35 protein-coding genes are annotated in these 45,173 nt (G+C 61.2%); 18 read left to right on the forward strand and 17 right to left on the reverse strand.

The genetic code is table 11. From position 1 onward, the window contains the following. A partial coding sequence (locus OC610_RS01195; protein ID WP_264426150.1) for a non-ribosomal peptide synthase/polyketide synthase occupies positions 1-11,409 on the reverse strand: 11,409 nt, incomplete at its 3' end. A 282-nt stretch (positions 11,410-11,691) separates the two neighbouring features. On the opposite strand from OC610_RS01195, the gene OC610_RS01200 reads away from it, so the two are divergent. Beyond that, positions 11,692-12,240 (forward strand): RNA polymerase factor sigma-70, encoded by a 549-nt coding sequence (locus OC610_RS01200; protein ID WP_030141922.1) that lies wholly within the window; start codon positions 11,692-11,694, stop codon positions 12,238-12,240. Between the two features lie 115 nt (positions 12,241-12,355). On the opposite strand, the gene OC610_RS01205 is transcribed toward OC610_RS01200, so the two are convergent. The 3 genes from OC610_RS01205 to OC610_RS01215 all read right to left on the reverse strand — a co-directional run bounded on the left by OC610_RS01205 (position 12,356) and on the right by OC610_RS01215 (position 14,957). After that, positions 12,356-13,369: a GNAT family N-acetyltransferase gene (locus OC610_RS01205; RefSeq protein WP_264426154.1), complete on the reverse strand. Its 1,014-nt coding sequence runs from the start codon at positions 13,367-13,369 to the stop codon at positions 12,356-12,358. 68 nt (positions 13,370-13,437) lie between these two features. Next, complete coding sequence (locus OC610_RS01210) at positions 13,438-14,235, reverse strand: substrate-binding periplasmic protein (RefSeq protein ID WP_264426155.1); 798 nt, start codon at positions 14,233-14,235, stop codon at positions 13,438-13,440. Positions 14,236-14,327: 92 nt separating this feature from the next. Next, a complete protein-coding gene (locus OC610_RS01215) occupies positions 14,328-14,957 on the reverse strand; it encodes a TetR/AcrR family transcriptional regulator (protein ID WP_264426156.1) in 630 nt (209 codons plus the stop codon). Positions 14,958-15,134: 177 nt separating this feature from the next. Between OC610_RS01215 and OC610_RS01220 the strand changes: the two genes are divergently transcribed. Next, the gene (locus tag OC610_RS01220) at positions 15,135-15,677 is read left to right on the forward strand and encodes an exonuclease domain-containing protein (RefSeq protein WP_264426157.1); all 543 of its coding nucleotides are present in this window, start codon (positions 15,135-15,137) and stop codon (positions 15,675-15,677) included. A gap of 86 nt (positions 15,678-15,763) precedes the next feature. Beyond that, positions 15,764-16,048: a pyrimidine/purine nucleoside phosphorylase gene (gene ppnP / locus OC610_RS01225; protein WP_249873918.1), complete on the forward strand. Its 285-nt coding sequence runs from the start codon at positions 15,764-15,766 to the stop codon at positions 16,046-16,048. Positions 16,049-16,128: 80 nt separating this feature from the next. On the opposite strand, the gene OC610_RS01230 is transcribed toward ppnP, so the two are convergent. Together OC610_RS01230 and OC610_RS01235 are read right to left on the reverse strand one after the other, a co-directional pair. After that, positions 16,129-16,938, reverse strand: coding sequence for an MOSC domain-containing protein (locus OC610_RS01230; protein WP_264426160.1), 810 nt, complete (start codon positions 16,936-16,938; stop codon positions 16,129-16,131). A gap of 68 nt (positions 16,939-17,006) precedes the next feature. Further along, a complete protein-coding gene (locus OC610_RS01235) occupies positions 17,007-17,930 on the reverse strand; it encodes a chemotaxis protein CheV (RefSeq protein WP_030141915.1) in 924 nt (307 codons plus the stop codon). Between the two features lie 480 nt (positions 17,931-18,410). On the opposite strand from OC610_RS01235, the gene OC610_RS01240 reads away from it, so the two are divergent. The 3 genes from OC610_RS01240 (at position 18,411) to OC610_RS01250 (ending at position 20,665) form a co-directional block, all read left to right on the forward strand. Continuing rightward, positions 18,411-18,881: a hypothetical protein gene (locus OC610_RS01240; protein WP_264426161.1), complete on the forward strand. Its 471-nt coding sequence runs from the start codon at positions 18,411-18,413 to the stop codon at positions 18,879-18,881. 234 nt (positions 18,882-19,115) lie between these two features. After that, positions 19,116-20,009, forward strand: a complete 894-nt coding sequence (locus OC610_RS01245; RefSeq protein WP_264426183.1) for a sensor histidine kinase — start codon at positions 19,116-19,118, stop codon at positions 20,007-20,009. Then, the gene (locus OC610_RS01250; protein WP_264426162.1) at positions 20,006-20,665 is read left to right on the forward strand and encodes a response regulator; all 660 of its coding nucleotides are present in this window, start codon (positions 20,006-20,008) and stop codon (positions 20,663-20,665) included. The genes OC610_RS01245 and OC610_RS01250 overlap by 4 nt, the downstream gene beginning before the upstream one ends. Here OC610_RS01250 and yegS read toward each other — a convergent pair. Next, positions 20,649-21,566, reverse strand: a complete 918-nt coding sequence (gene yegS, locus OC610_RS01255) for a lipid kinase YegS (RefSeq protein WP_264426163.1) — start codon at positions 21,564-21,566, stop codon at positions 20,649-20,651. The two genes, OC610_RS01250 and yegS, sit on opposite strands and share 17 nt — an antisense overlap. Before the next feature lie 302 nt (positions 21,567-21,868). On the opposite strand from yegS, the gene OC610_RS01260 reads away from it, so the two are divergent. After that, on the forward strand, positions 21,869-22,177 hold the full coding sequence (locus tag OC610_RS01260; protein ID WP_030141910.1) for a hypothetical protein: 309 nt from the start codon (positions 21,869-21,871) through the stop codon (positions 22,175-22,177). 61 nt (positions 22,178-22,238) lie between these two features. Here the strand turns inward: OC610_RS01260 and OC610_RS01265 are convergent, their stop codons facing one another. Together OC610_RS01265 and moaB are read right to left on the reverse strand one after the other, a co-directional pair. After that, a complete protein-coding gene (locus OC610_RS01265) occupies positions 22,239-23,429 on the reverse strand; it encodes a molybdopterin molybdotransferase MoeA (RefSeq protein WP_264426164.1) in 1,191 nt (396 codons plus the stop codon). 22 nt (positions 23,430-23,451) lie between these two features. Next, positions 23,452-23,991 (reverse strand): molybdenum cofactor biosynthesis protein B, encoded by a 540-nt coding sequence (gene moaB / locus OC610_RS01270; RefSeq protein WP_264426165.1) that lies wholly within the window; start codon positions 23,989-23,991, stop codon positions 23,452-23,454. Positions 23,992-24,069: 78 nt separating this feature from the next. Between moaB and mobA the strand changes: the two genes are divergently transcribed. Together mobA and OC610_RS01280 are read left to right on the forward strand one after the other, a co-directional pair. Beyond that, entirely contained in the window at positions 24,070-24,672 is a 603-nt protein-coding gene (gene mobA, locus OC610_RS01275) for a molybdenum cofactor guanylyltransferase MobA (protein WP_030141907.1), read from the forward strand. Between the two features lie 75 nt (positions 24,673-24,747). Next, positions 24,748-24,969 carry a YgdI/YgdR family lipoprotein gene (locus OC610_RS01280; protein WP_030141906.1) on the forward strand — a complete coding sequence of 74 codons (222 nt, stop codon included), beginning with the start codon at positions 24,748-24,750 and terminating at the stop codon, positions 24,967-24,969. 76 nt (positions 24,970-25,045) lie between these two features. Here the strand turns inward: OC610_RS01280 and OC610_RS01285 are convergent, their stop codons facing one another. From OC610_RS01285 to OC610_RS01295, 3 genes are all read right to left on the reverse strand, one after another. Then, positions 25,046-25,936, reverse strand: a complete 891-nt coding sequence (locus OC610_RS01285) for a pseudouridine synthase (RefSeq protein ID WP_264426166.1) — start codon at positions 25,934-25,936, stop codon at positions 25,046-25,048. A gap of 72 nt (positions 25,937-26,008) precedes the next feature. Then, positions 26,009-26,329: a transcriptional regulator gene (locus OC610_RS01290; RefSeq protein ID WP_264426167.1), complete on the reverse strand. Its 321-nt coding sequence runs from the start codon at positions 26,327-26,329 to the stop codon at positions 26,009-26,011. Between the two features lie 90 nt (positions 26,330-26,419). After that, on the reverse strand, positions 26,420-26,659 hold the full coding sequence (locus OC610_RS01295; RefSeq protein WP_332880451.1) for a glutaredoxin family protein: 240 nt from the start codon (positions 26,657-26,659) through the stop codon (positions 26,420-26,422). 189 nt (positions 26,660-26,848) lie between these two features. Between OC610_RS01295 and OC610_RS01300 the strand changes: the two genes are divergently transcribed. After that, the gene (locus OC610_RS01300) at positions 26,849-28,561 is read left to right on the forward strand and encodes a cation:proton antiporter (protein WP_264426169.1); all 1,713 of its coding nucleotides are present in this window, start codon (positions 26,849-26,851) and stop codon (positions 28,559-28,561) included. A 6-nt stretch (positions 28,562-28,567) separates the two neighbouring features. Here OC610_RS01300 and OC610_RS01305 read toward each other — a convergent pair whose 3' ends face one another. Beyond that, complete coding sequence (locus OC610_RS01305) at positions 28,568-29,776, reverse strand: ammonium transporter (protein ID WP_264426170.1); 1,209 nt, start codon at positions 29,774-29,776, stop codon at positions 28,568-28,570. Between the two features lie 339 nt (positions 29,777-30,115). On the opposite strand from OC610_RS01305, the gene OC610_RS01310 reads away from it, so the two are divergent. The 7 genes from OC610_RS01310 (at position 30,116) to OC610_RS01340 (ending at position 40,267) form a co-directional block, all read left to right on the forward strand. Continuing rightward, on the forward strand, positions 30,116-30,430 hold the full coding sequence (locus tag OC610_RS01310; RefSeq protein WP_030141900.1) for a DUF883 family protein: 315 nt from the start codon (positions 30,116-30,118) through the stop codon (positions 30,428-30,430). Between the two features lie 2 nt (positions 30,431-30,432). Continuing rightward, positions 30,433-30,822, forward strand: coding sequence for a phage holin family protein (locus OC610_RS01315; RefSeq protein ID WP_264426171.1), 390 nt, complete (start codon positions 30,433-30,435; stop codon positions 30,820-30,822). Beyond that, on the forward strand, positions 30,819-31,154 hold the full coding sequence (locus OC610_RS01320; RefSeq protein ID WP_264426172.1) for a hypothetical protein: 336 nt from the start codon (positions 30,819-30,821) through the stop codon (positions 31,152-31,154). The genes OC610_RS01315 and OC610_RS01320 overlap by 4 nt, the downstream gene beginning before the upstream one ends. A 148-nt stretch (positions 31,155-31,302) precedes the next feature. Further along, complete coding sequence (locus OC610_RS01325) at positions 31,303-32,631, forward strand: deoxyguanosinetriphosphate triphosphohydrolase (RefSeq protein WP_030141897.1); 1,329 nt, start codon at positions 31,303-31,305, stop codon at positions 32,629-32,631. A 363-nt stretch (positions 32,632-32,994) separates the two neighbouring features. After that, positions 32,995-33,621: a response regulator transcription factor gene (locus OC610_RS01330; RefSeq protein WP_264426174.1), complete on the forward strand. Its 627-nt coding sequence runs from the start codon at positions 32,995-32,997 to the stop codon at positions 33,619-33,621. Between the two features lie 11 nt (positions 33,622-33,632). Then, positions 33,633-37,247: a transporter substrate-binding domain-containing protein gene (locus OC610_RS01335; protein WP_264426175.1), complete on the forward strand. Its 3,615-nt coding sequence runs from the start codon at positions 33,633-33,635 to the stop codon at positions 37,245-37,247. A gap of 74 nt (positions 37,248-37,321) precedes the next feature. Further along, on the forward strand, positions 37,322-40,267 hold the full coding sequence (locus OC610_RS01340) for an HD domain-containing phosphohydrolase (protein ID WP_264426177.1): 2,946 nt from the start codon (positions 37,322-37,324) through the stop codon (positions 40,265-40,267). Here the strand turns inward: OC610_RS01340 and OC610_RS01345 are convergent, their stop codons facing one another. Both OC610_RS01345 and OC610_RS01350 read right to left on the reverse strand, forming a co-directional pair. Then, entirely contained in the window at positions 40,268-40,750 is a 483-nt protein-coding gene (locus tag OC610_RS01345) for a GAF domain-containing protein (RefSeq protein WP_264426178.1), read from the reverse strand. After that, positions 40,747-41,637, reverse strand: a complete 891-nt coding sequence (locus tag OC610_RS01350) for an ATP-binding protein (protein WP_264426179.1) — start codon at positions 41,635-41,637, stop codon at positions 40,747-40,749. Before OC610_RS01350 ends, OC610_RS01345 begins: the two co-directional genes overlap by 4 nt. A 163-nt stretch (positions 41,638-41,800) precedes the next feature. Between OC610_RS01350 and OC610_RS01355 the strand changes: the two genes are divergently transcribed. Further along, positions 41,801-44,122, forward strand: a complete 2,322-nt coding sequence (locus OC610_RS01355) for a hybrid sensor histidine kinase/response regulator (RefSeq protein WP_264426180.1) — start codon at positions 41,801-41,803, stop codon at positions 44,120-44,122. Here OC610_RS01355 and OC610_RS01360 read toward each other — a convergent pair. Together OC610_RS01360 and OC610_RS01365 are read right to left on the reverse strand one after the other, a co-directional pair. Next, complete coding sequence (locus OC610_RS01360) at positions 44,106-44,567, reverse strand: MarR family winged helix-turn-helix transcriptional regulator (RefSeq protein WP_264426181.1); 462 nt, start codon at positions 44,565-44,567, stop codon at positions 44,106-44,108. The two genes, OC610_RS01355 and OC610_RS01360, sit on opposite strands and share 17 nt — an antisense overlap. Further along, positions 44,564-45,049 carry a glutathione peroxidase gene (locus tag OC610_RS01365; protein WP_264426182.1) on the reverse strand — a complete coding sequence of 162 codons (486 nt, stop codon included), beginning with the start codon at positions 45,047-45,049 and terminating at the stop codon, positions 44,564-44,566. Before OC610_RS01365 ends, OC610_RS01360 begins: the two co-directional genes overlap by 4 nt. Between the last annotated feature and the right edge of the window lie 124 nt (positions 45,050-45,173).

The following is a 45,173-nucleotide window of genomic DNA, read 5'->3' on the forward strand; positions in this document are numbered from 1 at the left end:
CAGGCGCTGGCTCGGCAGGCCCGGGTCCAGCGGCAGGTAACCGCCGCCGGCCTTGAAGCTGCCGATGATCATGCCGAGCAAATCCAGGTCGCGCTCAGCCAGCAGCGCCACTGGCTGGTCGAGACCGACGCCCGCCTCGATCAGCGCATGACCGAGGCGGTTGCTGCGCTCGTTCAACTCGGCGTAAGTCCAGGTGTCGTCCCGACAACTGGCGGCAACGCGTTGCGGATACGCCGCCACCTGGGCCTCGAACAACTCGACGTAACTCTGTTCCAGCGGATAGGCACGCGCGCTCTGGTTGCAGCCCTCGATGAGGAAAGCCTTTTCTTCAGCACCAATCAGCGGCAGCTCGGCCATGTCGCCGTGAAAACCCTCCATCAACGCCAGCAGCAATCGCTTGAACTCGCCCAGCAGCCCTTGGACCGTCGACTCATCGAAGTAACGCTGGTCGTAGGACAGGTGCAGCCCCAGGTCGTCGCCGGGATAACACACCGCCGTCAGCGGGAAGTTGGTGTGGGTGCGGCCTGAATCCGAGGTGGCATTGAGGCTCTGGGCGCGGTCCAGCACCGAAACCTCCACCGGCGCGTTCTCGAACACGAACAGGCTGTCGAACAACGGCTGGCCCTTGGGCAGCTCGCTGACTTCCTGGATGCTCACCAGCGGCAGGTATTCGTATTCGCGCAGTTGCATGTTGCTGTCCAGCAAGCCGTTGAGCCATTGGCGCACGCTGCAGCGCTGGTCATCCGCCGGGATCCGCACCCGCAAGGCAACGCTGTTGATGAACAGCCCCACCGTGCGCTGCATCTGCGGCAGTTCCACCGGACGCCCGGCCACGGTGACGCCGAACAATACGTCGCGATCACCGCTGATACGGCGCAACACCAGGGCCCACGCGGCCTGGGCGAAGGTGTTGACGGTCAATTGATGGGCCTGGGCCAGCTCGCGCAGGCGCGCACCGTCCCGGGCGTCGAGGCGGGTGTAGCAATCGCCGACAACCATGCCGCCGCTCTCACCGGCGTGTTCGCGCAGGAACGGCCGGTCACCCGGGATCGGCGTGGTCCGCTCGAAGCCTTGCAGGTTCTGTTTCCACCATTGCCGGGCTTCGGCCAGGCCCTGGCGCTGCAGCCAGCCAATATAGTCGCGATAGCGCGGCGGCACGGCCAGGCGAGGCTCGCGCTGTTCACCGAGGGCGGTGTAGATCTCGAAGAAATCATCCATCAGCAACGAACGGCACCACGCATCGATGAGGATGTGGTGGTTGCTCATCATGAACCAGTAGCGCGCCGCGCCGACCCGGATCAGGCGCAAGTGGAACGGGGCCTCGTTCAACAGATCGAAACCGGCCTCGCGCTCGCGCTTGAGCAGCGCTTGGAGCTTGGGCTCCTGGGCGTCGTCGGGCACTTGCGTCCAGTCGAGGTATTCCACCGGCGTGCGGCCGGGCTTGTGGATGACCTGCAGCATGTCTTCGCCGACGTTCCAGCAGAACGAGGCGCGCAAGGCTTCGTGACGGGCGATCACCGCTTGCCAGGCCTGGGCGAACCGCTGCGGGTCGAGTTCGCTGTTGATGCGGTAGCGGTCCTGCATGTAGTACAGGCCCGTGCCCGGCTCCAGCAAGGTATGCAGCAACATGCCTTCCTGCATCGGCGTCAGTGGGTAGACGTCTTCGATCTCCGTGGCCGGCACCGGCAGGTTGTCCAGCTGTGCCTGGGTCAGTTTCGCCAGCGGGAAGTCCGACGGCGTCAGGCCGCCTGCCTCGTCCGTCAGGCAATGTTCGATCAGGTGCTGCAATTCCTCGAGGTAGGCGTCGGCCAGCGCGGCGATGGCCTCGCGGTCATGACGCTCGGCGCTGAAGGTCCAGCGCAGCGCCAGTTCGCCGCCACTGACCTGGCAGTCGAGGCTCAGTTCGTTGGGCAGCGGTGCGTCGGGGTCATGGATCGCGCCAAGCGCTTCGTCCAGCGGGCGGAACAGCGCGTCCTGACCGAGGGTATGGTCAAGCTGGCCGAGGTAGTTGAAGGTGATCGTCGCTTGCGGCAAGCCGGCCATCGCCTCGCGGGTGCCGATGTCTGCCAGGTAACGCAGCACGCCATAGCCGAGGCCCTTGTGCGGCACCGCGCGCAGCTGTTCCTTGATGGCTTTGATCGAGGTGCCGACATCATCGCCTGACGGGCACAGGCGCAGCGGATAGACGCTGGTGAACCAACCCACGGTGCGAGTCAGGTCGATGTCATCGAACAGCGCCTCGCGGCCATGTCCTTCGAGCTGGACCAGCACCGATTCATGCTGGCTCCAACGGCACAGCACCCGGGCCAAAGCGGTGAGCAACAGGTCATTGACCTGGGTGCGATAGGCGCTGGGCGCTTGTTGCAGCAATTGCCGTGTGCGCTCGGCGTCCAGGCGCAGGCTGACGATGTCGGCATGCCGTTCCTGGCGCCCGCCGTCGGGACGGGCGCAAGGCAGCGTTACGTCCGGACCGCTCAACTGGCCTTGCCACCAGCTCAACTCTTCGCGCAGGGACTCACTGCCGGCGTAAGCCTGCAAACGCGCGGCCCAGTCACGGAACGGGCTGGTCTTGGCCGGCAATTGCAGCGTTTGTCTGTCGATACATTGGCGGTAGGCCGTTTGCAGGTCGTCCATCAGCACTCGCCACGAGACACCGTCCACCACCAAGTGGTGAATCGCGATCAGCAGGCGCTGCCGACCGTCAGGCAACGCTGCCAACACGGCCCGCAGCAGCGGCCCGCTCGACAGCGCAAAGCCTCGCTGTGCCTGGGCAAACACGGCTTCGCAGGCGTGCGGCGAATCCACCGACACCGCCTCCAGCAGCGCCCCTTCGAACACTGGCTGATGCTCGGCGCGCCAGTGCCCGGCGCGGTTGCCGAAGCCCAGGCGCAAGGCGTCGTGCTGCTCGAACACCGCGCGCAACGCTTGCTCCAGGTGACCTGTTTCCAAGCGCAGGGTCGGCTCCAGCAACAGCGCCTGGTTCCAGTGCTGACGGTTGGGTATTTCACTGGCGAAGAACCAATGCTGGATCGGCGTCAGCCCCGAGTCACCGCTCAACAATCCTTGCTCGGCACTCAACTGTTCGCTGCGCGTGGCGATGGTCGCCAGGGCCTGCACGGTCTGGTGCTGAAACAAGTCGCGAGGGGTGAAATGAAGGCCCTGTTGCCGGGCCCGGCTGACGACCTGGATCGACAGGATCGAATCGCCGCCCAGCTCGAAGAAATTGTCGTTGAGGCCGACCTGCCTGACATTCAACACGTCGCACCAGATCGTCGCCAACGCTTGCTCCAAGGCACTGCTCGGCGCCACGTACTGTTGGCGATTGAGTTCCGGATCGGGCATCGGCAAGGCGCGGCGGTCGAGCTTGCCGTTGGCGGTCAGCGGCATGCTCGGCAACAAGATCAAGTGCGCAGGCACCATGTAGTCCGGCAGTTGCGCCTTGAGGTGATTCTTCAGCGCTTCGCGCAGCGCCGCTTGCCCGGCGCCATCCTGTTCGGCGATGTCGCTGACCAGGTAGCCGGCCAATTGCTTGCCGCCCGGCATATCCAAGGCCAGTACCACGGCCTCGCGCACGGCGTCGTGTTCCAGCAGGCGGTTTTCGATTTCTCCCAGTTCGATACGGAAACCGCGAATCTTCACCTGATGGTCGATCCGTCCGAGGTATTCCACTTGGCCGTCGGCGCACTGACGCACCAGGTCCCCGGTGCGATATAGCCGTCCGCCGTCGGCGGTAAACGGGTCGGCGACAAAACGCTCGGCGGTCATGCCCGGGCGCTGATGGTACCCCTGGGCCAACCCGGCGCCGCCGACATACAACTCACCCGTCGCGCCTTGCGGCACCAAGGCCAGGTCGGCGTCGAGAATATAAGCGACGCGAGCGCCGATCACGTTGCCGATCGGTACGCTGCCGACGCCCTCCTCAAGTTGTTCCGGGGCCAGGCTCGCCAACGGCATGACCACGGTTTCGGTCGGGCCGTAGGCGTTGAAGAACAGGTTCGGGCTGAACGCGGCGCGGATGCGCTGCAGGTGTTCGCCGGTCAGGGCTTCGCCACCGGTGATGCACATGCGCACCGGCAGCGTCTGGCCCTGGGTTGCCAGCCATTGCGCCAATTGGCTGCCATAGCTGGGGGTGAAACCGAGGATATTGATGCAGTGTTGGCGGATCAGGCCGCAGATTTCCTCGGCATCCCACTGGCCCTGGGCGCGCAGCACCACGTGGGCGCCACTGAGCAACGGCACCAGCAAGCGCTCGGTGGCGGCGTCGAAATTGATCGAGTAGAAATGCAGTTCGCAGTCATCGGGACGCATGCCGAAGCGCTGGATCACCGCTTGGCAGTGCATGGCGATCTCACCGTGGGACACCACCACCCCCTTGGGTTTGCCGGTGGAGCCGGAGGTGTAGATCAGATAGGCCTGGTGCTGCGGCAGGTTGATCAGCGGCGGCGACTGGTCGGGATAATCCGCCAGGGCCGCACGGTCGTCTTCCAGGCACCAGCGCTGCACGCCTTCCGGCAGCTGACCGATGGCCTGGAACATGGCCCGATCGCTGAGCAGCAAGCCGACGCCGCTGTCCTCGATCATGTAGAGCAAGCGGTCCAGTGGGTATTCCGGATCCAGCGGCACGTAGGCGCCACCCGCCTTGAGGATCGCCAGCAGGCCGACGACCAAATCCAGCGAGCGCTCCAGGGCCAGCCCTACCCGGACCTGCGGCCCGACACCACGTTCGCGCAACATCCAGGCCAGGCGATTGGCCCGGCGCTCGAGTTCGGCATAGGCCAGCGTCTGGCCGGCGAACGTCAGCGCCGGCGCGTCCGGGCGCAGCCGGGCCTGTGCTTCGAACAATGAATGGATGCATTGATCGAGAAGATGCTCGCCCGGCTCTTCGCCGAGGCTGTCGAGCAACTGCTGCTGTTCACTGGCGTCCAGCAGCGGCAGCTCGCTCAGCCGCCGAGCCGGATCCACCAGCAGCGCTTCCAACAGGTTGCGCCAATGCCCGGCCATGCGGGCGATGCGAGGTTCGTCGAACAGGTCGGTGCTGTAGGTCAGGCAGCAGCCCAGGCGTTGGTCCAGGTCGGTGACTTCCAGGTTGAGGTCGAACTTGGTCGCCCGCGCATCGTTGACCAGATAATCGACGCTCATACCGGCCAGCGTGCGGCTCTGCTGGAATTCCCAGCGCTGCACGTTGCACATCACTTGGAACAGCGGGTTGTACGCCGCGCTGCGCGGCGGTTGCAGGGCTTCGACCAAATGATCGAACGGCAAGTCCTGGTGGGACTGGCCCTCGATCACCGTGTGGCGCACCTGCTCGAACAGCTCGCCCACCGACATCTGCCCGTCGAGCTGGCAGCGCAGCACTTGGGTATTGAGGAACGCGCCGATCAGCCCTTCGCTTTCCGGACGGATGCGGTTGGCCACCGGCGCGCCGATGCGCAGGTCGACCTGGCCGCTGTAGCGATAGAGCAGCACGGCCAGGGCGGCGGTCATGGTCATGAACAGGGTCAAGCCATGTTCGGCGTTGAAGGCACGGACCCGTGCGGCCAAGTCATCGCTGAGGTCGAAACGGAACAGTTCGCCGCGATGGCTTTGCACCGGCGGACGCGGACGGTCCGCCGGCAATTCCAACAAGGGATGTTCGCGGCCCAGTTGCGTGGTCCAGTAATCGAGCTGGCGCTGGCGCTCACCGGATTCCAGCCATTGGCGCTGCCAGGCGCTGTAGTCCAGGTATTGCACCGGCAACGGCTCCAGCGGTGACTCGCGGTCGTCGATGAAGGCTTCGTACAGTGCACTGAGCTCACGGGCGAAAATGTCCATTGCCCAGCCTTCGGTGACGATGTGGTGCAGCGTCAGCACCAGGTAATGTTCGCGCTCGGCGGTCTTGACCAGGCAGGCCCGCAGCAGCGGCCCGGTTTCCAGGTCGAAGGGCTCGTGGGCCTCGCTGTCCGCCAGCTGCTGCACGCGCTGTTGGCGAAGGTCGGCGTCGAGCATGGAAAAATCTTTCCAGTCCATGCGCAGGCCCGTCTCGTCGTGCACCTGCTGGCGCGGCACGCCGTCGGTGCTCGGGAACGTGGTGCGCAGGGTTTCATGGCGCAGGATCAAGGCCTGCAACGCCGCTTCGAAGCGCCCGACATCCAGCACTCCGCGCAACCGGGCCATGCCGCCAACGTTGTAGGCCGGGCTGTCCGGCTCCATTTTCCAGAGGAACCACATGCGCTGCTGGGAATAGGACAGCGGCACCGGTTGGCTGCGGTCGACTTTCTCGATCGGCGGCTGGCGGTTGGTCCGACCGCTGGCCTGGATCAGCCGCACCTGCTCGGCGAAGGCGCCCAGCTCGCTGGCTTCGAACAACGCACGCAACGGCAGCTCGACGTCGCAGGCCTGGCGCGTGCGGGAAATGATCTGGGTCGCCAGCAACGAATGGCCGCCCAGGGCAAAAAAATCATCCCGCAGGCCGATGCGGGCAAGGCCGAGCACGTCGCGCCAGATTCCGGCGATCTGCTGTTCGAGGGCGGTGGCCGGCTCGACGTGTTCGCGCACCTGCCATTGCGGCTCGGGCAAGGCGCGACGGTCGAGCTTGCCGCTCGGGCTCAAGGGCATGGCGTCCAGGCGCAACAACTGTGCGGGCACCATGTAGTCCGGCAGCTCACTGGCGAGGGCGTTTTTCAGGCGAGCGGTCTGGGCGACGGCATCCTCATCGGGCGCTGCTGCGGTGTAATAACCGATCAACTGCTGACCGGCCGCCGTGTCGCGCACCAGCACCACCGCCTGGGCGACGCCGTCCTGGGCCAGCAAACGCGCCTCGATTTCCTGTGGTTCGACACGGAAACCGCGCAGCTTAACCTGCTGGTCGAGGCGGCCGAGATATTCGATCACGCCGTCGGCATCCCAGCGCGCCAAGTCGCCGGTGCGGTAAAGCCGCGCGCCAGCCAGCCCTTGGGGATCGGCGACAAAACGTTCCGCCGTCAACGCTGGACGCCCGAGGTAACCCCGGGCCAGGCCCAGGCCACCGATGCACAGCTCACCCGGCACGCCGACGAGCACGGGATTGAGTTCGCTGTCGAGGATGCGGCACAACACATTGCCCAAGGGACGACCGATGGGCGAGCGCTCGCCATCGCCTGCGGCGCAATGCCAATGGGTGACGTTGATGGCGGTTTCGGTCGGGCCGTAGCGATTGTGCAACTGCGCCGTCGGCAGTTGCGCGAGCACTCGGTTGCGCAACTCGGCCGGCAAGGCTTCGCCGCCGGAGAAAATTCGCCGCAGGCTCGTGCAACGGGCACTCAAGGGCTCGTCGATAAACAGGCTGAGCAGCGGCGGGACGAAGTGCAGCGTGGTCACGCCGAACCGCTCGACCAGTTGCGCGATGCGGTGCGGGTCGCGGTGCTCGCCCGGGCCGGCCAGGACCAATTGGCTGCCGGTGATCAGCGGCCAGAAGCATTCCCACACCGACACGTCGAAACTGATCGGCGCCTTTTGCATCAACACGTCGGTCTCATCCAGCCCATAGGCGGCCTGCATCCATTGCAGGCGCTCGGCCAGGGCCGCGTGAGTATTGCCAACGCCCTTGGGTTGGCCGGTCGAGCCCGAGGTGTAGATCACGTAGGCCAGATGATCGCCGTGCAAGTGCAGGCCCGGCGGATTGCTCGGCCATTGCTCCAGGTGCAGCGCGTCCATGGCGATGACGCTGACGCCCTCGCAGGACGGCAAGCGTTCGAGCAGTGCGGTTTGGGTCAGGAGCAGATCGACGCCACTGTCGTGGAGCATGTAGGCCAGGCGTTCGCTCGGGTAATCGATATCCAACGGGACATAGGCGCCGCCGGCCTTGATGATCGCCAGCACGCCGACGAGCAATTGCGGCGAACGCTCGGCGGCAATCGCCACGCAAACGTCCGGGCCGACACCTTTGTCGCGAAGATAATGAGCCAGCCGATTGGCCTGGGCGTGCAGCTCGGCGTAGTCCAGCGCACCACCGTCCCACTGTAATGCAGTGCGTTGCGGGGTGCGCCGGGCCTGCTCATTGAGCAGTTCCGGGAGCCATTGCGTGGCGGGCTCGCAGGGTGCCGCCGCCCAACGCTGCTGCTGGGCGAGTTCTTCGACGCTCAGCAGAGGCAAGTCGCCGAGGGCCTGTCGTGGATCAGCGCAGACCGCCCGCAGCAAGCTGCAAAAATGCTCGGCCAGGCGTGCGATGGTCGCCGCCTCGAACAGCTCGTCCGCGTAGTCGAACGACAGTGTCAGCCGGCCGTTACGGTCTTCTTCGCTGTGCAATTGCAGGTCGAACTTGGCTTCGCGGCTGTGCCATGGCAATTCATCGGCCAACAGCCCCGGCAGGCGCCGCAACGCGCCGAGGTCGCGCTGCTGGTGGTTGAACATCACTTGGAACAGGCCTTGTTCGCGAGCCTGGGGGAAAGCTTCCAGCAGTTGTTCGAAGGGCAGGTCCTGATGAGCCTGGGCGCCGAGTGTCGCCTCCCGGGCCTGGGCCAGCAGCGCGGCGAAGGGCTGGCGCGAATCGATTTGCGCGCGCAGCACCTGGGTGTTGATGAAGAAGCCGATCAGCCCTTGGGTTTCCAGGCGCGGGCGGTTGGCGTTGGGCACGCCGATGCGCAAGTCGGATTGGCCGGTGTAGCGCTGCAGCAAGGCCTGGAACACCGCCAGCAACAGCATGAACACCGTGGCGTCATGGGCCTGGGCGACCTGGCGCAGGGCATCACAGAGCGTCTTGTCCAGGCGTAGGCTATGGCGCGCGGCGCTGCGGTGCTGCTGGGCACTGCGCGGATGGTCGGTGCTCAGCGCCAGGGTCGGGTGCTCGTCGCCCAACTGCTCTTTCCAGTACGCCAGTTGGCGCTCGGCTTCGCCCTGGGCAAGCCATTGCCGCTGCCAACTGCCGAAGTCGGCGTATTGCAGGGGCAGCGGTGCCAGTTCGGCGATGTGTCCCTGGGACGCGGCGGCGTACAGCCGCGAAAACTCATCGATCAAGACATTCATCGACCAGCCATCGGCGATGATGTGATGCATCGTCACCAGCAATTGATGATCGTCTTCGGCCAGGCGCAACAAGGTGACCCACAGCAGCGGTCCCTTTTCCAGATCGAATTGGGTGGACGCCTCGTCCTCGCGGACCTCCTGCGCCCGGGCTTCGCACTGATCGGCGGGCACGTCGCTGAGGTCGATCACCTGGAGATTGAACTCGCCGGCCGGATCGATCTGTTGCAGGGCCACGCCATCGCGTTCCAGAAAGCGTGTGCGCAAGGATTCGTGGCGCTCGATCAATTGCTGGAAGCTCAGGCGCAACGCTTGTTCGTCCAGCTCACCGCGCAGGCGCAGGGCGCCGGGGATGTTGTAGGCGCGGCTGGCAGGGTCCAACTGCCAGGTCAGCCACAAGCGGTTCTGCGCCAGCGATTGCGGCAGGGCTTCATCGCGCGCCAGCGAATTGATAACACCCTGGGGCTGGCCGCCGTCCTGTTGCAGATTCGCCACCGCCGTCGCAAAAGCGCCAAGGGTCGGCGCCTCGAAGAGCAGGCTCAGGTTGAGTTCGACACCCAGCGCTTCACGTAGCCGCGCGACCACTTGAGTGGCAGCAATGGAATTGCCACCCAGCAGGAAGAAGTGGTCATCGCCACGGACCTGATCGATCTGCAACTGCTCGCACCAAAGCCGGCCGATCAAGTCTTGCAGTTCGGATGATGGCGGGGATTCGTCGCAAGTTTCGACCTTGGCCGAAGGAAACAGCGCATAACTGTCGAGGCTGCCGTCCGCCAATCGGGCGCGGCACGCCGAACGTTGCAGTTTGCCGCTGGACGTCTTCGGCAATGCCCCCGGATTGAGCAACACCACAACGCTCGGTGCTTGCTGGCAGGCGTCGGCCACGGCCTGGCGAATCGCGTTGATCAAGTTTTCTGGAGGGAGGATTTTCTGCACGCTGCGGCTGATTTCGGCGGCGATGCCGATGCCTTCCTGACCCGCCTCGTTGACGGCGAAGGCGGCGACGCGGCCTTTGCGTACCACCTCTACTTCCCGCTCGATGGTCTGCTCGATGTCCTGTGGATAAAGGTTGTGCCCGCGCACGATCAGCATGTCCTTCAAGCGTCCGGTGATGAACAGTTCGCCTTCGCGGACGAAACCCAGGTCACCGGTGCGCAGCCACGTGCGGCCGTCATGCTCGACGAAGGTCTTGGCGCTGGCCTCTGGGTTGCGCCAGTAACCGTGGGCGATGCTCGGCCCCGCGGCCCAGACCTCGCCGACCTGGTGATCGGCCAGCGGTTGCAAAGTGGTGGGCTCGACGATCAGCACCGCATGATCTGGCTGGCTCACGCCACAGCTCATTACCGCGCTGCCCTGCCCCGGCTCGGCACGGTTCTGCGCCAAGGCCGCGTCGTCCATGCGCATCGAGGGGATGCCCTGACCACGCGGTGTGCCGGCCACGAACAACGTCGCTTCGGCCAGCCCGTAGGACGCCATGAAACGGTCAGCCGTGAAGCCGCACGCCGCGAACTTCTCGGCGAAGCGCTCCAGGCTGTCGAGGCGGATCGGCTCGGAGCCGGAATAGGCGACGCGCCAGCCGCTCAGGTCGAGGCGATCCAAGGCCGATTCACTGACCCGTTCGCTGCACAGGCGATAGGCGAAGTCCGGGCCGCCGCTGATGGTGCCACCGTATTCGCTGATCGCTTCGAGCCAGCGCAACGGCCGGGCGAGGAAATAGGCCGGTGACATCAGCACGCAAGGCACGCCGCTGAAGATCGGCTGCAGCAACCCGCCGATCAGCCCCATGTCGTGATACAGCGGCAGCCAGCTGACGATGACATCGTCAGGATTCACATCGATGCCGAAGCCATGGCGGATCAGCAGCTCGTTGGCGACGAGGTTGCCGTGGCTGACCTGCACGCCCTTGGGCAACGCGGTGGAGCCGGAGGTGTATTGCAGGAAAGCGATGTCATTGTCTTGCAGGTCCGGCGCCTGCCATTGCTCGGCGCGGGTCGGATCGAGCGTATCGACGCACAACACTGGCGGCGCCGATTCGATGGCTTGCAAGCTGTCGCGCAAATCAGCGGTGGCCAGCAACAGCCGGGGTTCGGCGTCGGCGATGATCGACAGCAAGCGCTCCTGATGATGCCGACGAATGGATTCCGGCGGATAGGCCGGTACGGCGATCACACCGGCGTACAAGCAGCCGAAGAACGCCGCGACGTAATCCGGGCCGCTGGGAAACAGCAGCACCGCTCGATCGCCGATTTTCGCTTCGCCCTGCAATGCCGCCGCGATGGTCCGGGCGCGCCGGTCCAGGTCGCGATAACTCAGTACCACACCCTGCTGCGGACTGTCGGCAAGGAAGCGCAAGGCGACCCGATCCGGAGTCAACGCGGCGCGGCGCTGGAGGGCATGGGCCAAGGTGCTGGGGAGTTCGAACGCGTCGGTCATGAGGGTTCCTGCCTGAAATTCGGCTTGCAAGTAGTCACCCATGGGGACGGATAACATCGCCAGATAATTAGTCGCTGCTCCCAGGCATCGCGCGCGCAGCGGTGCTCAGGCACGTAGCACCCCGTGACAACGAGTCGCAGCGCTCAGCCTGGACTTCCTTTCATCAATAATTCTTCTTCTCAATTGACAATAATTATCATTAAGCCTAATTTGGCCCCCGATGTGTAGGACGGATCCGCTGGCCCGACCGTCCTGCTAACTAATTGCAGCAAGGTGAATTCCATGACGGAACAAGTATCCACAAGCAGGTGCGACTCACCGCTACTTCAGGCATTCGTCGATAACCGAACCATCCTGGTCAAGATCGCCGCGCGCATCACCGGTTGCCGGTCCCGCGCGGAAGATGTAGTTCAGGACGCGTTTTTCCGGCTGCAATCGGCGCCGCAAATCACCTCCTCCATCAAGGCCCAGCTCAGCTATCTGTTCCAGATCGTGCGCAACCTGGCGATTGACCATTACCGCAAGCAAGCGCTGGAACAGAAATACTCGGGCCCTGAAGAGGAAGGCTTGAACGTGGTGATCCAGGGAGCTTCGCCGGAAACGTCGCATATCAACTTTTCCACGCTCGAACACATCGCCGACGCGTTGACCGAGCTGCCCAGCCGCACTCGCTACGCCTTCGAGATGTACCGCCTGCATGGCGTGCCGCAAAAGGACATCGCCAAGGAATTGGGCGTCTCGCCAACCCTGGTGAACTTCATGATCCGCGACGCCCTGGTGCATTGCCGCAAGGTGTCGGGGGTGCGCGGGGATACGTTTGCGCGGCGGTAATCTTGCGGTGGACTGACAGACCTCATCGCGAGCAAGCTCGCTCCCACATGGACTGCTGCGACCCTTGTGTGGGAGCGAGCTTGCTCGCGATGGGGCAATGAAGGCCGCCATGCCTTCACATCAACGAACACCGATCAAAAAACCGCTCCCGCCCCAGGATCATCAACGCCGCCCGTTTGTGCGGGAAATCGAACTCCTTTTCGCAATGGAAGCATTGGTTGTGCAGATGTCCGATCATCCGGGCGTTGTCGGCCCGAGGCTCGGCCACCACGCGCTGGGTGCGTGGATCGTCGAGGAACAGGTAGTGCACCAGCGCCGACAGCCAGCTCGCGACTTTATGCGGGCCCCGGTGTTGTTCCTCGCCCACCAGCATGTGAATGCCGCGGTCATAGTCATGGGCGTCATAGAACGGCGCGATTCGATCTTCCTTGGCCCAGTAGGCTTCGAAGTAGGCGAATGGCTGGTCGTCGAAACAGCCGATCAACGTCAAGACCCGAGGGTCTTGCTGCAGTTTGCCCAGATACTCGCGATGCTGCTCCAGGCTGCCCTCCTCTTGCCAGAAGCTGGCGACCCGGGGGCTGTTCTGCCAGCGATTGAAGCGTGTCAGGTCCTGCTCGATTTCGAGGGTTCGCAGGGACACCCAAGCCCCCAGCCGCGCATCGAAACGTCGATACACCTCGCCTCGTGGCTTGATCGGTCGACGAGGATGGCGCTTGCCATCGGTGATGATCATTTGCTGCGGATAACTGCCATTGAATGCTTCCCCCAGCCAGGGCTGCGGCAATTGCCAGAACAAGACGCGCTCACAGACGTATTCGTTCACCTCTGGCGTGCCCGCCAGCAGGCCACTGAGCAAGGCTTCGCCGGGGCGTTCGTCAAGGTGCCAGACCAATTGCTGGCAATCGGGATCCCTGGCAAACAACCAATAGCAGGCGGCCCACAGCGCCGGCCCTACAGGCCGGTCGTTGGGTTCTTGAAGATGTACGTGAAGTTGAGGGCCGCGCTCCAGGCGCAGACGGATCAAGGGCGCGCCTTCGAGCATCAGGCTCAGATGACGCTCGGTTTCATCAGCGCCGAGGTGGCGGCCACCCGGCAAGGGCAGCGTTGTTGAAGGCTTGGAGATAGACATTGGAGCGGCTCACGTATTCGTCGATGGTCAACGTGTGACGTGAGCCACAATGGGAAATTTAGTCTGGCTCAATGAGCGTGTGGTGGCACCAACTCGATCCGGTAGGGCTGGAAAATCTGCAACATTTGCCCATTGTCCCGCAGTTTTTGGAGCAACTGCTGGAACACGTCGGCACTGATGGGCGTCTGGGGTCGGATCAGCGCGTAATGGTGATAGATCTGATCGATGCGCTCGGAAACCAGCAACTGGGGCCCCACATCAGGATTGCGCAACAAGTAGTCGCTGAGGTACGAGCGGGTCACCAAGGCAATGTCCGCGCGCCCGCGCACCACCATCTGCAAATTGCTGTCGTGGGAATAAGTCAGCGTGGCGTTGTACTGCCCGATGAGGAACTTGGGGTCAGGGTTGAACTCGGCAAAGGCGTAGTGATAACCGCTGAACAAGGCCAGGCGCTTGCCCCTCAGATCGGCGAAATAGGCCTGCTGGCGATCGGGCTGGCGCTGGGTCACAAAGATCTCGGCGTCTTCCAGCCCCATGTCGACTGCGGTGTGCGGCACATCCTGCCAGCCCCAGTCCGGGTTCTCGAAAATAGCCATGTCGACCCGTCCCTGCTTGAAATCATTGAAGCGGCGCGGAATCGAAGTAGGTACCAGGACGAATTGGTAATCGGCCTGCGATCGGTTCAGGGCCTCCACCAGTTCCGGCAGCAGGCCGGTGTCGGCGCCGTTTTCGGGCCGAACGGTATAGGGTGGAAAATGTGCCGCGCCGATCCGCACCAGCTGCGCCGCCTCGAGGGAGGACGTCAGCAAAAGAGTCAGAGCGGCCAGCAAAACACGCGAGGTCATCCCCATCGGCAATAACGTCAAGATACCCCACTCCCCACATAGACCCATCAATACAATGACGCTAGGCGGTTTCAGCCGCTTAGCCAGCCATGCGGCCAATTTTAAGCCGTCGTTTACTTATTGTTTTCTGCCAACACGAGGATCAGGGCCTGTTCGGCCAGTTCATCGAGACTCAGGCTGCCTTCAGTGCGAAACCAGGTAGTGGTCCAGGACAACGCACCGGTCAGGAAGCGCCGGGTAATGGACACGTCCCCGCGAATATACCCGGCCTCCTTGGCCTGCCCCAAGATTTCAAGCCAGACATCTTCATAAATATTGCGCAGGGCCAGCACTTGGCGCTGCCCGTCCGCGGACAGGGAACGCCACTCATAGAACAACACCGCCATCGCCTCGCCGGTGCCGCCCATGATCGACTGCAATTCGCAGCGGATCAGCGCCAGCACCTGCTCACGTACGCCGCTTGCCTCGCCCAGGGCCGCACGCATCAACGCAGTGTTGTAGCGGATGGTTTCCTCCATCACGGCCCGAAGGATCTCATCCTTGCTCTTGAAGTGATGAAAAATGCTGCCCGACTGGATGCCCACGGCACCCGCCAGGTCGCGCACCGTGGTGCGCTCGAAGCCTTTGTTGCGAAACAGGTGAGCCGCGGTCTGAAGCAATTTGCCGCGAGCACTGTCCGGGTCGGTCAGTTGCCCGTTGTCGACCAGCTCGCGCATCACGCCCTGGGTTCTTTGCTCGTCCACCTGCGTTCTCCCACAGTCGATCAACCCATGCGCGGCCATTTCATCAAATCGCCAACAGCGTGGGCAATTTAAGCTGGCCGGGGCAACCTCGCAAGCGCTCGGGAACGGGACTAGGCGGATGCGCCGGGTTTGACTACGCTCAAACCCATCAGCATGCCGATACCGGGAACCTTAGCGATGCCTCACTGGCTGGTGATTGATCTGGAGGCCACCACCGATGAAGGTGGCTGGCCGGTAAGCGAAATGGAAATTATCGAAATCGGCGCCAGCCTGGTGAATCGAGACGGCCGGGAAGTGGATCATTTCCAGCGGTTTGTCCGGCCACTGCGGCGACCGCTGCTCACCCCTTTCTGTCGCCAGCTGACTCACATCAGCCAGGCCAACATTGATGGCGCCGCCCCACTGGCAGAGGTCTGGCCTGCGTTCGAGCGTTGGCTGGCGCCCTATCACGTCAATCTGGAGGGCTGGATCAGCTGGGGTGACTACGATCGCCAGCAATTGCTGCAGGAATGGCAGCAGCACCAGCTGCAAAGCGTGCTTGGCCAGGTGCAGCACATGAATCTCAAGCAACGCTTCGCCAAGGCCCGACGGCTGGAGCGCCCCTTGGGACTCAATGCGGCGCTGCAGCTGGCCGGATTGCAGTTCTGTGGGCAACAGCACCGCGCACTGGAGGACGCCCGCAACACGGCGCGATTATTGCCTCTTGTACTGACAGGCTGAGCGGACGTCGGGCGCGACAGATGACGACTGTTGTGGCCTTGTGCATACTGGCCGGCCTTTTTCAGCCCTTTCTCGAGGAATCGCCCATGTTTAAAGTCAACGAGTACTTCGACGGCACCGTCAAGTCGATCGCCTTCGGCACTGCCGAAGGCCCAGCGACCATTGGCGTCATGGCACCGGGCGAATATGAATTCGGCACCGCCCAGCGGGAAATCATGCACGTCGTGTCTGGCGCCCTGACCGTAAAGCTGCCTGACAGCACCCATTGGGAAACCTTCGAGGCCGGCAGCCAGTTCAACGTCCCGGCCAACAGTAAGTTCCAGCTCAAGGTGGCCGTCGACACGGCTTACCTGTGTGAATATCGCGCCTGATATTTTCGTGGCGAAAACGGTTGCCTGGTAAATAAAAATGCCCGCGTCATTGGACACGGGCATTTTTGTTCTTGAGTGTTTTATTCCAGCACTTCGACCGGCATCCCCACTTCAAGCCTGCCGTTGCCATCATTCACCAGGTTCTGCCCGAACATCGCGCCGTCAGGCGTCGAACGGTACTGCTGCAACGTCGCGAAAGGCTCACGATTCGGATCGCGCTCACCGGTTTGCGGATCGACGGTGGTCATGATGCATCTTGAGCATGGCTTGACCACTCGCAATTCCATGTCGCCGATACGAATCCGCTTCCAGCCATCTTCGGCAAATGCCTCGCTGCCCTCGATCACCAGGTTGGGACGGAAGCGCAGCATTTCCAGGGGGCGGCCGACCTTGCCAGACAGATCCTGCAAAGAGGCCTGTCCAATCAACAACAAAGGAAAACCATCGGCGAAAGCGACCTTGTCGTCGTCCCGGCCATAGCCGGCTGCCGTGGTACGGGCCAATTCCACCGGGACATGGACCAGCCGGGTGCGCTGGCCGATGAACTCACTGACCCAGGCCGCCGCTTCGTCCCCGGCATCCGGCACGCGCAAGGTGTCGCGCCAGATGATCACGCCGCGTAGTTGTTCTTCGATGACCGGCGGCAACGCCGCTTCGAAAGTGCCGTAGCCCGGCGCACTGAGCGTCAGGCCGCACGCCTCGTTCCACAAGGCCGACAGCTGGCTCATTTTCGCCACGGCCCGCTGGGTCAGGAATCGCCCGCTGCCTTCATCGACGAGCATCCAGCGGCGGTCACCGTCCAGCCCCAGCTTGTCCAGGCCAATCCCTTGCAGCGATTGGCCCCTGCCGGATTTCAACGGATAACGATACAGCGCGCTCAGCCGCAACATGGTCAGCTCCCCAGGCGAAAAAAAGCCACCTTATACGAGCCGGCCACCGAAGCAAACCGGGATCGGTATCAGTCGAGCATCAGCCGCTGGCGCACCACGTCCACCAGCTTGTCCGGCTGGAATTTGGAGAGGAAATTGTCGCAACCGACCTTCTTGACCATCGACTCGTTGAAGCTGCCGGACAGCGAGGTGTGCAGCACCACATAGAGTCCACGCAAGCGCGGATCGTTGCGAATCTCGGTGGTCAGGCGATAACCGTCCATTTCCGGCATTTCGGCATCGGTGAAGATCATCAGCAACTTGTCGGTCATCACCTCGCCGAAGTCCGCCCAGGCCTTGAGCATGTTCAGCGCCTTCAGGCCGTCGCTGGCGATGTGCATCTTCACGCCCAACTGGCCCAGGGTGTCACGCAATTGCGAGAGCGCGACGTTGGAGTCATCCACCAGCAGGACCTCACGACCACGGGCGCGCTCCAACACCGGGTCTTCGAGCTTGTCCCGGGAAACCTTGGCGTTGTAAGGCACGATTTCAGCCAGGACTTTTTCCACGTCGATGATTTCCACCAACTGGTCGTCCACCTTGCTGATTGCCGTCAGGTAATGCTCGCGGCCAGCGCTGGTCGGGGGCGGCAGGATGGCTTCCCAGTTCATGTTGACGATGCGGTCCACGCCACCCACCAGGAACGCCTGGACGGAGCGGTTGTACTCGGTGACGATGATGGTACTGTTCGGCCCCGGCACCAGTGGACGCATGCCAATCGCCTGGGACAGGTCGATGACGGGCAGCGTCTGGCCACGCAGGTTGACCACGCCGCAGACGAATGGGTGGCGCTGGGGCATCAAGGTCAGCTTCGGCAGTTGCAACACTTCCTGGACCTTGAACACGTTGATGGCGAACAATTGCCGCCCGGCCAGCCGAAACATGAGAATTTCCAGGCGATTCTCACCCACCAGTTGGGTTCGTTGATCTACTGTGTCGAGAATGCCGGCCATCGATGACTCCTGGGCTTGTTCGGATGAATCCTGTAATGGCGCTATCGGCGCCCTGCGCCAAATCTTGACCCTGAAATGAAATATCAAGGCGAGAGATTGATATCACATTAACATCATGCTTTACTGGCCTCCTGCTTTTTCCATCCCCTGTTTCCCGCCGCGCGACTTCGATTTGCGGGCAAAGTTCCCCTGCCTAAGGGTTTCCCCTAGGCACAATCAGGTCCAACCTGATATTCCCGCTATTCAATAGCCATTAATGTGACGCCATTCTCATTGCTGAACGGAGTCAGGCTGTTGTGCGCGACCACAGGACATCGACCTTCCAGCCTTTCGGCCGATTTCGCCCGTGCAATCGTTTGCATGCCAGCTTCTGCCAAGCGGCGGGGATGCGCGAGACGCCGTCGTTCGTTCGCGGCCTTGAGATCCAGCGTTCGCCACACGCGATTTACTTTCGCCTGACATGATGTTGTGGAGATAAGCATGCCGAACGATCGCAAGACCTGGAGCCAGCGCCTTCCTGAGTTCCTGACGGAAGCCGAGACGCTCTTGGCCAAGTCAGAGGAATGCCTGAGCCACCTGCAACTGATCAACAACGACAAGGATGCCATTGATTGCATGCTTAGCACGTTGCTGAAACTGGCAAACAAGGCCGATGCCCTTGCGCTGGAGGCCGTTTCGGAGTTTTCGCTGCATATCCATGGCTTGCTCAGTCATGCGCAAAATCACATGGAATTGCACGACCAGGCATTGGGCGCATTGAAGGACTGCTTCACGCTGATGGCCTGGCAGCTCGAGCTGGTTGACCACACCACCGGAAAATTGAGCCTGGACAGCAGCGAGCAAGCCTCTCTGATCGAAGCGTTCGCGTTCCAGGTGGGCCAGAATCCTTGCCAGGCGTTGCAAACTCCACGCCCGCTGGCGTTGGTACCCTACGCCCAGAAACAAGCATGAAACCGCCTGTCGTGGTCGCCAACCAAGTGCCCGGCTCACCGAGCTTTGCTACCACCAAACCGAGCGCGACCAGCGATATTTGAAGTGGTACTATGTCTTCCGTCAGTCACTTCGAACCGCCGCACCAAAAGCCGCCAACCGAAGCCGTCCTCGACCTGAACCGTTTACCCGACCCGGCCCGTCAGATTCGCTGACAGGCCTGCCCGCAGCGAACATCCATTGGCTCCATCCGTTATGTACGCCAGCTTCAAGTCATTTACCTCCTGGCCACCCTCCCGAGAAAATGCCCGTCGGTTCACACTTTTGCTGTGCATCGGCTCGACCCTCGGCTGCCTGTTGGCCTACTGGTCGGCCGTGACGGTGCCGCTGAGCTTGCTGGCACTGAACATGGCGACCTTGGCCTGCGTCTGGATCCAGTATCGACTGTCACGTAAATCCATCAAGTTCCAGCCTCAGGAACTGGCCGACCGACTGCTGGAAGTCCAGGAAAACGAACGTCATCGACTCAGTCGCGAATTGCACGATGACATTGGCCAGTTGCTGACTGCGGCAAAGCTGCAGAGCGAATGGCTCCAGCGCCGCATGCCGCAAGAGCTGCAAGACCAGTGCTCTGTCCTCAGCGAAACGCTCGACGAGACCCTGAACAAGGTGCGCGATGTGTCGGCGATTCTCAATCCGAGGCAATTGACCAGCCTGGGTCTGGAAGCCAGCCTGCGTGCGCATCTGCTCAAGACACTGGCCAATACGTCCGTGAACTGGAGCCTCGATTGCCAGCAGCGCATGACCGGCATACCGGAAGAAATGACCGTCGCCGCCTTTCGCATCACCCAGGAAGCGATCACCAACATTCTGCGCCACGCCCAGGCAAAGAATCTCCTCGTGCGCCTGCAACGGCTGCCCGAAGGTTTGACATTAGTGATCAGCGACGACGGCCAGGGATTTGTCCCGGCCGACCACCCTGCCCGCGAAGGACAACGCGGCATGGCCGGCATGTCGGAGCGGGTCGAGCAACTGGGCGGCACGCTCAAAGTAGTCAGCGAGGCCGGAAAAGGCACGCATATCGAAGCTCGTTTTCCCTGGGCGCCCCGCGCCTTGGAGCGGGCCAGCAAGAATAAGGTTCTCCATTGACTTGTAATTTGCTTTTGGTAGATGACCATTCGCTTATCCGTGCGGGTGTGCGCGCCTTGGTCCTGGACTTGCCTGGCTACGCCGTTGTCGGCGAAGCCAATGACGGCTCGCAGTTGGTGGAGCTGGTGGAACGGCTCAATCCCGACATCGTGCTGCTGGATATTTCCATGAAAGACACCAGCGGCCTGCAAGCCTTGCAGCAACTCAAGCGAGTACGTCCCTACAGCAAGGTCCTGATCCTGTCCATGCACACTGATCCCGCACTCATCATGCAGGCGCTGGAATCAGGCGCGCACGGCTACCTGCTCAAGGACACGACCCCCACCGAACTGGGCCACGCGCTGGAAGCCCTGCGCAACGACGAACGCTACCTGAGCCCGGCCATTGCCCATACCGTGATCAACCAGGCGCTTACCCGCGGCCATAAATACCAGCCTGATCCCGCCCCTAACCACAACCTGACGGCACGCCAATTGGAAATCCTGCGACTGATCGTTCGCGGCAAGTCCACCCGGGAAATTGCCAACGGCCTGAGCCTGAGCATCAAGACAGTGGAAACCCACCGGGCCCAAATCATGAAGCGCCTGCAAATCCACGACGTGGCCGGGTTGGTCTTGTTTGCCGTGCGCGAGCAGATTATCAGCCTGGACGACTAAGCTTCGCCGAGCCTCCCAGCAGAGGCGAATCGGCGGGCAGATGCACACGTAGCGCCTGGGGGCGAACCGTAAAACGCAGGTCGTCCACTTGCAACGGTTCGCCATCCAGATTGATATCGAGGCCTTGGGCGACCTTGATTTCCACCCACGGCAAGCGTGCTCGCACGAACATGTTGTCGATGCCCAGCCCACCGGCAAGCAAATCCTTGAGCGTACTCACCACTTCCTGGGGCGCCGGCAGAATGCTGATATCGAGCAGGCCGTCGTCGGCCAATGCGTCCGGACAAAGCAGATGTCCGCCTCCGGCCTGTCGGCCATTGCCAATGCCCAACGCCAACAGATCGCCACGCCAATGAAAACCAGGCCCCTGCAGCTCGCCATAGGCTGCGCTCAACTCGCTGAAGCGCGATAGGCCGGTGAACAGATAGGCAGCGCCACCGAGGATTTTTTTCAGGTCCTCGGAGGTGTTCGCCGTCACCTGGCTACCGAAACCACCCGTGGCCATGTTCAGAAAAATCTGCCCGCCCACTTCACCAAGATCGACCGCCCGCGGCGTGACATCCAGCAAGTCCAAAGCGCGATCAGGCTCCAGTGGCACGCCGGCGGCCCGAGCAAAATCATTCGCGGTACCCAAAGGCAGCAATACCAGGCTGACATCGCCGGATTGCTGGGCTATCGCTTCGGCAATATCGCGCAAGGTCCCATCGCCGCCGCCAGCAATCAAACGGGTGTAACCCGCGTCCAACGCCTCATTGACGCATCGCCGGGCGTCGCCGGCTTCCCAGGTCAAGCGTACCGCCAGGTCCCACCCCTGTTTGCGCTTGAGCATCACTGCTGCGCGAACCTCTTCGTTGAGCGCTTGCTTGCCATGCAGGATCAAAAGCGCCTTGCCTTTGCTCATCGTTGTCTCCGTCATTGGAAGGTTCAGGAAATGGGACCACTCATTCGCTGGAAATAGCCCCGGACATGGGCAATATCCGCAAAAAACCGGATCAATTTCTCGATTCAAAGAATTTTCTTACAAGACTTGGCGAATCAGCTCAATTGACCCTCTAACCGTATTGAGACACCTTGACAGGGTGTTGTGCTGAACCTCTAAACAACCATCAGACAAGGATGTGTAACCCATGGATGGATATGTCACGGCCCCCTGGGGCCCGCTTACGCGCTCAAGAAATCATGGCGACAGGGAGGAAATGCCCCATGCATAGCCATGAATACAAGTTGTCACCCCGCCACCTCGCGTCCTTCGGGAACGAACCGGCCGATCTCAAAAGCGAATGCAAACGTTGCAGTAATCCCGTTGGAGGAATTGATTTGGAACCGCGCGTCGTTGAATTGGAAACCCACCTCAAATACATCCGAAGGGACATGGATGAAATCCGTATCGACGTCAAGGCCGTACGACACCGCCTTGCCTATCTGGCGGGTGCGGCGGCAGTCGTGGTCGGGCTGCTGGGGTGGGTCGCGAACAATCGTTTCGACCAGTTGGTGATGCTGCTGTCGCGATAAAGGCAACAACGCGTAGAGACCCGATACAGAATCGGGCCGCAGCACGTTGGCGATTGCCGGACTAGTCCAGGACTTCGCTCAAGGGGATGAAACTGACGACATCGCCTTCAGCCAGGGTCCTTCCCTCCAGGACTTCCACCAGCCCTTCGGCCCAGGCTGCGCTGCGCAGGACACCGGAACTCTGGTTGCGATAAATGACCGCTCGACCATTTTCAATGCGTCCTCTCAAGAATTCTCGCCGATTGCCTGCCTTCGTCCAGACGAAACCGGCGGGCACCTGGAACTTGAGAGGCGACACCGCCTGAACACCTTGGCGACGCAACAAGTAGGGACGCGCCAATAGGGCGAAAGTCACCAGGGTCGAAGCAGGGTTTCCAGGCAGGCCGATCACCGGCACGCCACGAAAATGCCCGAACGTCAGCGGTTTCCCGGGCTTGATGGCGAGTTTCCAGAGCGTCAGCTCCCCTTCCTCGCGCAGCGCGATACCCAGGAAATCGGCCTCCCCTACCGACACTCCGCCCGTGGAAAGAATCAAGTCGACATCCGATAGCTGAGCCAGGCATGTGCGAGTAGCGGCCAGGTCATCAGGCAGGATACCCGCATCGACCACATCACAACCCAGGCGATGCAACCAGCCACAGAGCAGTACGCGATTGCTGTTATAGATTTGCCCCGGCCCCAGGGGCTGGCCCGGCTCTACCAGCTCATCACCTGTGGACAGCACAGCAACTCGCACCCTGCGTATCACGCCCAGCGATGCACGCCCCAAGGATGCCGCAAGCCCCAACTCAATCGGCCCCAGGCGAGTGCCGGCGCCGAGAACCTGTTCTCCGACGGTCGTTTCCTGCCCCTGGGGACGGATGTTCTGCCCGCAGGCCATGGGCTGGGTAAACCGCACCCGCTGGTCGTCTTCGACGATGACGTTTTCTTGCATCTCGACGCAATCTGCGCCCATCGGGATCGGCGCCCCCGTAAAGATCCGCGCGCAGGTCCCTGCGGCAAGGGGGTCCGGAGATTGCCCGGCAAAAATCAGCTGGCTGATCACCAGCGGCGTCTCACCATTCCAGTCAGCCAGGCGCAAGGCGTAACCGTCCATGGCGCTGTTGGGCCATGGCGGCAGATCCAGGGTGGACACCAGATCCTCGGCAAGTACGCGTCCCTGCGCCTCGGCCAACGGCACCCGCTCGTGCTGGACGATGGGCGTGGCGGCCGCCATTTCGAGCAAGCGCTCCAAGGCGACCTCGACAGCCATCAAGGCACCTGCCTTGCCCGGTTTACCCACGGGATTCACAAGGCGCCGCCTGTTTCAAATGGGCCACGAAATTGCACGGCCTGTGCCGTGCGTCCAACTGCTCGGCCAGGATTCCATCCCACCCTGTGCGCACCGCATTGGTCGACCCGGGCAGGCAACACACCAGCGTCCCGTTGGCCAGGCCGGCCAGTGCTCGCGACTGGACAGTGGAAGTGCCGATATCCGCGACGGAAATCTGCCGGAACAGCTCGCCGAAACCATCGACCTGCTTGTCCAACAGGCACGCAACGGCCTCCGGCGTGCTGTCGCGCCCGGTAAAGCCGGTACCGCCAGTGATCAACACCACTTGCACGACATCGTCGGCGATCCAGGCGGCAACTTGCGCCCTGATCTTGTACAAATCATCTTTGAGCAACACCCGTGCCGCGAGGTTGTGCCCTGCCTCCGTGAGGCGATCGACAAAGACCTGGCCCGAGGTGTCGGTTTCCAGGGTACGGGTATCACTGACAGTCAGCACCGCGACATTGAGCGGCACGAAAGGTACTTCAGCCTTGGCTTTCATAGGCTCGTCCAGTTGTAGGGGAAACAGCCTGGTGTTATATCACAGCGTCCCATTTTTTCGCCCGTGCGGAGACACCCGATGACCTCGAATAATGCCCTGCCACCTTGCTCCGTGCTGCTCCTCGCTGGCGGACGCGGTCAACGCATGGGTGGGCAGGACAAGGGCTTGCTGGAGTGGCGAGGTGAACCGCTGATTGCCCACCTTCATCGGCAAACCCGCACCCTGAGCGACGACCTGATCATTTCCTGCAACCGCAACCTGGAGCGCTATGCATCGTATGCCGACCAGCTGGTTCATGACGATGAAGGTGACTTTCCGGGCCCGCTGGCTGGAATCCGGGCAGGTCTCAAGGCAGCGAAGCATCCCTATCTGCTGGTGTTGCCGTGCGACGTACCGCAAATCGACTCGAGTCTTTTGGACAGCATGCGCGAAACTGCCAGCAAACATCCCGACAAACCACTGATGGTGCGTCACGGCGAACATTGGGAGCCGCTGCTGTGCATCATTCCCCGCGCCTTGTCAGCCACTTTCGAACAGGCCTGGAGCGATGGAGAACGCAGCCCGGGTCGCATCATGCGCACGCTGCAAGCAGTCGCCTTGCAATGCCCGTCCAACGATCCCCGACTGGCCAATCTCAACACGCCGGAACTCCTCGCCCAGCACAAAGGCGTGTCAGATTGACACTAGCCAGGAACTTGCGCGCGATGTATACGTCTGAAGGTCAGTAACTTGAAGAATCCATTTCGGAGAAACACCATGAACCAACGGACCCTCGCTACTTTCATGCTCGCGCTGGGCCTCGCCACTCTCGCCGGGTGTGCATCGCCAACAGTGATCACCTTGAATGACGGTCGCGAAATCCAGGCCGTCGACACGCCTAAATACGATGAAGAGAGCGGCTTCTACGAATTCGAGCAACTGGACGGCAAGCAGACTCGCGTGAACAAGGACCAGGTTCGTACCGTTAAAGATCTGTAATCTTCAACGTCACAGCCAGATACAGAAAAGCCCGCATTGATTGCGGGCTTTTTGTTGCCTGTCGAAAACGCAATGGCTACCACTGCAGCGTAATGTTGCTTTCAAAAATCCTATCCTGATGCGTGACCGGATCGATGAAGCGCAACCCTTGGGCCAGCAACTTGAGCGGATTGGAGTAGTCATCCTGAGCATCCCGAATCACATCGGGGTAGAACGGATCGTTACAGATAGGTGCGCCCAAGGCATTCATATGCACGCGCAACTGATGTTTTTTCCCGGTCACCGGATACAGGCCATAGCGCCACAGGTCGCCATTTTTTTCCAGCACGTCGATGGCCGTCTCGGTATTGGGTGCCCCGGGACCTTCCTGCATTCGGAAGAACGGCTCGCCATCGATCAACCGGCTCTCATGCACACGTGGAAAACTCAATCCAGGCAGCGCGGGAGCAATGGCCTGATAGCATTTTTCGATTTGGCGTGTCGGAAACAGCGATTGATAGATCGAACGAGTTTTCGGGTTGGCTGAAAACAGCACCAGCCCGGCCGTGTGCCGATCGATACGGTGCAGGGGCACCAGATGGGGGTTATCCAGGCGACGGATCAAACGCCGCAACAAGGTTTGCTCGACATATTGGCCCGCCGGCGTGACAGGAAGATAATGCGGTTTGTCTGCCACCACCAGGTGCTCGTCGGCATGGAGGATCGATTCGAGCACCGGGATCGGTTTTTCATCGGGCACTTCACGAAAATAATGAATGCGAAGGCCTTCACGGTATGGCAGATCGGCACGTATCGCCTTGCCCTCTCCGTCCAGCACCCGGCCCCGCGCAATCCGGTCCAGCCATTGCTCACGGCTGATCGCACTGAAATGCTCGCAGAGGCATTCCAGCACCGTCTGCCAGGCACCGGGCGGCAGGTACAACGTGCTGGCCTGCTGCTGAGCTGCGGAAAACGATGAACCGGACATTGAAGACTCTTTACCTTTTGCTGGGAGCAGCATTATCCGACAGTCAGGCAAGCGAGCCCAGTAATGAATGGCTCAGGCGGAGATCGTTGTCCGTCTTGCGGCGGCTTCGGTGAATTCCTTCAACCAGCGCAGCACTTCGACCGCCTCCCAGCGCCCCGGATCGTACAAGGCATACAAGAGGCCCTGATATCCCACCACATCCAGTTGCTTGTGGTAGCCGGCGCGCTGGAACAGCGCTTCTATCTCGGCGAAACAGGTATTGAAGTGCAGCTTGTTGAAGGGTGTCTTGCCTTCCGTGACCAGACCGTCCAGGCGCAACTCCAGTACCGCTTCGCTTACAACGTCCACGGACATCCGGTTCACGCTGTTTTTCAATTGCTCGACATTGACCAAGGGCTGCACTCCAGTAGCTGTATGCACATACAGTAACCGAAGAACACCCTTTCGCCAATGGCGGCATGCAGGTCCAACCGATGGAAGGCGTCAACGCAGAAATGAAGCAACCCGGTCGGGATCGTCAAACGGCCAATCCAGTTCCGCCCCCGTGTCGATCCTGCGCAACACGGGAATGCGCAGGCCGTAGGCTTCGGACAAGGCATCGCTGTCGGCAATATCAACCAGTTCCACCAACAATCCATGTTCGACGAAAGGCATCAACACAGCCTCGGCGACTTCACAAAGATGGCAACCCAGGGTGCCGAACAGCTGGCATTCCGGTGTCATGGCAGGTACCCAAAAAAGACAGATCGTCATTCTAGGCCCGCTCCACGCAACCGTCGAGCCGGGTACCATGTCGCAGGATGTTTCGGCAAAACGCTGACGCAAATCACTGAGCCCGAATGGGTTTCCAGCGATGCTCGATGTTTTTTCTGTTCTACGCTGGGTCTCGTAAACCTTGAAACGGAGTTTCTCTTGTTCGCCAACCTGCTGATCATTCTCGCCTCGTCCCTGGTGGTCATTGCCCTGTTCAGGCGCCTGCGCCTGCCACCGGTGCTGGGCTATCTGTGCGTCGGCCTGGCTGTCGGGCCCACTGCGCTGAACTGGGTGAATGACAGCGAAGAGCTGCCAGACCTGGCCGAGCTTGGGGTGGTTTTCCTGTTGTTTTCGTTGGGGCTGGAGTTCTCGCTGTCGAAAATGCTCGAACTGCGTCGGGTCGTGTTTGGCCTTGGAAGCCTGCAAGTTCTCTGCTCAGCCGCGCTGCTGGGCGTGCTGCTGGCAGGCAGCGGCGCTCCGCTGGCGGCGGCACTGCTACTCGGCGCAGGACTGGCACTGTCTTCTACGGCCATTGTCAGCAAGGAGCTGTCCAGCCTGGGAGAGATTTTCAGCAGCCACGGCCAGAACGCCATCGGAGTGCTGCTGTTCCAGGACGTCGTCGCGGTATTGCTTTTGACCTTGGTGCCGGTGTTTGCCGGTAGCAGCGACAACGCCTGGTATTGGGCGTTACCGTTGACCTTGGGCAAGACGCTGGTGCTGTTCGGCGGCCTGTTGCTGGCCAGCCGGCTGCTGCTGCCGCGCCTGTTCCATGAAGTGGCGGCATCCCGCTCCGCGGAACTCTTCGTTTTACTGGCCCTGGTGATCGTGCTGCTCACGGCGTGGCTTACCCACCTGCTCGGCCTGTCACCGGCCCTGGGAGCGTTCCTGGCTGGAATGCTGCTGGGTGAAAGCCATTATCGGCACCAGATCGAGGCGGACATACGCCCGTTCCGCGACATCCTGCTCGGGTTGTTCTTCGTCAGCATCGGCATGCTGATCGACCTGCAATTGTTCATGGACGATGGCCTGCTGATCCTGGGATTGACCCTCGGCTTGATGGCGATCAAGGGCTGCGTGGTTGCCGCCCTGGTGAAGTGGCGCGGCAGCGATGGCGAAACGGCGTGGCGCAGCGGCCTCGCCCTGTCCCAGGGCGGCGAGTTCTGTTTCGCCCTGATGGCATTGATGCAACAGAACCACCTCATGCCCGGCGATATCGGCGGCCTGCTACTGGCCGCGACATTCTGCTCGATGCTGCTGACCCCACTATGCCTGCGCGCCGCGCCGGGCATAGCTGCCCGCCTGCACCGCAAACCCAACGAAGAAGCGCAACTGGAGCAGATCAGCGAACTCAATGCAGGCCTGTCAGGCCACGTGGTCATTTGCGGGTATGGTCGCGTCGGCCAGTCCATTGGGCGTTTCCTACGCCGCGAGGGGCTGGAGTTCGTCGCCCTGGACGATGACCCGGTCATCATCCGGGAGGCCACTGCTGGCGAACATTGCGTGCATTATGGTGATTCACGCCGTGCGGACCTGCTTACCGCGGTCGGGCTCGGTCGCGCACGATTGGTGGTGATCGCGGTGGACAAGACAGACATCGCAATGGCGGTACTCAAGGAGGCCCGGCGGGTCAATTCGCATGTACCTGTCCTGGTGCGCACCCGCGACGACAGCCAACTGGCAGAATTGCAGGCCGCCGGAGCCACCGAAGTGGTCCCGGAACTGTTGGAGTCGAGCCTGATGCTCGCGTCCCATGCGCTGATCATGCTCGGGTTACCTGAACAGCGAGTCCGGCATCACGTGGATCAAGTCCGCCACGAGCGTTATGGGCTCCTGCACGGCTTTTATCCGGGCAACCAGGACAAGGAGCCGTGATACCGATCAGTCCAGGTTGACCGCGCCGATCTTGTGAATCGACAGGTCCGCGCCGTAATACTCTTCTTCCTGTGTCAGACGCAGCCCCAGCAAAGCCTTGATCGTCCCGTACACCGCGAACCCGCCAACCAGTGCAATACCGACGCCTAGCGCGGTACCGATCAGTTGGCTGGCCAGGCTCACCCCGCCCAGGCCGCCCATGGCCTGCTGGCCGAAGATCCCGCAGGCGATACCGCCCCAGACACCGCAAAGGCCATGCAACGGCCAGACACCCAGCACGTCATCGATTTTCCATTTGCCTTGGGCCGCCGTGAAACACCACACAAACAGAGCACCAGCAATCGCGCCGGTCGCCAGCGCTCCAATCGGGTGCATCAAGTCGGAGCCCGCGCAGACCGCCACCAAGCCAGCCAACGGTCCGTTATGCAGGAAGCCCGGGTCGTTGCGCCCGACGACCAACGCCGCCACGGTCCCGCCCACCATCGCCATCAATGAATTGACCGCCACCAATCCGCTCACACCAGGCAACGTCTGGGCGCTCATCACGTTGAAGCCGAACCAGCCGACGATCAGGATCCACGAACCCAACGCCAGGAACGGAATGCTCGACGGGGCGAATGCCACCAGGCGCCCGTCCCGGTAACGCCCGTTACGCGGTCCGAGCAGAAGGACAGCGGCCAACGCCAGCCAGCCCCCCATGGCGTGGACCACCACGGAACCGGCAAAGTCATGAAAACTGGCACCAAAATGGCTTTGCAGCCAAGCTTGCAGGCCGAAGTTGCCGTTCCAGGCCACGCCTTCGAAAAATGGATAGACAAACGCCACGATCAGCACCGTGGCGCACAGTTGCGGTGCGAAGCGAGCTCGCTCGGCGATACCACCGGAAATAATGGCCGGGATCGCAGCGGCAAATGTCAGCAGAAAGAAAAATTTCACCAAGCCATAGCCGTGGTCCGCGGCAAGGGCCGCCGCCGGTTGCACAAACGTCACGCCATAGGAAACCCAATAACCGATGAAAAAATAGGCCAGGGTCGAGACAGCAAAATCACTGAGGATCTTTGATAGCGCGTTGACCTGGTTCTTTTGCCGGACCGTTCCGACTTCCAGGAACGCAAACCCGGCATGCATGGCTAGGACCATGACAGCACCGAGCAGGATGAACAGCGTGTTGGAACTATGGACCAGACTGTCCACGGCGCTTTGCATATTTTCCATGGGTATTGGCAGACCTGAAAAAGTTGAAAAAGCACCGAAGCGGTTCGTTTCGCGCCGTCATCGCACCAAATTAAGACAATTCGCCTATCTCCCGAAGGCGATCGAACCGTCTTGGTGCATGACAACTGGCAAACCGAGGTCCTGCTTCGTCGTGCTTTGCGTTTTTTGATTTTCTGGATCAAGGTTTTAGGGCGCTCGCCCAGCTTCAGCGCACTGGCGCAGGCTCACGCACCAGTACATGGCAAAAAGCCGAGCAAAAGTTGTACCAGCCAGTTTCACTGAACCTTCCTGCATGGCTCATACTCGAACGCTTCAGACGTCACCTACGGAGATCCACCCATGGCCAGAACCCAGGCAAAGACCGCTCAAGAAACGCTGATGGAAGACTTTCAGACGCTGGTCAGCGATACCGAGCGACTGCTGGATCACACCGCGACCCTGGCGGGCGACCAGGCTGACGAATTGCGCAGCCAGATCCACGAAACCCTGTTGCGCGCCCGCGAAACGCTCAAGCTGACCGAAGAATCCGTGCGCGAGCGCGGCCAGGCCGCCGTGATCGCCACCGAAGAATATGTGCAGGCCAATCCTTGGCAGTCGGTTGGCATTGCCGCAGGCGTTGGCTTCTTGATCGGATTGCTGGCGACACGGCGCTAATGATGGGTATCGACGAATCCGGCTCGTCCGAAACGGGCACAAAACCTACAGCACGACGCCTGGGCGCGGCATTCCTCGGATTGCTGCACAGTCACGTCGAATTGTTCGGCATCGAACTGCAGGAACAGAAGGCCCGTACCGTCAGCCTGTTGTTATTTGCCGGCCTGGCGCTGGTTTTTGGCTTGCTGCTGCTGGTTGGACTGTCAGCCCTCGTGCTGATCCTGGTGTGGGACACCTACCGCCTGGCAGGGATCATTGGCCTTTGTCTGTTTTACCTGCTGGCGGCGTTGTTTTGCGGGCTTCGGCTCAAGGCAGCGATCTACGACGAATCCTCACCGTTCCACGCCACCCTCGAAGAATTGGCCAATGACCGGGAGCGCCTGTTGCCATGAGCCTGCCCGATATTCCTCAAGCCCGTACCCGACAGGAGATGCGCAAGGCGCTGGTGCGTTTGCGCATGGAGATGCACCGCCAGGAGATTCGCCAGGAAACGCGGCAACTTCTGCACCCGCTGCAACGGGTGCGGGGGTTTACGCAAAGTTGGCACGAGGGCTTCGGGCTCAAGCATGCCTCGCTTTGGGGCGTTGCCGCAGTCTCTTTGCTGGGTTTCCTCGGCGGCAAGCGAACCCGACGCGGCCGTCCTGGGGGCTTGTCGCGCCTGATCCGGCTGGCAACGACGCTGCTTCCGCTGATCAAGCTGGCCAAGAGTACGCGTAAACCCTGATGCTGCTCGACGGGCCCTTCTCATCGAACGGCCCGATTCGACTGTCAACGCAACACCCTGGCACAACTGATCGCATCCCTCAGGCCTTGCAGGACACCGCGCGAACCGGGAAGCTAGGGCATCGACTCAACAAACGGAGCAACCGGCCTTGGATTGGCACACCCTGCTGACGCGCGAACGCCTGGGAAAAACGCTGCACAGTCCGGAAGAACTGGGCCGCAGTCCATTTCACAAAGACCATGACCGCATTATCTTTTCAGGTGCATTCCGTCGCCTTGGGCGCAAGACCCAGGTGCACCCGGTCTCCAGCAACGATCATATCCATACGCGCCTGACCCATTCGTTGGAGGTCAGCTGCGTCGGTCGCTCGCTCGGCATGCGCGTCGGGGAGACCATCCGTAGCGCGCTGCCTGACTGGTGTGAACCCAGCGACCTGGGCATGGTCGTGCAATCGGCCTGCCTGGCCCACGATATAGGGAACCCGCCGTTCGGGCACTCCGGCGAGGACGCCATCCGCTATTGGTTCCAACAGGCAGCAGGGCGTGGCTGGCTTGATGCGATGAGCGAGGCCGAGCGTAACGACTTCCTGAACTTCGAAGGCAACGCCCAGGGGTTCCGGGTGCTCACCCAGCTTGAATACCATCAGTTCGACGGCGGCACCCGGCTCACCTATGCGACGTTGGGCACTTACCTGAAGTATCCCTGGACAGCCCGTCACGCCGACTCCCTGGGCTATAAGAAGCACAAGTTCGGCTGCTATCAGAGCGAACTACCCCTATTGGAGCAAATCGCCCACAAACTTGGCCTGCCGCAGATCGAGGATCAACGCTGGGCAAGGCATCCGCTGGTCTACCTGATGGAGGCCGCCGATGACATCTGTTACGCGCTGATCGACCTGGAAGATGGCGTGGAAATGGACCTGCTGGAATATTCCCAGGTGGAATCGCTGCTGCTGGACCTGGTCGGAGACGATCTGCCGGAGACCTATCGCCAGCTTGGACCATTGGATTCCAGGCGGCGAAAACTGGCTATCCTGCGCGGCAAGGCCATCGAACACCTGACCAACGCCGCAGCCCGTGCGTTCGTCGAACAACAGGATGCGCTGCTGGCCGGCACACTGCAGGGCGACCTCGTGGAGCATATGCACGGGCCGGCCAAGCGCTGCGTGTTGAATGCCAAGGACATGGCTCGCAAGAAAATATTCCAGGACAAGCGCAAGACGCTCAACGAGATCGGCGCCTACACCACGCTGGAGATCCTGCTCAACGGTTTTTGCGGTGCCGCCCTCGAACAACACGGGGGCCGAACGCCCTCATTCAAGAATCGCCGGATCCTCGACCTGCTGGGCAACAACGCCCCCGATCCTGACGGGCCGCTGCACGGCGCTTTCCTGCGGATGATTGATTTCATCGCCGGCATGACTGACAGCTACGCCAGCGAAATGGCCCAGGAAATGACCGGTCGCACTCGCCAATGAAATGACCCGGCCAGCGACCGGAATCCTGCGGGAGCGAGCAGTCGCGCTCCCGCAATCGGTGGTTTTACCGTCTTCCAATAAACAGTTTCCAATGGCTTGGAAATCGCTGGCGAGCGGCTGGAAATAGCTGAAGATTGCATCCCTGCTTAGTTTCGCCATATGACGATACATACACAGACCGGAAGATAAACATCCCCTTCCCACGCTACCCGCCTACTAATTGGCTAAGCACATCGTGTTATCTCGCCTCTTTTTTTGTAGGAAAGTTCTGAAATTGATCAGGCATGCCCCGTCTCCTCGTACGAGCCGGCCTTAACTGGGCTAAGGTGCGCGCTTTATTTAAGCTTGCAGGGGACTTTATTCATGAACTCCGTTTTCATTGTCGACGATCATCCGGTCATCCGCCTCGCCGTTCGAATGCTGCTGGAGCATGAAGGTTATAAAGTCGTAGGGGAAACTGACAACGGCGTCGATGCGATGCAAATGGTGCGCGAATGCATGCCCGACCTGGTCATCCTGGATATCAGCATTCCCAAACTTGATGGATTGGAAATACTTTCACGCTTCAATGCCATGACCACGCCGCTCAAGACATTAGTGCTGACGGCGCAATCCCCAACGCTCTTCGGCATTCGCTGCATGCAATCCGGCGCCTCCGGCTACGTTTGCAAGCAGGAAGACCTCAGCGAACTCGTCAGCGCAATAAAGGCCGTATTGTCCGGCTACAACTATTTCCCCAGCCAGGCACTCACGCCCGTCTCCCATGACGATCCCCGCAGTATCGAGCTGGATCTTTTCAAGAGTGTCAATGACCGCGAGTTGATGGTTCTGCAACTTTTTGCCCAAGGCCGCACCAACAAGGAAATAGCCAAGGGTATGTTCCTGAGCAATAAAACAGTCAGCACCTATAAAAAACGGCTCATGCAAAAACTTAAAGTTAAGTCCTTGGTAGACCTGATTGAAATGGCAAAGCGAAACTCGCTGGTGTGAGAAACAATAGGATGCTCAATCGCATAAGCAACTATCTTCTGCTGTTAGGCGCAGGGTTATATGCGCAAATGCTCATGGCAACGCCAAATATGCCCCAGCGCTACGCGCTATTGAGTCGCGCGACGATGGACCCTATCGAAATCCGTCTCGATGAGACCCAACGTGCCTGGCTGCAAGGTCGTCAAGAATTGATCCTCGGAACCTCCGCGCCGGATTATCCGCCCTTCGACCGTTCTACCAACGGGAGCGACTATGAAGGCATGACTGCCGATTATGCGGGCCTCATCGCCAAGGCGACCGGCCTGCCCATGAAAGTCCTGCGCTTCGCCTCACGCGAGGCCGCCATCGCCGCGCTCAAGCATGGGCAAATCGACCTGCTCGGCAGTGCCAACGGTTTCGAAGCCCGAAGCACCGGCATCATCCTGTCGACCCCCTATGCCGTGGATCAACCGGTCCTGGTCACCCGAACGAGTGAAAGCAGGCCCCTGACTGACGATCTCGAAGGGCTGCGGTTGAGCATGGTCTATCACTACCTGCCCCTGCACGAAATCGAAAAGCTGTACCCCAAAGCGTCTATCACCGCCTACCCCTCCTACCAGAACGCCATCAATGCGGTCGCCTTCGGGCAGGCCGATGTCTTTCTCGGCGATACCATTTCCACCCGTTACATGATCAACAAGGGGTACTTGAGTAATATCCACATGGCCAGCTTCGCAAAACACGAGTCTTCCGGATTCGCCTTCGCGCTGCGACACAACAGCACCCGGTTGCTGGAGATCATTAACGCCACGCTCAACCAGATTCCCATCGCCGAACAGACGGCTATTTCCAAGCGCTGGAGTGCAGGTAGCGACCTGTACCTCTCGGATCACCAGATTCAACTGTCCGACCGAGAACAACGCTGGCTGGCCCAACATCCCACCATTCGGGTAGCAGTGAACGAAACCTTCGCCCCGTTTACCTTCTTCGACCCGGACGCCGATTTTCGCGGCATCAGCGCCGACTTGCTTGAGTTGGTCAAGCTGCGAACCGGCCTGCGCCTGGACATTCAACGTCATCGCACCGACGAGGACATGATCGCCGCAGTCCTGAACGGCCAGGCGGATGTCATTGCCGCGCTCTCGCCAAGCCGCAAACGACAACAACTGCTGAGATTAAGCCGGCCTTATATGGACAGTTCCTTCGTCCTGCTGACGCGCAAGCAGTCCAGCACCCCGGCGACACTGGATCAGTTCGCGGGCAAGAGCCTGGCGATCGCCAAAGGCAACCCCATCATCGATTGGCTACGCAGCCAATACCCCGGCCTGCGAGTCATCGAAACCGCCGACTCGCTGAGCGCCGTCCAGTTGCTTGCCCAAGGGCAAGCCGATGGCAGCGTGAACTCCCTGGTCATGGCCAATTACTTCATGTCCTCCCATACCTTGCGGGACACGTTGCAAATCAGCAGCACCGTGGGCACCCAGCAGGCAATGTTCTCCCTGGCCGTCGGAAAAGACGCCACGGAACTCAATTCCATTCTCGACAAAGCCCTGACCAGCATTGACCCCGACGAGTTGGGCGTCATCAACAACCGTTGGCGTGGCTACGTCCCGGCGTCAGAGGCGGCCTGGCGCACCTATAATCGCCTGTTCCTCCAGGTCGCCGCGGGCGCTGGCCTGCTACTCCTGCTCTCACTGGCCTGGAATGCCTACATGCGGCGCCAGATCAGGCAACGACAAATGGCAGAACTGGCGCTCAATGACCAGCTCGAGTTCATGCACGCCCTGCTCAACGGCACGCCCCACCCGATCTATGTACGGGATCGCAACGGTTTCCTGCAAAGCTGCAACGACAGCTACCTTGAAACATTCAATGCAAGACGCGAGGAGGTCATTGGCAAGAACGTCATGCCCGGTACCATGAGCAACGCCTTCGAAGCGCGGGAATATCAGATGGATTATCAACGCGTGATGGCCGAAGGCGTCCCCCTGATCGTTGATCGGCCGCTGCACATCGGTGACAGGAAGCTCACTATCTACCACTGGATCCTCCCCTACCGAAATTCGGCGGCACAGGTACAAGGCATCATCGGCGGCTGGATCGACATCAGCGAACGGCGAGCGCTGTTCGACGAACTGCGTGCCGCCAAGGAGCAGGCCGAGAATGCCAACCGGGCCAAAAGTACCTTCCTGGCGACCATGAGCCATGAAATCCGCACACCGATGAACGCCGTGATCGGCATGCTCGAGCTCGCCCTCAAGCACGCCGACAAAGGCCAGGTGGACCGCTCGGCAATAGAGGTCGCGTACGAGTCGGCCTCCGGCATGCTGGAGCTGATCGGCGATATTCTCGACATCGCCCGTATCGAATCAGGCCATCTGAGCCTGGCGCCCGAACGTGTCGACCTGAGAGCCCTCTTGCAGTCGGTCGTTCGCGTGTTCGCGGGATTGGCCCGGCAGAAGAACCTGGCGTTGTCGTTGCACTTCGAGCCTGCCGAAGGCAATCCGAACGTGCACATCGACCCATTGCGATTCAAGCAGGTCATCTCGAACCTGATCAGCAACGCCCTGAAATTCACCGAGTTGGGTGAGGTCAAGGTGAGCGTGAAACTGTCACCCACCGTGCACGAAGGGACGCTGCACCTGCAATTGGAGGTCAGCGACAGCGGCATCGGCATCAGCCCGGCGGACCTGGGGCGGCTGTTCGAGCCGTTCGCCCAGGCCGATAACAGCAGCCGGATGGCGCGCAAGGGCGCGGGCCTGGGCCTGGTGATCAGCCGCCACCTCTGTCGGATGATGGGGGGCGATCTGCGGATGGACAGCCAGCCAGGCGTTGGCACCCAGGTCCGGGTCTCCTTGCAACTGGCCGCCCTGCCGGGCGCCCCGGCACGCCCTGACGCCGAACCCATGATCGAAACCGCCGCCTGCGCATTGCGCGTCCTGGTCGTGGACGATCATCCGGCGAATCGCCTGCTGATGTCCCAGCAATTGGAATACCTCGGCCATCACCACCACCTCAGCCACGACGGCGAGCAAGGGCTCAAGGCCTGGCTGGACGGGGATTTCGACCTGGTGATCGCTGATTGCAACATGCCCATCATGAGCGGCTACGAACTCGCCACGGCGATCCGTCTGCGCGAGACGGAACATCAGCTACCGCCCTGCACCATCCTGGGATTCACAGCCAACGCACAACCCGAGGAAAGACAGCGTTGCAAAGATGCCGGCATGAACGATTGCCTGTTCAAGCCGATCAGTCTGAGCGCGCTGAATCAATGGATGAACCAGATCAAACCCGCCAAGCGTCGCCACGCATTCAACGCGCAATGCCTGCACGCCCTGACCGGAGGCAACCCCGTGTCGACGCGACGCCTGCTGGCGGAACTGCTCAGCAGCAACCGTTCGGACCGGCAGGAGTTGCTTGACGCCGCTGAAAACGGAGACAGGCGAGCATTGGCCGAGACAGCCCATAAAATCAAAGGCGTCGCCCGCATCGTACAGGCGACTTCGTTGGTTCAACTCTGCGAGGCATTGGAGCTGGCCTGTCATCAAGCGCCAGAACGAATCGAAGGGCATGCCCAGGCCCTCGAACAGGCAATGACAGAACTGGAGCAGGCCCTGCAAACGGAGATCGTCAAGGCAGAATAACCCAGTGTTTACTATGCTGTTCGCTCAGCAGTGCGTAGCGGGGGCGATCCCCCCGAACACTTGGAGTGACGGAAATGCCCAGCGCACCGCGTCCGGAAAAACGCCGGTTTCCCCTGCACGTCCATATCAGCGTGATGTTCACGCTGCTCTTGCTCCTGACGGGCGTGGTGCTGGGTGTATTCAATTACCAGCAGACCACCCAGATCATCCTGTCCAGCAGTGAAAAACTGTTCAATCGAATCGAACAGGATGTGCGGGTGGACCTGTACGACACCTACGAACCGATCCGTCATCTGCTGGGCCTGCTGGCTGATTATCCGGCAACCCGCGAGCCCCGGATCGCCGAACGATTGGCCTTGCTCGCGCCTTTCAGCCGCGCGCTGCGGGACAACCCGAACCTGGCGTCGTTGTACCTGGGCGATTGCAATGGCGACTTTCTGATGGTTCGGCCATTACGCACCAAGGCCTTGAGGACCGCCTTGAACGCGCCGGTCGACGCGACGTATCAGGTCTGGACCGTGGAGCGCACGCGCGAAGGCCAGGTCCGCTCCCGATCGCTGTTCTATGACCAGGCCCTGACGCTCGTCGGCCAGCAGGACAACCCTGACGAAACCTTTGATCCACGCAGCCGGGGCTGGTTTCGCAGCGCAATGGAAACAGCGGAGCAGATTACAACCGAGCCCTATGTGTTCTTTTCGACCCGGAACATCGGCACGACCCTCGCCCGACGCAGCGGCGAGCATGCGGTCATCGGTGCCGACCTGACCCTGGCCGCCCTGTCCCAGACGCTGGCCAAGCACAAGGTCACCCCTGGCACCGAGATCGTCCTGCTCGACCCCCAAGGCAACGCGGTGGGCTACCCAGACAGCGGCCGACTGATCGTTGATACCGAATCATCAAGGCTGATCAAGGCCCGTGACCTGGCGCCGGCCATTGCCGCCGCGCTCGATGGAAACAGCGACACGCCGCGCCTGGAGGCGGCTGGGCGCCAATGGATCGTTTCCCGCAGCCACATCCAGGAAGGTGGGCCACAAGGCCTTGAACTGGCGTTGCTGGTGCCGGAAGACGAGTTACTGGCCGATGCCTATCGCATGCGCTGGCAAGGCGCATTGATTACCCTCGCCACGTTGCTGCTGTGCCTGCCCTTGGGCTGGCTGACCTCCAGGATCCTGGTCAAGCCGTTACGGTCCCTGGTGCAGGAAGCCGATGCGATTCGCAGCTTCGACTTCGATTACCCTGCGTCCCGTCGCTCCCCGGTGCTGGAGGTCGATCAGTTGGGCGTTTCCATGGCCCGCATGAAAGAGACCCTGGCGAGCTTTTTCGAGATCACCGCCAGCCTGCGTGCCGAAACCCGCTTCGCCCCGCTTTTGGAGCGTGTGCTGTTCGAGACCGTGAAAATCGGCCAGGCCCAGGCCGGACTGATCTATCTGCGAGAAAGCGATGGAAAGCAAATCAAGCCGTATGGACTGGTCATCGACGGAACCCCTCGGGATCTGCAAACGTTCGAATTGCAAGGCTATACGCTGAATGCTCCAAGCCGCCCGCATTGGTTTCAGCAATTGACCGTCGCGGAGACGCTGGTGTGCTCCCTCGGCTTCGAACAGGCCGGCGATCTGCGCGGTATCCTGCTGGCAATGGACGCACCACGCGCCCACCTGATCGGTATTCACCTGCGCAACCGTCACCAGGAAACCGTCGGCGTGCTGGTGCTGTTGATCAGCGACAGCGGCACCGACGCCGACCTGGAAAAGCTCCAGCCAGACCGCATCGCGTTCCTGCAGGCCGTCTCCGGCGCCGCGACGGTGAGCATCGAAAGCCAGCGCTTGCAAGCCAGGCAGAAGCAACTGCTGGACTCATTCATTCAACTGCTCGCCGGCGCGATCGATGCGAAGAGCCCTTACACCGGCGGCCATTGCCAGCGAGTGCCCGCGCTGACACTGATGCTCGCCCAAGCGGCAGCCACCAGCCAGGCGCCTGCGTTCGAAGGCTATCGACCGACGGAAGACGAATGGGAGGCGCTGCACATAGCGGCCTGGCTGCACGACTGTGGCAAGGTCACCACGCCCGAGTACGTGGTGGACAAAGCCACCAAGCTGGAAACCTTGAACGACCGCATCCACGAGGTCCGTACCCGCTTCGAAGTCCTCAAGCGCGATGCCTGGATCGATTACTGGCAGGCGGTGGCAAGCGGTGGCGAAGCGTCATCCCTGGCCCGGCGACGCGATGCGGCATTGGCGGCCCTGGATGATGACTTCGCCTTCGTCGCACGTTGCAACCTGGGCTCCGAAGCCATGGCCGACGATGACCTGCAACGCCTGCAACACATCGCCCAGCGCACCTGGACCCGCACCCTGGATGATCGCCTGGGCGTCTCCTGGGAGGAAAACCGCCGCCAGGCACGCGCCCCCAAACCGACGCTGCCCGTCACCGAATCATTGCTGGCGGACAAACCCGAACACCTGTTCGAGCGGCATGAGGCCGAGCTGATTCCGGCGGACAATCCGTGGGGCTTCCAGCTCGACGTGCCCACTTGGAAATACAACCGCGGCGAACTCTATAACCTCAGCGTCACGCGCGGCACGCTGACCCGCGAAGAGCGCTACGTGATCAATCACCACATGGTCCAGACCATCCTGATGCTCAGTCAGTTGCCCTTCCCCAGCCATTTGGAAAACGTCGCGGAGATCGCCGGCGGCCATCACGAGAAAATGGACGGCACCGGTTATCCCAAGCGACTCAAGCGCGAACAGATGAGCCTGCCGGCTCGAATGATGGCGATAGCAGACATCTTCGAAGCCCTGACCGCGGCCGACCGACCGTATAAAAAAGCCAAGAAACTGAGCGAGGCCCTGGGCATCATGGCCACCATGTGCCGTGACGCCCATATCGATTGCGAACTCTTCAAGCTGTTCATCGACGAGAGGATCTACTTGCGTTACGCCGAGGAATATCTTGATCCGCGTCAGATCGATGAAATCGATCCGGGCAGCCTGTTGGCCAAGGCAGGATTGAACGCGTGATCAGCACTCGGTCAAACGCAGGAATATCGCCGCCAATTGCTCGATGCCGGCCTGGTCATGCTCGGTAAAACGCGCCAGTTTCGGACTGTCCAGGTCCAGCACGCCGATCAGGCGCCCGTCCTTGACCAGCGGCACGACCAATTCGCTGTTCGAGGCGCTGTCGCAGGCGATGTGCCCGGGGAAGGCGTGGACATCTTCGACGCGCTGGGTCTGGAGCGTCGCGGCGGCGGCACCACACACGCCGCGACCGAAGGGAATCCGTACACAGGCGATCTGCCCCTGGAACGGGCCCAGCACCAGTTCTTCGTTGCGATTAAGGTAAAAACCGGCCCAGTTCAAGTCGTCCATCTGATTGAACAGGAACGCTGAGAACTGCGCCGCGTTGGCGATGAAATCGCGCTCATCCGCCAACAACGATTGCAACTGCGCCGACAGCAGTCCGTAGCCTTCGAGACCTGCGCCGGTGTTCGTCAAATCGATCATGCATTGTGCTCCAGAAGCTTGAGGCCCACCCAATAACGGGCAAATTGATAAGCGCAACGGCCGTTGCGGTTGCCGCGCCCGGTCGCCCAGCGGACCGCCTGTATGTCCAGCGCTTCGTCACGTTGCCAGGCCAGCCCGGCCTTGGCGGCGAGTGTGCCGATCCAGTGCTCTACCACGTCGAGGAAATGCTCTTGGGTAAAGGGATAGAACGACAACCACAAGCCGAAACGGTCGGACAAGGCGATCTTGTCTTCGACGGCCTCGCTGGGATGAAGCTCGCCGTCGACCCGCTTCCAGTTTTCGTTGTCGCTTTCTTTTTCGGGCACCAGGTGACGCCGGTTGGAAGTCGCATACAACAGCACGTTGTCCGGCGCCTGTTCGAGAGAACCGTCCAATACGCTCTTGAGCACGCGATAATCGCCTTCACCGGACTCGAACGACAGATCGTCGCAGAACACCACGAAGCGCTGGGGCAGCTTGGCGACCTGTTCGACCACCCGGGGCAGATCGGCCAGGTGATCACGCTCGATCTCGATCAGCCGCAGGCCATGCCCGGCGTGTTCAGCCAGCAAGGCTCGTATCAGGGAGGACTTGCCCGTGCCACGCGATCCCCAGAGCAGCGCATGGTTGGCGGGCATGCCGTCGATGAACTGCCGGGTATTGCGGCCCAACTGTTCAACCTGGCGATCCACGCCGATCAGGTCCGACAGCCGCATGTCGAGACTGACTTCAAGCGGCAGCAGGAAGCCGCTGCGCCCGTCACGTTGCCAGCGTGCGGCCAGGGTCTGCGTCCAGTCGACGGCAGGCCGTGGCGCAGGCAACAAGGGTTCTATGCGGGCCAGCACCGCATCGGCGCGGTCAAGAAAAGCAATTAATCGAGCGTCCACGTCTTCTCCTCGGACAGGTTCACGGTAATGATGACGCTACAGCGACGAAACGACGAAGCCGATGGCGGGTCTGTTTCACACACTACACACCGGTCGCACCGGTATTCAGAGATGATCAGCTATGCTTGACCGGCGAAGGGAAACGTAAGTGGTTCACCATTCCATGGACATCAGGTTCACCCAACGGCTGTCGTACAAGCAGGCCCGACTGACCGTCCTGGTGGGTTTCGTGCTGGGCACGTTGTTAAGCCTGGTGCAGATCGGCATCGATTATGCCAGCGAAGACGCGTCGATCAACCGTGAAATCCTGTCCCTGCTGGAAATCAGCCACAACCCGGCATCGCGCATCGCCTACAACATCGACGCCGAGCTTGCCCAGGAACTGGCCCTGGGCCTGTTGCGTTCGCCAGCCGTCATTGGCACCGAACTGATCGATAACAACAATACCGTGCTGGCGAGCGTCAAGCGCCCCGAACTGCAAAGCAGCTACCGGTTTATCAGCGACTTTCTTTTCGGCGCCCAACGGCAATTCGAAGACCGGCTCTATTTGAGCCATTTGCCTGACGAGTCCCTGGGTGTCTTGCGACTGGACGTCGATACGTATTCCTTCGGCAGTCGTTTCCTGCGCCGGGCCGAGATCACCCTGCTCAACGGTTTCGCCCGCAGCCTGATCCTGACCGGCCTGCTGCTCGCCTTGTTCTACGTCATGCTGACCAAGCCGCTGGTACGGGTCATTCGCGAACTGAGCAGCCGCGACCCGAGCAGCAGCGAACAAAGTCCCCTGGAATGCCCCACCGGCCATCAATACGACGAGATCGGCGTGCTGGTGTCGGTTGCCAACCAGCAGTTCGAAAACATCTCGACCGAAATCCAGCAACGACGCACCGCTGAAAATCGTCTCACCGATTACCTGGCGCAGCTGGAAAACATCGTTTCGGCGCGCACCGCCGAACTCAAGGCCATCAATGCGCGCCTCAGCCAGTCCAACGAAGAACTGGAGGTTGCGCGGCGTACTGCCCTGGACATGGCCGAAGCCCGATCCGCGTTCCTGGCCAACATGAGCCATGAAATCCGAACGCCACTCAACGGACTGCTCGGGATGATCGCGTTGTCCCTGGACGGCCCATTGACCGCCGAACAACAGCAACAGCTGTCAATCGCCCACGACTCGGGCAAGGTACTGGTGGAGCTGCTCAACGATATCCTCGACCTGTCCAAGTTCGACGCCGGCCAACTGGAACTCGAACGCATACCGTTCGACCTCGGTTCGCTGATCGAGGACACCGCCAACCTGCTTTCACAAAATGCCGCCCCGAGCGTCGAACTGGCGTGCCTGATTGATCCACAGTTCCCCGCCCAGGTACTGGGCGATCCGACCCGCGTTCGCCAGATCGTCAGCAACCTGCTGTCCAACGCCTTGAAGTTCACCCGCTTCGGTCGGGTCGACGTGCGCTTGAGCCAACACGAAGGCGGCGTGCGGATCGAGGTCTGCGACACGGGCATCGGCATCCCTCAGGAGGCCCAGGCCCGGATCCTCCAGCCATTCACCCAGGCTGGCGCCGGCATCACGCGCCAGTTCGGCGGCACCGGGCTCGGGCTGGCGCTGACCTATAACCTCTGCGAAGCCATGCAGGGCCGGTTGACGATCAGCTCCGAGGCTGGCTTTGGCAGCCAATTCTGCGCAGACCTGCCACTGCCTTGTCACACCCCCGCGGCCGCCATCGAGCCCTTGCGTGGCAACGTCGTCGCCATTACCACTGCCAATAGCGGTTTGGCCGAATTGTTGGGCATGCTGGTGCCTGGCTGGGGATTGGACTATGTACAACGTTCCGTGGACGACGGGCTGCTGGGGCTCAATCCCGACATCCTGATCACCGATTGCCCGGAATGCCTGTTCAATCTGCGGCCGACCTTCGCCGCGCCGATCCTGCTGGTGACCGCCTACGGCAGTTTCATGCCCAGCGAAGAAGCAGCCGCGCTCGCCCCCTTGCTGCAACAAGCCCGGCCGCTGGCGCGCCATGCGCTTTATCAGATCTTGCGGCGCGCCCTGCAAAGCGAGGCGACCACCATCAACGACGCGCAGATCGAAGCGCTGGCCCCTTCGCGCCGCGGGCGAGTGCTGTTGGTGGAAGACAACCCCGTCAACCAATTGGTGGCCAAGGGCATGCTGGTGAAACTGGGCTGCGAGGTCGTCGTCGCGGCCCACGGCATCGAGGCCCTTGACCAGCTCGAACAGCAGGATTTCGACCTGGTATTGATGGACTGCAACATGCCGGTCATGGACGGTTATGAAGCCAGCCGGCAGATTCGTCGCAGTGGGCGCTGGCCAAACCTGCCGATTGTCGCGCTGACCGCCAATGCGATGCCCGAGGAGCGCGAACGCTGCCGCGCCGCCGGCATGAGCGACTATCTGTCCAAGCCGTTCCGTCGCGAAGAGCTCGCGGCATTGCTGGATCAGTGGGTGCCCACTACGTCAGCGCTTTGATCTGGGCCAACAAGTGATCCAGGCTGTCGCGCAGGTCACCCACGCGATCCAGATCGATGCCACTGTCACACAACAGGCGGGCCTTGAGCGGGCCGACCTGCTCGCGCAAGGCCTTTCCACTGTCCGACAGGCTCAAATGAACCTCGCGTTCATCACGGGCTGAACGCTGGCGCTCGACCAACGCCAGTTGCTCCAAACGCTTGAGCAGCGGCGTCAGCGTGCCGGAATCAAGCAGTAGGCGCTCCCCCAGTGCCTTGACCGTGGGTTGTTCCGGAGCGTTTTCCTGCCATTCCCACAACACCAGCATCGCCAGATACTGCGGGTAGGTCAGGCCGAGCTGATCCAGCATCGGCTTGTAGCCGCGAATCACCGCCCGCGACGCGGCATACAGCTTGAAGCACAGCTGGCTGTCGAGCTTCAGCGAATCGACTGACAGATCGTTCATTTGAGCAGGGCTTCGATCTCGGCGGTGAGGTCCTGGGGCTTGGTGGTCGGGGCGAAGCGCTTGACCACCTGGCCATCCTTGCCGATCAGGAACTTGGTGAAATTCCATTTGATGCCCTTGGACCCCAGCACACCAGGCGCCCGTTGCTTGAGCTGGACGAACAGCGGGTGGGCGTTGGCACCGTTGACCTCGATTTTCTTGAACAATGGAAAGCTCACGCCGAAGTTGAGCTCGCAAAACTCCGAAATCGCCCCCTCGTTGCCCGGCTCCTGCTTGCCAAATTGGTTGCAGGGAAAACCCAGTACCACCAGCCCCCGGTCCTTGTAGGACTGCCACAACGCCTCGAGCCCTTTGTACTGCGGGGTGAAACCGCATTGGCTGGCGGTATTGACCACCAGGACAGCCTTGCCGGCGAATTCGGCGAGGGTCTTTTGTTCGCCCTTGATGGTGGTGCAGGGAATGCTCAGCAGGTTGTCGGTCATGGGGCAGCTCCTCAAGAAGTTGGAGGGGCGAAGATAGCGAGCAATTAAATTGTGTGCAATTTAATTATCTAAAAGACAAAGCTTCGATCGAACACAGGCCTGTGGCGAGGGGATTCATCCCCGC

It is taken from the genome of Pseudomonas agronomica, from assembly GCF_025917275.1.
Taxonomy (GTDB): Bacteria; Pseudomonadota; Gammaproteobacteria; order Pseudomonadales; family Pseudomonadaceae; genus Aquipseudomonas; species Aquipseudomonas agronomica.

What these genes read in the sequence shown, in the direction of transcription:
- OC610_RS01200 (WP_030141922.1), top strand. Translation starts at nt 11,692, where the DNA reads ATGACGGAACAAGTATCCACAAGCAGGTGCGACTCACCGCTACTTCAG.
- OC610_RS01335 (WP_264426175.1), top strand. Translation starts at nt 33,633, where the DNA reads ATGCTCAATCGCATAAGCAACTATCTTCTGCTGTTAGGCGCAGGGTTA.
- mobA (WP_030141907.1), top strand. Translation starts at nt 24,070, where the DNA reads ATGACCTCGAATAATGCCCTGCCACCTTGCTCCGTGCTGCTCCTCGCT.
- OC610_RS01230 (WP_264426160.1), bottom strand. Translation starts at nt 16,938, where the DNA reads ATGTTGCGGCTGAGCGCGCTGTATCGTTATCCGTTGAAATCCGGCAGG.
- OC610_RS01245 (WP_264426183.1), top strand. Translation starts at nt 19,116, where the DNA reads ATGTACGCCAGCTTCAAGTCATTTACCTCCTGGCCACCCTCCCGAGAA.
- OC610_RS01295 (WP_332880451.1), bottom strand. Translation starts at nt 26,659, where the DNA reads ATGACACCGGAATGCCAGCTGTTCGGCACCCTGGGTTGCCATCTTTGT.
- OC610_RS01280 (WP_030141906.1), top strand. Translation starts at nt 24,748, where the DNA reads ATGAACCAACGGACCCTCGCTACTTTCATGCTCGCGCTGGGCCTCGCC.
- OC610_RS01355 (WP_264426180.1), top strand. Translation starts at nt 41,801, where the DNA reads ATGGACATCAGGTTCACCCAACGGCTGTCGTACAAGCAGGCCCGACTG.
- OC610_RS01310 (WP_030141900.1), top strand. Translation starts at nt 30,116, where the DNA reads ATGGCCAGAACCCAGGCAAAGACCGCTCAAGAAACGCTGATGGAAGAC.
- OC610_RS01285 (WP_264426166.1), bottom strand. Translation starts at nt 25,936, where the DNA reads ATGTCCGGTTCATCGTTTTCCGCAGCTCAGCAGCAGGCCAGCACGTTG.
- OC610_RS01365 (WP_264426182.1), bottom strand. Translation starts at nt 45,049, where the DNA reads ATGACCGACAACCTGCTGAGCATTCCCTGCACCACCATCAAGGGCGAA.
- OC610_RS01220 (WP_264426157.1), top strand. Translation starts at nt 15,135, where the DNA reads ATGCCTCACTGGCTGGTGATTGATCTGGAGGCCACCACCGATGAAGGT.
- OC610_RS01345 (WP_264426178.1), bottom strand. Translation starts at nt 40,750, where the DNA reads ATGATCGATTTGACGAACACCGGCGCAGGTCTCGAAGGCTACGGACTG.
- OC610_RS01260 (WP_030141910.1), top strand. Translation starts at nt 21,869, where the DNA reads ATGCATAGCCATGAATACAAGTTGTCACCCCGCCACCTCGCGTCCTTC.
- OC610_RS01305 (WP_264426170.1), bottom strand. Translation starts at nt 29,776, where the DNA reads ATGGAAAATATGCAAAGCGCCGTGGACAGTCTGGTCCATAGTTCCAAC.
- OC610_RS01240 (WP_264426161.1), top strand. Translation starts at nt 18,411, where the DNA reads ATGCCGAACGATCGCAAGACCTGGAGCCAGCGCCTTCCTGAGTTCCTG.
- OC610_RS01205 (WP_264426154.1), bottom strand. Translation starts at nt 13,369, where the DNA reads ATGTCTATCTCCAAGCCTTCAACAACGCTGCCCTTGCCGGGTGGCCGC.
- OC610_RS01360 (WP_264426181.1), bottom strand. Translation starts at nt 44,567, where the DNA reads ATGAACGATCTGTCAGTCGATTCGCTGAAGCTCGACAGCCAGCTGTGC.
- yegS (WP_264426163.1), bottom strand. Translation starts at nt 21,566, where the DNA reads ATGAGCAAAGGCAAGGCGCTTTTGATCCTGCATGGCAAGCAAGCGCTC.
- OC610_RS01330 (WP_264426174.1), top strand. Translation starts at nt 32,995, where the DNA reads ATGAACTCCGTTTTCATTGTCGACGATCATCCGGTCATCCGCCTCGCC.
- OC610_RS01340 (WP_264426177.1), top strand. Translation starts at nt 37,322, where the DNA reads ATGCCCAGCGCACCGCGTCCGGAAAAACGCCGGTTTCCCCTGCACGTC.
- OC610_RS01320 (WP_264426172.1), top strand. Translation starts at nt 30,819, where the DNA reads ATGAGCCTGCCCGATATTCCTCAAGCCCGTACCCGACAGGAGATGCGC.
- OC610_RS01265 (WP_264426164.1), bottom strand. Translation starts at nt 23,429, where the DNA reads ATGGCTGTCGAGGTCGCCTTGGAGCGCTTGCTCGAAATGGCGGCCGCC.
- OC610_RS01235 (WP_030141915.1), bottom strand. Translation starts at nt 17,930, where the DNA reads ATGGCCGGCATTCTCGACACAGTAGATCAACGAACCCAACTGGTGGGT.
- OC610_RS01315 (WP_264426171.1), top strand. Translation starts at nt 30,433, where the DNA reads ATGGGTATCGACGAATCCGGCTCGTCCGAAACGGGCACAAAACCTACA.
- ppnP (WP_249873918.1), top strand. Translation starts at nt 15,764, where the DNA reads ATGTTTAAAGTCAACGAGTACTTCGACGGCACCGTCAAGTCGATCGCC.
- moaB (WP_264426165.1), bottom strand. Translation starts at nt 23,991, where the DNA reads ATGAAAGCCAAGGCTGAAGTACCTTTCGTGCCGCTCAATGTCGCGGTG.